The organism is uncultured Idiomarina sp., assembly GCF_964010655.1.
In the GTDB taxonomy this organism is placed as follows: Bacteria; Pseudomonadota; Gammaproteobacteria; order Enterobacterales; family Alteromonadaceae; genus Idiomarina; species Idiomarina baltica.
Map to the genome: position 1 here is coordinate 57,672 of NZ_CAXGLS010000003.1, position 52,744 is coordinate 110,415.

54 protein-coding genes and 1 tRNA gene (1 of these 55 running past the window's edge) are annotated in these 52,744 nt (G+C 46.3%); 17 read left to right on the plus strand and 38 right to left on the minus strand.

Annotated features, from left to right (window positions below):
• From lepA to rpoE, 5 genes are all read right to left on the minus strand, one after another.
• Positions 1-1,380 carry the 5' portion of a translation elongation factor 4 gene (gene lepA / locus ABNS04_RS01700; protein ID WP_006956076.1) on the minus strand. It extends 432 nt beyond the left edge of the window, so only the first 1,380 of its 1,812 coding nucleotides appear in the window; it begins with the start codon at positions 1,378-1,380; its stop codon lies off the left edge, out of view.
• A 106-nt stretch (positions 1,381-1,486) separates the two neighbouring features.
• Positions 1,487-1,927: a SoxR reducing system RseC family protein gene (locus ABNS04_RS01705; RefSeq protein ID WP_006956077.1), complete on the minus strand. Its 441-nt coding sequence runs from the start codon at positions 1,925-1,927 to the stop codon at positions 1,487-1,489.
• Between the two features lie 3 nt (positions 1,928-1,930).
• Positions 1,931-2,896, minus strand: a complete 966-nt coding sequence (locus ABNS04_RS01710) for a MucB/RseB C-terminal domain-containing protein (RefSeq protein WP_272978073.1) — start codon at positions 2,894-2,896, stop codon at positions 1,931-1,933.
• Positions 2,897-2,909: 13 nt separating this feature from the next.
• Positions 2,910-3,584, minus strand: a complete 675-nt coding sequence (locus ABNS04_RS01715; RefSeq protein WP_272978074.1) for a sigma-E factor negative regulatory protein — start codon at positions 3,582-3,584, stop codon at positions 2,910-2,912.
• 17 nt (positions 3,585-3,601) lie between these two features.
• On the minus strand, positions 3,602-4,180 hold the full coding sequence (gene rpoE, locus ABNS04_RS01720; protein ID WP_006956080.1) for an RNA polymerase sigma factor RpoE: 579 nt from the start codon (positions 4,178-4,180) through the stop codon (positions 3,602-3,604).
• A 139-nt stretch (positions 4,181-4,319) separates the two neighbouring features.
• Between rpoE and nadB the strand changes: the two genes are divergently transcribed.
• Positions 4,320-5,924 (plus strand): L-aspartate oxidase, encoded by a 1,605-nt coding sequence (nadB, locus tag ABNS04_RS01725; protein WP_272978075.1) that lies wholly within the window; start codon positions 4,320-4,322, stop codon positions 5,922-5,924.
• Between the two features lie 248 nt (positions 5,925-6,172).
• On the opposite strand, the gene ABNS04_RS01730 is transcribed toward nadB, so the two are convergent.
• On the minus strand, positions 6,173-6,445 hold the full coding sequence (locus ABNS04_RS01730; RefSeq protein ID WP_006956082.1) for a succinate dehydrogenase assembly factor 2: 273 nt from the start codon (positions 6,443-6,445) through the stop codon (positions 6,173-6,175).
• A 74-nt stretch (positions 6,446-6,519) separates the two neighbouring features.
• On the opposite strand from ABNS04_RS01730, the gene ABNS04_RS01735 reads away from it, so the two are divergent.
• Positions 6,520-7,419 carry a folate-binding protein gene (locus tag ABNS04_RS01735; RefSeq protein ID WP_272978076.1) on the plus strand — a complete coding sequence of 300 codons (900 nt, stop codon included), beginning with the start codon at positions 6,520-6,522 and terminating at the stop codon, positions 7,417-7,419.
• A gap of 5 nt (positions 7,420-7,424) precedes the next feature.
• Entirely contained in the window at positions 7,425-7,907 is a 483-nt protein-coding gene (locus tag ABNS04_RS01740; RefSeq protein ID WP_006956084.1) for a peptidylprolyl isomerase, read from the plus strand.
• A gap of 37 nt (positions 7,908-7,944) precedes the next feature.
• On the opposite strand, the gene ABNS04_RS01745 is transcribed toward ABNS04_RS01740, so the two are convergent.
• The 7 genes from ABNS04_RS01745 to ABNS04_RS01775 all read right to left on the minus strand — a co-directional run bounded on the left by ABNS04_RS01745 (position 7,945) and on the right by ABNS04_RS01775 (position 15,118).
• Positions 7,945-8,427: a methylated-DNA--[protein]-cysteine S-methyltransferase gene (locus tag ABNS04_RS01745; RefSeq protein WP_272978077.1), complete on the minus strand. Its 483-nt coding sequence runs from the start codon at positions 8,425-8,427 to the stop codon at positions 7,945-7,947.
• Between the two features lie 132 nt (positions 8,428-8,559).
• Positions 8,560-10,071, minus strand: coding sequence for a lysine--tRNA ligase (gene lysS, locus ABNS04_RS01750; protein ID WP_006956086.1), 1,512 nt, complete (start codon positions 10,069-10,071; stop codon positions 8,560-8,562).
• A gap of 46 nt (positions 10,072-10,117) precedes the next feature.
• Positions 10,118-11,216, minus strand: a protein-coding gene (gene prfB, locus ABNS04_RS01755) for a peptide chain release factor 2 (RefSeq protein WP_116287553.1) whose coding sequence is annotated in 2 segments (ribosomal slippage) — positions 10,118-11,140 and positions 11,142-11,216 — 1,098 coding nt in all. Because the reading frame shifts where the segments join, the coding sequence is not laid out codon by codon here.
• A gap of 40 nt (positions 11,217-11,256) precedes the next feature.
• A complete protein-coding gene (gene recJ, locus ABNS04_RS01760) occupies positions 11,257-12,969 on the minus strand; it encodes a single-stranded-DNA-specific exonuclease RecJ (RefSeq protein ID WP_348671170.1) in 1,713 nt (570 codons plus the stop codon).
• Entirely contained in the window at positions 12,966-13,688 is a 723-nt protein-coding gene (locus ABNS04_RS01765; RefSeq protein ID WP_272977445.1) for a thioredoxin fold domain-containing protein, read from the minus strand. The genes recJ and ABNS04_RS01765 overlap by 4 nt, the downstream gene beginning before the upstream one ends.
• A gap of 11 nt (positions 13,689-13,699) precedes the next feature.
• Positions 13,700-14,599 (minus strand): site-specific tyrosine recombinase XerD, encoded by a 900-nt coding sequence (gene xerD / locus ABNS04_RS01770; protein WP_348671171.1) that lies wholly within the window; start codon positions 14,597-14,599, stop codon positions 13,700-13,702.
• A gap of 36 nt (positions 14,600-14,635) precedes the next feature.
• Positions 14,636-15,118, minus strand: a complete 483-nt coding sequence (locus ABNS04_RS01775; protein ID WP_006956091.1) for a VC2046/SO_2500 family protein — start codon at positions 15,116-15,118, stop codon at positions 14,636-14,638.
• 116 nt (positions 15,119-15,234) lie between these two features.
• Between ABNS04_RS01775 and ABNS04_RS01780 the strand changes: the two genes are divergently transcribed.
• A tRNA-Tyr gene (locus ABNS04_RS01780) sits at positions 15,235-15,319 on the plus strand.
• A gap of 10 nt (positions 15,320-15,329) precedes the next feature.
• Here ABNS04_RS01780 and ABNS04_RS01785 read toward each other — a convergent pair.
• The gene (locus ABNS04_RS01785) at positions 15,330-16,292 is read right to left on the minus strand and encodes an NAD(P)H-quinone oxidoreductase (RefSeq protein ID WP_272977448.1); all 963 of its coding nucleotides are present in this window, start codon (positions 16,290-16,292) and stop codon (positions 15,330-15,332) included.
• 105 nt (positions 16,293-16,397) lie between these two features.
• On the opposite strand from ABNS04_RS01785, the gene ABNS04_RS01790 reads away from it, so the two are divergent.
• Positions 16,398-18,044, plus strand: coding sequence for a response regulator (locus tag ABNS04_RS01790; protein ID WP_006956093.1), 1,647 nt, complete (start codon positions 16,398-16,400; stop codon positions 18,042-18,044).
• Here the strand turns inward: ABNS04_RS01790 and ABNS04_RS01795 are convergent.
• The 16 genes from ABNS04_RS01795 to rpsB all read right to left on the minus strand — a co-directional run bounded on the left by ABNS04_RS01795 (position 18,041) and on the right by rpsB (position 33,707).
• A complete protein-coding gene (locus ABNS04_RS01795) occupies positions 18,041-18,868 on the minus strand; it encodes a pirin family protein (protein WP_006956094.1) in 828 nt (275 codons plus the stop codon). The two genes, ABNS04_RS01790 and ABNS04_RS01795, sit on opposite strands and share 4 nt — an antisense overlap.
• Before the next feature lie 10 nt (positions 18,869-18,878).
• Positions 18,879-19,799, minus strand: a complete 921-nt coding sequence (locus tag ABNS04_RS01800) for a glutathione S-transferase family protein (protein ID WP_272977449.1) — start codon at positions 19,797-19,799, stop codon at positions 18,879-18,881.
• Positions 19,800-19,874: 75 nt separating this feature from the next.
• A complete protein-coding gene (gene lpxB / locus ABNS04_RS01805; RefSeq protein ID WP_272977450.1) occupies positions 19,875-21,029 on the minus strand; it encodes a lipid-A-disaccharide synthase in 1,155 nt (384 codons plus the stop codon).
• Complete coding sequence (gene lpxA / locus ABNS04_RS01810) at positions 21,029-21,796, minus strand: acyl-ACP--UDP-N-acetylglucosamine O-acyltransferase (protein WP_006956097.1); 768 nt, start codon at positions 21,794-21,796, stop codon at positions 21,029-21,031. The genes lpxB and lpxA overlap by 1 nt, the downstream gene beginning before the upstream one ends.
• On the minus strand, positions 21,796-22,254 hold the full coding sequence (fabZ, locus tag ABNS04_RS01815) for a 3-hydroxyacyl-ACP dehydratase FabZ (protein WP_006956098.1): 459 nt from the start codon (positions 22,252-22,254) through the stop codon (positions 21,796-21,798). The genes lpxA and fabZ overlap by 1 nt, the downstream gene beginning before the upstream one ends.
• A gap of 9 nt (positions 22,255-22,263) precedes the next feature.
• Positions 22,264-23,292, minus strand: coding sequence for a UDP-3-O-(3-hydroxymyristoyl)glucosamine N-acyltransferase (lpxD, locus tag ABNS04_RS01820; protein ID WP_272977451.1), 1,029 nt, complete (start codon positions 23,290-23,292; stop codon positions 22,264-22,266).
• Between the two features lie 3 nt (positions 23,293-23,295).
• Positions 23,296-23,817 (minus strand): OmpH family outer membrane protein, encoded by a 522-nt coding sequence (locus tag ABNS04_RS01825; protein ID WP_272977452.1) that lies wholly within the window; start codon positions 23,815-23,817, stop codon positions 23,296-23,298.
• A 74-nt stretch (positions 23,818-23,891) separates the two neighbouring features.
• Positions 23,892-26,378 carry an outer membrane protein assembly factor BamA gene (bamA, locus tag ABNS04_RS01830; protein ID WP_348671172.1) on the minus strand — a complete coding sequence of 829 codons (2,487 nt, stop codon included), beginning with the start codon at positions 26,376-26,378 and terminating at the stop codon, positions 23,892-23,894.
• Positions 26,379-26,408: 30 nt separating this feature from the next.
• Positions 26,409-27,764 carry a sigma E protease regulator RseP gene (gene rseP, locus ABNS04_RS01835; protein WP_006955313.1) on the minus strand — a complete coding sequence of 452 codons (1,356 nt, stop codon included), beginning with the start codon at positions 27,762-27,764 and terminating at the stop codon, positions 26,409-26,411.
• Positions 27,757-28,956: a 1-deoxy-D-xylulose-5-phosphate reductoisomerase gene (gene ispC / locus ABNS04_RS01840; protein ID WP_272977912.1), complete on the minus strand. Its 1,200-nt coding sequence runs from the start codon at positions 28,954-28,956 to the stop codon at positions 27,757-27,759. Before ispC ends, rseP begins: the two co-directional genes overlap by 8 nt.
• A 2-nt stretch (positions 28,957-28,958) precedes the next feature.
• The gene (locus ABNS04_RS01845) at positions 28,959-29,822 is read right to left on the minus strand and encodes a phosphatidate cytidylyltransferase (protein WP_006955311.1); all 864 of its coding nucleotides are present in this window, start codon (positions 29,820-29,822) and stop codon (positions 28,959-28,961) included.
• 4 nt (positions 29,823-29,826) lie between these two features.
• Positions 29,827-30,600: a polyprenyl diphosphate synthase gene (gene uppS / locus ABNS04_RS01850; protein WP_006955310.1), complete on the minus strand. Its 774-nt coding sequence runs from the start codon at positions 30,598-30,600 to the stop codon at positions 29,827-29,829.
• Positions 30,601-30,666: 66 nt separating this feature from the next.
• Positions 30,667-31,224 carry a ribosome recycling factor gene (gene frr, locus ABNS04_RS01855; RefSeq protein WP_006955309.1) on the minus strand — a complete coding sequence of 186 codons (558 nt, stop codon included), beginning with the start codon at positions 31,222-31,224 and terminating at the stop codon, positions 30,667-30,669.
• Positions 31,225-31,247: 23 nt separating this feature from the next.
• Complete coding sequence (gene pyrH / locus ABNS04_RS01860) at positions 31,248-31,982, minus strand: UMP kinase (RefSeq protein ID WP_006955308.1); 735 nt, start codon at positions 31,980-31,982, stop codon at positions 31,248-31,250.
• Positions 31,983-32,085: 103 nt separating this feature from the next.
• Positions 32,086-32,964, minus strand: a complete 879-nt coding sequence (gene tsf, locus ABNS04_RS01865) for a translation elongation factor Ts (protein ID WP_006955307.1) — start codon at positions 32,962-32,964, stop codon at positions 32,086-32,088.
• Positions 32,965-32,978: 14 nt separating this feature from the next.
• Entirely contained in the window at positions 32,979-33,707 is a 729-nt protein-coding gene (gene rpsB, locus ABNS04_RS01870) for a 30S ribosomal protein S2 (protein WP_006955306.1), read from the minus strand.
• 278 nt (positions 33,708-33,985) lie between these two features.
• Here rpsB and map point away from each other — a divergent pair, with 278 nt between their 5' ends.
• Genes map through dapD form a run of 3 tightly spaced genes read left to right on the plus strand, consistent with a single transcriptional unit; the run spans position 33,986 to position 38,244 of the window.
• A complete protein-coding gene (gene map, locus ABNS04_RS01875) occupies positions 33,986-34,777 on the plus strand; it encodes a type I methionyl aminopeptidase (RefSeq protein ID WP_006955305.1) in 792 nt (263 codons plus the stop codon).
• Between the two features lie 4 nt (positions 34,778-34,781).
• Positions 34,782-37,403 (plus strand): [protein-PII] uridylyltransferase, encoded by a 2,622-nt coding sequence (gene glnD / locus ABNS04_RS01880; protein ID WP_006955304.1) that lies wholly within the window; start codon positions 34,782-34,784, stop codon positions 37,401-37,403.
• Positions 37,404-37,413: 10 nt separating this feature from the next.
• Positions 37,414-38,244: a 2,3,4,5-tetrahydropyridine-2,6-dicarboxylate N-succinyltransferase gene (gene dapD / locus ABNS04_RS01885; protein WP_040487836.1), complete on the plus strand. Its 831-nt coding sequence runs from the start codon at positions 37,414-37,416 to the stop codon at positions 38,242-38,244.
• 28 nt (positions 38,245-38,272) lie between these two features.
• Here the strand turns inward: dapD and truC are convergent, their stop codons facing one another.
• Together truC and ABNS04_RS01895 are read right to left on the minus strand one after the other, a co-directional pair.
• The gene (gene truC, locus ABNS04_RS01890; RefSeq protein ID WP_272977913.1) at positions 38,273-38,992 is read right to left on the minus strand and encodes a tRNA pseudouridine(65) synthase TruC; all 720 of its coding nucleotides are present in this window, start codon (positions 38,990-38,992) and stop codon (positions 38,273-38,275) included.
• A complete protein-coding gene (locus tag ABNS04_RS01895; RefSeq protein WP_006955300.1) occupies positions 38,985-39,329 on the minus strand; it encodes a YqcC family protein in 345 nt (114 codons plus the stop codon). The genes truC and ABNS04_RS01895 overlap by 8 nt, the downstream gene beginning before the upstream one ends.
• 93 nt (positions 39,330-39,422) lie before the next feature.
• Between ABNS04_RS01895 and ABNS04_RS01900 the strand changes: the two genes are divergently transcribed.
• Both ABNS04_RS01900 and ABNS04_RS01905 read left to right on the plus strand, forming a co-directional pair.
• Positions 39,423-40,445, plus strand: a complete 1,023-nt coding sequence (locus ABNS04_RS01900) for a DUF3549 family protein (RefSeq protein ID WP_006955299.1) — start codon at positions 39,423-39,425, stop codon at positions 40,443-40,445.
• Positions 40,442-40,753, plus strand: a complete 312-nt coding sequence (locus ABNS04_RS01905) for a DUF3301 domain-containing protein (protein ID WP_006955298.1) — start codon at positions 40,442-40,444, stop codon at positions 40,751-40,753. The genes ABNS04_RS01900 and ABNS04_RS01905 overlap by 4 nt, the downstream gene beginning before the upstream one ends.
• On the opposite strand, the gene ABNS04_RS01910 is transcribed toward ABNS04_RS01905, so the two are convergent.
• From ABNS04_RS01910 to ABNS04_RS01920, 3 genes are all read right to left on the minus strand, one after another.
• Positions 40,750-41,385, minus strand: coding sequence for a GNAT family N-acetyltransferase (locus ABNS04_RS01910; RefSeq protein WP_006955297.1), 636 nt, complete (start codon positions 41,383-41,385; stop codon positions 40,750-40,752). The two genes, ABNS04_RS01905 and ABNS04_RS01910, sit on opposite strands and share 4 nt — an antisense overlap.
• A gap of 45 nt (positions 41,386-41,430) precedes the next feature.
• The gene (locus ABNS04_RS01915) at positions 41,431-41,808 is read right to left on the minus strand and encodes a DUF3192 domain-containing protein (protein WP_006955296.1); all 378 of its coding nucleotides are present in this window, start codon (positions 41,806-41,808) and stop codon (positions 41,431-41,433) included.
• Between the two features lie 143 nt (positions 41,809-41,951).
• Entirely contained in the window at positions 41,952-42,521 is a 570-nt protein-coding gene (locus ABNS04_RS01920) for a SecY-interacting protein Syd (RefSeq protein WP_006955295.1), read from the minus strand.
• Positions 42,522-42,587: 66 nt separating this feature from the next.
• On the opposite strand from ABNS04_RS01920, the gene queF reads away from it, so the two are divergent.
• A complete protein-coding gene (queF, locus tag ABNS04_RS01925; protein ID WP_006955294.1) occupies positions 42,588-43,418 on the plus strand; it encodes an NADPH-dependent 7-cyano-7-deazaguanine reductase QueF in 831 nt (276 codons plus the stop codon).
• Between the two features lie 2 nt (positions 43,419-43,420).
• Here queF and ABNS04_RS01930 read toward each other — a convergent pair whose 3' ends face one another.
• Positions 43,421-45,214, minus strand: coding sequence for a PDZ domain-containing protein (locus ABNS04_RS01930; protein ID WP_272977914.1), 1,794 nt, complete (start codon positions 45,212-45,214; stop codon positions 43,421-43,423).
• Between the two features lie 225 nt (positions 45,215-45,439).
• On the opposite strand from ABNS04_RS01930, the gene ABNS04_RS01935 reads away from it, so the two are divergent.
• The 6 genes from ABNS04_RS01935 to ABNS04_RS01960 all read left to right on the plus strand — a co-directional run bounded on the left by ABNS04_RS01935 (position 45,440) and on the right by ABNS04_RS01960 (position 51,558).
• Positions 45,440-46,996 (plus strand): GGDEF domain-containing protein, encoded by a 1,557-nt coding sequence (locus ABNS04_RS01935; RefSeq protein WP_272977915.1) that lies wholly within the window; start codon positions 45,440-45,442, stop codon positions 46,994-46,996.
• Positions 46,997-47,026: 30 nt separating this feature from the next.
• On the plus strand, positions 47,027-48,382 hold the full coding sequence (gene ppnN / locus ABNS04_RS01940) for a nucleotide 5'-monophosphate nucleosidase PpnN (RefSeq protein ID WP_006955291.1): 1,356 nt from the start codon (positions 47,027-47,029) through the stop codon (positions 48,380-48,382).
• Between the two features lie 4 nt (positions 48,383-48,386).
• Positions 48,387-48,761 carry a DUF3192 domain-containing protein gene (locus ABNS04_RS01945; RefSeq protein WP_272977916.1) on the plus strand — a complete coding sequence of 125 codons (375 nt, stop codon included), beginning with the start codon at positions 48,387-48,389 and terminating at the stop codon, positions 48,759-48,761.
• On the plus strand, positions 48,758-50,146 hold the full coding sequence (locus ABNS04_RS01950) for a hypothetical protein (RefSeq protein ID WP_006955289.1): 1,389 nt from the start codon (positions 48,758-48,760) through the stop codon (positions 50,144-50,146). Before ABNS04_RS01945 ends, ABNS04_RS01950 begins: the two co-directional genes overlap by 4 nt.
• Before the next feature lie 92 nt (positions 50,147-50,238).
• Complete coding sequence (locus ABNS04_RS01955; protein WP_006955288.1) at positions 50,239-51,243, plus strand: isocitrate dehydrogenase; 1,005 nt, start codon at positions 50,239-50,241, stop codon at positions 51,241-51,243.
• 165 nt (positions 51,244-51,408) lie between these two features.
• Complete coding sequence (locus ABNS04_RS01960; protein WP_165477447.1) at positions 51,409-51,558, plus strand: hypothetical protein; 150 nt, start codon at positions 51,409-51,411, stop codon at positions 51,556-51,558.
• 105 nt (positions 51,559-51,663) lie between these two features.
• Here the strand turns inward: ABNS04_RS01960 and ABNS04_RS01965 are convergent, their stop codons facing one another.
• Positions 51,664-52,143 (minus strand): hypothetical protein, encoded by a 480-nt coding sequence (locus tag ABNS04_RS01965; RefSeq protein ID WP_272977917.1) that lies wholly within the window; start codon positions 52,141-52,143, stop codon positions 51,664-51,666.
• A 26-nt stretch (positions 52,144-52,169) separates the two neighbouring features.
• A complete protein-coding gene (locus ABNS04_RS01970) occupies positions 52,170-52,694 on the minus strand; it encodes a hypothetical protein (RefSeq protein ID WP_272977918.1) in 525 nt (174 codons plus the stop codon).
• Positions 52,695-52,744 lie beyond the last annotated feature (50 nt).

Consider the following 52,744-nt stretch of genomic DNA (forward strand, 5'->3'; position numbering starts at 1 on the left):
GTCCATCACCACTTCTGCCATCGGCATTTCGTAGGTCACGGCGACCTGCTTGCCATGATAATTCATCGCCGTTTGCAAACCACGCTTTTCAACGCATAAAGTAATGACGTTACCGACAAACTCCTGCGGCACTAAAATATTGGCTTCAACAATCGGCTCAAAAATCGTCTCGATATCATTAACGGGCGGTAAGTTGACCGGGTTGTCGACTTTTACAATATCACCCGACTTGGTTTCTACTTCGTAAACAACGGTCGGTGCGGTAGTAATCAAATCGATATCGTATTCACGTTCGAGTCGTTCTTGGATAATTTCCATATGCAACATACCCAAGAAACCACAGCGAAAGCCAAATCCTAACGCAGCGGAGTTCTCTGGCTCGTAGAATAACGACGCGTCATTTAACGATAACTTACCCAGTGCATCACGGAAGGCTTCATAATCATCGGAGCTGATTGGGAACATTCCCGCATAAACCTGCGGTTTCACTTTTTTAAAGCCCGGAACCGGCGATTTTGCTGGGTTACGCGTGGTGGTCAAGGTATCACCGACAGGAGCACCCAAGATATCTTTAATACCGGCAATTACGAACCCAACTTCACCCGTGTGAAGCACACCCGTTTCATGAGGTTTGGGATTGAAAAAGCCGACTTTATCAATTTGATGAGACTGCCCTGTCGACATGACGGTCATTTTATCGCCAGCACGTAATGTACCGTTTTTAACACGCACTAAAGACACAACGCCTTGATAGTTATCAAACCACGAGTCGATAATCAGCGCTTGTAACGCGTCATCTTCATTGCCTTGGGGAGGAGGAATTTGTTTAACAATGCGCTCTAGCACTTCTTCAATGCCAATACCGGTTTTTGCCGAACATTGCACCGCATCAACGGCTTCGATGCCCACGATATCCTCAATCTCTTGAGCTACGCCCATTGCATCGGCCTGTGGCAAGTCGATTTTGTTGAGTACAGGAACCACTTCGAGGTCCATATCAATAGCGGTATAGCAGTTCGCCAATGTTTGCGCCTCTACACCCTGTGCCGCGTCAACCACCAACAATGCACCCTCACACCCGGCCAGCGAACGTGACACTTCATAAGAAAAGTCGACGTGTCCTGGCGTATCAATGAAGTTTAACTGATAGGTCTCACCATCTTTTGCCGTGTAATGCAAAGTAACACTTTGCGCTTTAATCGTAATACCACGCTCACGTTCCAAGTCCATCGAATCAAGTACTTGTTCCGCCATTTCGCGATCAGTTAGACCACCACAGTGTTGTATGAGTCGATCGGATAATGTCGACTTACCATGGTCAATATGCGCAATAATAGAAAAGTTTCTGATATTACTTTGCTTAAACGCCTTGTCCGGCATTGATACACCTCTACAAAAATCAGCGAGCTACTGTGGCTCGAAGCGAATTCAAAACTCGCCTGATCATACCGATGTTAGCGGCAAGACTAAAGATATTTATCGGTTTTCACAGGCTAGGCTGCGCGGGTGTGCTCACGACGAGCAACTGATTTACGCGCACATCACGAAGGCGGAACCACAAACGTAAAGCTAAAAAGCTCAAAGCAAAACCTGCAAATGAGAGCAGAATCGTGTAGCCCTCAGAGATCGAGGTGAAGGATGTTAACACGCTGGCAAGCAACAATAAGGTGAGAACGGGCAATCCGTAAAGTAACAACGCGAAACGAGTCACTTGTTGTTCAGGAATCGACAACTCGACGTATTCACCTACCGTCACTGGAGACTGAGTTTTTACAACAAATGTTGAGTGTCGATCGGAGAACACTTTACTCAAAATACCTGCACCACACGTTGTATTCTGTTCGCACCCCGAACACGCACTCTTTAGCTGCGTCGAGACTGTTACTTTTTCACCATCAACCGCAACCACCTGCGCCAGTTCTTTCATTACTTATTGCACCTCTGCAACAATGCGTTTTGCTGTTTGAATGGGTATTTGCCCCACGACCGTAATTATCACATCATTGCGTGGCTCAGTATAGAGGTTTTGGCTTCCGACAACGCTCATAGCACCAGTTTGCTCGGCATCGCGAGGCGCAATATAAACCGAATACTCTGTCAGCCCATCGGTGTACAGATAATGATCGACAGGCGTATTATCAACAGCGAGTTGATGATGTTTCTGCTCGACGAGCTTAAATCCCTCTGGGTGCCATAATGGTCGAAGACTGCGCTGCATTTGTTGACTATTTGTCGTTACTTGAATCAAAGGAGGCATCGACAACCGCTTCAACTCCTCAAGCAGAGGGCTAGGATCCTGTCGTAAAGCTAAGCTTGTCATCTGTACCTGTTCGACGGGAATACCGTCTTCGTTGATCATCATCACTTTAAGCGGCATGCCTGAGTCGCGATCCACCCAGACCGAGAAACCAAAGCGATTATCATGTTTGCTGATCAGTCGAATGTGTTGCGCTTTTCTGTCGAGTACACGTGCGCCGCCCACAGCAACTACGCGATAATAACTCTGAATTTTTTCAAACTTTTCGCTAAAGGCAGGTGGGATCAGGTGATTAATTGAATTAGCGCGTAATGAGTAATCTCTCGCTGCTGGATGAAAATGAGAAACCTTATCGCCAATACGCAGCGCCCTAAAGCCAGGACCGTTCATTTGTACGATCAGCTCCAACTGTTCACCATTCGGCTCAACGGCGTGTAGCCAATGATAAGGTTCGATACGCTCGCCTAGCACGTAAACCAAAGAGGCTTCAAAGTTTTGTTCATTAAGCGCTGTCGACATAAAGTCGTACCAACGCTCGCCATCGCTTTGTGCGACTTGTTCTGCCTCTTGTTGTGCAAACGCTGGCGAAGCTGAAAGCAACACCAGCGTCAACGATACAAGCCAAACACCCGGTTTCATATCCATTCCTCAATTACTGCGGAGATTGCGGGTCCTGTTGATTGTTTGTCTCAGTAGTCTCTTCATTGTTAGCCGCTTCACTACTCAACATCATCAACTGTTGTTGATGATCAATCATATAAGATTGCGCTTGCCGACGCATGGACTGTTCGATCGCCTTTTGCGCTGAAGCAGACGGTGCAGCATTTGGACTGAAGCTGACCGGCTCTCGTGCTCCCATCGGATTAGTCAGAATCGATGGTTGTTCAACACCCGACGCATCCATCGGCGTTTGATACGTTTGTACCGTTACTAGCGCGACCGCTGCCACACCCGCGGCTACCGCAACTTTCGCTAACGGGTTAAACCAGCGCAATGCAGCTTTGCGGGCTGCCGCCGAACGCGACGAAGTGTGCGCTTGCACCACGTTATCGGAGTCTACCGCATTATTAGCAGATGGCATTGCATCGACTTCTGCTGCTACGGCAGCACTGATATCCAACGGACCGTTGTGATTAAGCTCGCCTTTCATGGCGCTCCTAATTACACCGTACCGATACCATCTATCGCTTTGCTCTGCATCTTCCAACTGCGCATCAAAGTCAGCTTGATAAAGCACATCAAGCTCGCTATCAAACAATGACGACCATGACTCATGGCGGTCCATTGCTGACTCCGAATTGTCGTTGGACAAATGGGCTTTAGACATAAAGATTCCTCTATCAATTACCGTTCTAGCAACGGTCTTAATTGGCTGTCAATGGCCTCTCGCGCCCTGAAGATACGCGAGCGTACGGTACCTATCGGGCAGTCCATTTCGACAGCGATTTCCTCGTACCCTAAGCCTTCAATCTCTCGTAAAGTGATAGCCCGCTTAAGGTCTTCTGGTAATTCATCTATGGCACGCAACACAACGGTTTGAATTTCATCCGTTAATAACTGATGCTCAGGACTCCCGGCATCCTTTAGTGCTCCGCTTCCTTCATAATACTCAGCATCTTCTGCATCAACATCCGATGCAGGCGGCTTGCGCCCTTGTGAAACCAAATGATTTTTCGCCGTGTTCACCGCGATTCTATAAAGCCAAGTGTAAAATGCGCTCTCACCTCTAAATTTAGGTAGGGCACGATAGGCCTTTATAAACGCTTCTTGCGCCACATCAGCTACATCGCCTTGTTGTTTCACATAACGAGAGATCAAGCTCATGACTTTATGTTGGTATTTTTTTACCAACAAGTCGAATGCGCGGTTATCACCTTTTTGTACACGTTCGACCAGCTGTTGGTCCGTCATTTGTTCGCTCATCCGAGCCTTGTCTCCCTTGCTAATCACTACATAGCACTGGCGGCTCATGTATTCGTTAGGTCTGACCGCCGTGCTCGTAAAAAGTTCGCAAAAATTTTCAGTTTGCGTAAAATCGAGCAAAATCCTTAATGAGTACTTTATGGAACCTGCAGCAAATTATCAATCAGATGTTCTTGTCATTGGTTCAGGCGCCGCCGGTTTAACCACCGCTTTGCAGTTAGCAGACCACCATTCAGTGATTATTGTTAGTAAAGGACCACTGACCGAGGGCTCTACTTACTACGCTCAAGGAGGAATCGCGGCAGTGTTCGATGAATCCGATAGCATCGAAAGCCATGTCGAAGATACCCTCATTGCCGGCGCTGGTTTATGTGAGCGCGAAACCGTTGAGTTTACCACACGTCATGCGCGAGAAGCCTTACAATGGCTGATCGATGAGGGCGTGGGGTTTGATCAGGTCGAATCTAAAGCAGATGCGCCGACCTATCATCTTAACCAAGAGGGTGGTCATAGCCATCGACGTATACTGCATGCCGCCGATGCCACCGGCAAAGCCGTTCAGACAACGTTGCAAGGCAAGGTATTGGCACATCCCAACATTAAGGTATTAGAACGATTTAACGCCGTCGATTTGATAACGGGTCGACGCTTACAGCGTGAGCTGGGTTGTTATGGGGCTTACTTATGGAATCGTAAGCTTGAGCGTGTTGAGACCGCCGCCGCGCGGTTTGTAGTGCTTGCTACAGGCGGTTCAAGCAAGGTGTATCAATACACCAGTAACCCTGATATCGCCAGTGGTGATGGTATCGCCATGGCATGGCGTGCAGGGTGCAGTGTAACTAACATGGAGTTCAATCAATTCCATCCGACCTGTCTTTATCATCCGAACGCGCAAAGCTTTTTATTAACCGAAGCGTTACGTGGCGAAGGCGCCGTGTTGCGACGCCCCGACGGCAGTCGATTTATGGATAGCTTTCACGAAAGTGCCGAATTAGCACCGCGTGATGTGGTTGCTCGAGCTATCGATTATGAGATGAAACGTTTAGGTGCTGACTGCATGTACCTGGATATCTCGCACAAAAGCGAAGCGTTTTTGCGTCAACATTTTCCAACGATCTTCGACAAGTGTCTTTCTCTTGGCATCGATATGAGTAAGCAACCCATCCCGGTCGTGCCGGCTGCTCATTACACCTGTGGTGGTATTACGACTAACCTCAATGCGCAAACCGACCTCCCTCGACTGTACGCAGTAGGTGAAGTCGCCTACACAGGACTACATGGCGCAAATCGAATGGCGAGCAACTCACTATTAGAGTGTTTAGTTTTTGCCCGTGCTGCTGCGCGACATATTCTCGAACAAAGTCACGAAGAACCTATCATTGATCGGCTGCCGGCTTGGGACGAGAGTCAAGTCAGTGACTCCGATGAGGAGGTGGTGATACAACACAATTGGCACGAATTACGTTTGTTTATGTGGGACTATGTCGGCATCGTCAGGACCACTAAGCGACTAGAACGCGCCCTGCATCGGATACAGCTGCTACAGCAAGAAATACACGATTATTACAGTAACTTTAAGGTCAGTAATAATCTGTTAGAGTTGCGAAACTTAGTTCAAGTAGCCGAACTCATCGTGCACAGCGCACTTCAACGTAAAGAGAGTCGTGGGCTTCACTATACCTTAGACTACCCCGATCTTGATCCTAACGCTAAGCCAACTCGCCTATTACCGCAACACCTATAGCTGGCAATGCAAACAACGTCGGAGCTGACACCACAGCGCCGGCGTTATTCGGCGACGATGGATACAAAAATAAAGACGTCGCCTTTTGCCAACGTTCGTATGAGGACGTAACTGAATAAGTAGCCAGCGATTTAAAACAAACCGCCATCTACATTTGCCCGCCCACAACTGACCATCGACCCACCATTGTAAGCTATCTTCGCTGACCGAAAGCAGCCTGTTTTCAGACTGCAGATGAAGCATAACCGTTAAACTTTTACGCGCGCCAACATCAGGTCAACCATGTGCTGAAGTTCAGCATCAGGACATTTTTTATGACCCATAAACCAAGCGAACAAGTCTGGGTCGTCACACGTTACAAGGCGGCGGAAAATCGCTTTGTCTTCCTCGCTTAAGTGGTCATACGCTTCATCGACAAAGGGTTCAAACAACACATCCAACTCGAGCATTCCGCGACGACAAGCCCATTTAAGCCGTCGTTTGTCTTTTAATGCTTCCTCAGATTGTTTTAGTGTGAACATTTTTACTCCCAACCTTGAATTCAATTTCAATAGCCTCATATTAGCATGACATGGCAATGAAAGGAGCCTTTTAAATGAGCAAAGTCATGTCAGAACTCACTTCTACTGACCAAACGTTACTGTGTCCGTTAGCGAGCTATGGACTCCTTTCGGTAACTGGAGACGATGCGCGCAGCTTTTTGCAGGGACAACTGACGGCTAACGTTAATGCACTCAAACCGGGTGATCTGTGTTATTCGGCCCACTGTGAACCGACCGGCAAAACGTTGAGCGTATTCTGGCTCTACTGCCACAGCGATAATGAGTTTTGGCTGATATTAAAACATTCAGCTATCGCACCCTCATTGGCACAGTTTGAAAAGTATGGCGTGTTTAATAAAGTCACTTTTGAAGATAAATCGTCAGACCTCAATTTGATCGGTTTAGTGGGTTCAAGCGAGACATTTGAACTTCCTAATGAGGCCGATCTTATTGCAAAACTTAAGGTTGGAAGCGAGCCAAATCAGTTCGTGCTAGTATATAAATCAGAAATCGAATCAAATTCTGACGAAAAGTTATGGGATGCCCTTGAAATAGAGCGAGTGCGTCCTCAACTTATAAGTGAACTTACGCAACAATTCGTACCCCAGATGTTGAATGTACAAGCGTGGGACGGAATTGATTTTAAGAAAGGTTGTTATATCGGCCAAGAGACTGTTGCCCGAATGCGTTACTTGGGTAAACAAAAACGCGCACTATTTCGTGTAAGTGGTACTGCACACGCCCCCTTTGAGGTGGGCGCGCAGGTTGAGCGGAAAGTGGGCGAAAATTGGCGTCGAGGAGGTACGATAATTATGGCAGTGAATCGTACCGACACCCAAGTAGATGGTTTAGTGGTATTACCGATCGATATTGAGATCGATACCCCACTCCGTTTGCAAGGTGACGACGATGGTCTCTTGGAAATACACACACTGCCGTATCAATTAGGTTAACTATTATGAGCGAAGCAATTGCCCCGAATAAAGTGGTCGCCATCCATTACACTGTTAAGACAGCTGAAGGTCAAACATTGGATCAGTCTAAGGAAGGCAATCCACTGAGCTTTATCCATGGCCGAGGCATGCTGATCCCTGGTTTAGAAAATGCATTGGAAGGTAAAGAAGTCGGCGAGAAATTTACCGCCGAAATCGGTCCTGAAGAAGCATACGGCGAACGTCACGAAGGTTTGATCCAAACAGTTCCACGTAACTTGTTTGGCGAAAACGATGTTCAACCCGGTATGCAGTTCCGTGCAAGCACCGACCAAGGCGACCAATCAGTCATCATCGTCGAAGTTAATGACGACGAAGTGACTGTCGATGGTAACCACCCATTAGCAGGTGTAAACTTAAACTTTGACGTTGAAGTTGTCGAAGTACGTGACGCAACTGAGCAAGAACTTGAACACGGTCACGTTCACGCAGATGGTGAAGACCACTAATCACTCAGTGATTAACGGTTAATGAATTAGGGGGCGATTATTCGCCCCTTAATTTTTGCTCTCGATTAATGAGTGCTCGCTTTCGATGCACCCCCGCCGAAAAACCTTTTAGTTCACCTTTTATGCCTATCACACGGTGACAGGGAATGACGATAATAAATGGATTTCTCGCAACCGCATTAGCAACAGCGCGTACGCTTTTGGGTCGTCCAATACGCTGAGCAATACACTGATACGATAATGTGTCGCCTGGTTTTATTTGTGTAAGTGTCGAAAGCACTTGCTGTTGAAATTCTGTCGTTTTTACTCTTAAAGGCAGGCTAAATTTCTGACGCGCGCCAGCAAAGTACTCTTCAAGTTGCGTTTGTGTTTGCACCAACACAGGATGCTTATGGTTGACAACCGAATGGCTTAAGTCTGGCACATTTTTTTGATCTTTATAATAAAGACCCGTCAGATGTGCCTCATTCGCCATAGCCACCATGTGCCCAAGCGGTGTGTCAAACTCTAAGTGGTACATTCAATCTCCAAAGCATAACGTTTAATAAAATTGAATAGTAAAGAACGTTTCCTTGTCTCTTTTTTCTAATTTATTAAATGGTAGACCAAAAAAAAGCCACCCGGCAAGGGTGGCTGTTAGATTATTTTGGACTTAATCTGCTTTAGGACGCATATGAGGGAATAAGAGTACGTCTCGGATGGTCGATGAATCTGTCAACAACATCACTAAACGGTCAATACCGATACCCTCACCCGCGGTTGGCGGCATGCCGTGTTCAAGCGCTGTGACATAGTCTTCATCATAGAACATCGCTTCATCATCGCCCGCCTCTTTAGCTTCCACTTGATCGCGGAAGCGTTGCGCTTGGTCTTCTGCATCATTCAGCTCCGAGAAGCCATTGGCCAACTCGCGTCCACCCGCAAAAAACTCAAAGCGATCGGTCACAAATGGATTCTCGTCATTACGACGTGCCAAAGGTGACACCTCTGCTGGATACGCCGTGATGAATGTAGGCTGAATCAAACGATGTTCAGCAACGGTTTCGAAAATCTCAATCTGGATCTTTCCTAGACCCCAAGCCGAATTGACATCCACACCGACTTGCTCTGCGATAGCGGTCGCCTGTTCGCGGTCGTTGAGCTGCTCCTCGGTAACTTCAGGCATATATTTAATAATCGCCTCTAACACCGTCATGCGCTCGAAGCGCTGGCCGAAGTCATAAGTCACGCCACCACTTTCAAATGTGGTTGAACCCAATACATCTTGAGCGATACCCCGTAGCATATCTTCCGTCATATCCATCAAATCGAAATAATCTGCGTAGCCCCAGTAAAACTCCAACATGGTGAACTCAGGGTTGTGACGAGTCGATAATCCCTCATTACGGAAGTTGCGGTTTATTTCAAATACTTTTTCGAAACCACCGACGACGAGACGTTTGAGGTAAAGCTCTGGAGCGATTCTTAGGAATAGCTCCATATCTAACGCGTTATGATGAGTTGAAAATGGACGCGCAGCAGCTCCGCCTGGAATGGTTTGCATCATTGGCGTCTCAACTTCCAGGAATTGATGTTCGTTAAGGTAGCGACGAATGTAATCAATAACGCGCGAACGCACTAAAAACGTGTTACGAGACTCCTCATTGGTAATCAAGTCAAGGTAACGTTGACGATAACGTGTTTCTTGATCCGCCAAACCGTGAAACTTATCTGGCAGAGGACGCAGCGCCTTGGTCAATAAACGCACGTCGTCGACTAACACACTCAGTTCGCCTGTCCCGGTTTTGAACAATACGCCACTGGCGCCAATGATGTCGCCTAAGTCCCACTTTTTGAATTCGCTGTTATAAAAACCCTCTGGCAAGTTATCACGGGCTACGTATAGCTGAATTTTTCCCGACATATCTTGAATCGTCGCAAAACTCGCTTTACCCATGATACGACGGGTCATCATTCGACCCGCGACTTTAACGCGAACGCCCTGTTGCTCAAGCGACTCTTTGTCCGCCTCGTCATACTCAGCGTGAAGATCCTTTGCCAGTGAATCACGGCGAAAGTCATTTGGAAAGGCAACGCCCTTCTCGCGTAACGCCGCTAACTTCGCTTTTCGTTGCGCGATTTGTTCGTTTACATCAACTTCTGGCGTTTGCGACTTATCTGTCATAATCTTGCTTCCTCTTCGAATACGTTTCTATCGCGACTTAACTTGGCTACAGACCGCTTTTTAAGCTGGCCTCGATAAATGGATCGAGCGCACCATCTAACACCGCCTGTGTGTTTCTGTTCTCGATGCCGGTACGCAAATCTTTGATGCGCGCATCATCGAGCACATACGAACGAATTTGACTGCCCCAGCCGATATCCGCTTTTGAATCTTCCAGCGCCTGCTTATCTTCGTTCTGCTTTTGAATCTCTAACTCATACAATTTCGCTTTTAATTGCTTCATCGCAGAGTCTTTATTTTTATGTTGCGAGCGATCGCTTTGACATTGCACCACAATCCCTGTGGGTTCATGGGTTATTCGCACCGCGGAATCCGTCCGGTTAACGTGCTGTCCACCCGCACCAGAAGCGCGGTAGGTATCAATGCGTAAATCTGACGGATTAATTTCTATTTCAATATCATCGTCGACTTCAGGATAAATGAATACCGATGCAAATGATGTGTGGCGTCGGTTGCCGGAATCAAAGGGCGATTTACGCACTAAGCGGTGTACGCCTGTTTCGGTACGCAACCAACCGTAAGCATATTCGCCTGCAATACGCACTGTCGCCGATTTAATACCCGCAACCTCACCTTCAGAAAGCTCGGTAATTTCTGTTTTGAATTCATGCGCTTCAGCCCAGCGCAAATACATGCGTAATAGCATGTTTGCCCAGTCTTGGGCTTCCGTCCCCCCAGAGCCTGACTGAATATCCACGTAGCAATCTGATGAGTCATTGTCGCGTGAAAACATGCGACGAAATTCGAGCGCCTCTAGCTGAGTCAATAACTCTTTTAACTCTTGTTCAGCCTCATCAAAGGTGGTTTCATCCTCTGCTTCCACAGCTAAGTCGACTAAACCCTCGATATCCTCTAACCCTTGTTCTAAGTTATCGAGTGTTTCAATCACTTGCTCAAGTGCAGCGCGCTCTTTACCCAAACTTTGGGCTTTGGGCGGATCATCCCACACTTCAGGTTGTTCAAGTTCTCGGGTAACTTCTTCTAAACGCTCCTTTTTATGAGCGTAGTCAAAGATACCCCCTAAGTGCCTCACTACGTGAGCGCATCTCTTTAATGGCGTTGTAAGTGGCGTTTGTCTCAAACATCACATGACCCTTAGTTGTTTAATTGGCATAAACGGGTATTTTACCGCAAAGCGCGCAGTTGCTCCACCAACAACTGCACTGAAGTACGTCCGCGAAAATGATTCAGTTGTGGTTTATAGACAAGTTCGACCCACTGACACTGATGATTGGGCCACTGCTCAATATCGCAATAAAACGATATGGCATCGAAAATACCGCCTTCGGGGCTTTGAACGACGAGCTTGAGATGCTTTTCCCCCACAATACGCTGCTGCAGTATCCGAAACTCGCCATCAAAAATAGGTTCTGGAAACTTTTGTCCCCAAGGTCCAAAACGTTCGAGTTGCTGAATAAATTCAACCGTTAATTGCTCATCGGATAACTGACCATCGGACCAGATAACGGGTTGTACAACCTCATCAGTCAGCCAATCAGCTGCCGCTTGCGACACTGCGCTTTGAAAGGTGTTTAGTTGTGCTTCGGCTAAAGACAGTCCAGCGGCCATCGCATGACCGCCAAAACGTTCAATTACATCGGGATATTGAGTGTCCACACGCTCAAGCAGGTCGCGAATATGTACACCATCAATTGAGCGCGCGGAGCCTTTTAAATGAGTATCACTTTCTTTAGCAAACACGATTACCGGACGATGGGTTCGCTCCTTTACACGCCCTGCGACGATACCAATTACCCCGCTATGCCATTGTTCGTTATAGAGCACAATGACATTCGGCAGCTGACCTTGATTATCGAGCTGAAGCTGACTCACAATGGACTCAGCCTCAGCTTTCATGTCCGCCTCAATTTCCCGTCGCTGTTTATTCAAGTCACATAATGTTTGAGCAAGCTGTTGCGCGCGCTCAGACGACGCCAGCAAACATTCGATACCCAGGCTGATATCATCAAGGCGCCCCGCGGCATTTATACGAGGCCCTATGGCAAATCCCAAGTCACTCGCTTGTAACTTTGCAATATCGCGACCACTTTGCTCAATTAATGCGCGTATGCCGGCGCGACACTGACCTGCTTTAATACGATTGAGGCCTTGCTGAACCAAAATGCGGTTGTTTTTATCGAGCGGCACCACGTCGGCAACGGTACCTAAGGCCACCAAGTCAAGAAAGTCTGCTAAATTGGGTGTCTGCTCACCCGTTTCGCGCAATCGTGCGCGTAATGCCGCCAATAGATAAAATGCAACGCCGACACCGGCTAACGCTTTGCTCGGAAACTCACAGCCGGGTTGATTAGGATTGACTATCGCAGCCGCTGGCGGTAATGACGCAGGGGCTAAATGATGATCGGTAATGACTAACTTGATTCCTAATTCGGCGGCGCGTATTGCCGCATCATGTGCGGCAATACCATTATCGACCGTGAGTATCAGCCCCACCTGTTGCTCCGCTAGCTGCTCAACAATCGCTGCTGAAAGGCCATACCCCTCAGTCATTCGGTTCGGCACGCGATAAGTGACTTTGGTGAAACCTAACTGCGGTAGAGCGGACATCAATAATGCGGTACTGGTTGCACCATCCGCGTCAAAGTCACCACAGATGACAATCGCTTCATTGTGTTCACGTGCCTCGAGCATCGCTTCACATGCCGCATCAATACCTCGCAACTGAGAAAAATGCGCCATACCCTGCAAACGAAGATCGAGTTGTTCGGGTCGAGTAACCCCTCGATGCGCTAAAATTTGTCGAATGATCGCAGGCCAGTCCGCTGGTAGCTGTTCGGCGAAGTGCTCCGGATAACGCTTAACTACTTTGAACGTCATAACTCGTTATCAGCTTTAATTTCATCAATGATTGCATCTGCTGTTCGCATTCCGGGCAACATACGACCGCTCGGTAAAACTACGGCGGGCGTTCCTGTTACACCCAGCATTTGTCCTAGCTGGTAGTGTTCAGCGACGGGATTATCGCATAAGGTAGTGGCGCGGATCGCTTGATCATTGAATAGTGATGACAACGCTTTGGCGCTATCTTTTGCACACCAAGCTTGCTGTAATTCCCGTCCGCCCTTCGAAGCTAGGCCACCCCGCGGAAATGCCAAATACTGAATAGTAATGCCTTTATCAAGATAACTTCCCAAGTTGTGATGCAATTTCCGACAATAGCCACAGGTTGTATCGGTAAAAATAGTAATGGCATACTGTTGCTTAGATGATGGATAAACAATCATTTCATCTTGGTGTTCAGCCACTTTTTCTTTTCGCAATGCCTTTAATGCCTGCTCAGTTTCATTCAACGGTGCGCCCTCACCCAACTGATACAGGTTACCGACTAGCAAGTGTTCACCATCAGCGGTCATGTAAACGATTCCCTGATTAGTGGACAGCTCATACAGGCCATCAATGCCCGCTGGCTTTATAGTTGAGATCTCGACACCCAAACGTTCCAATTTACTCACGTCTGGCTGTTGCTCAGCCAGCGCATTGACCGACAAAAACAAGAACGACACCGCAACGGCGCTAAGACTAGGAAACAACTTCATATTGACCTCGATTATCCTCGTGGATGGAACGTTGCATGCATTTGCTGCAAGCGCTCTTTTGCTACTTGTGTATAAATTTGTGTTGTTGACAGATCGCTATGCCCTAGCAACATTTGCAGTACCCTCAAGTCAGCGCCATGATTAAGCAAGTGAGTAGCAAACGCATGACGCAGTGTATGAGGCGACAAATGGCTATTGATCTGGGCCTGTTCGGCATAGGTTCGGATCCGATACCAAAAAGCTTGCCGCGTTAACAACGTCCCTCGCTGAGTAATAAACACCCACCCCGACTGACGCTCGCTGAGGACTGGACGACCCGACTTCATATACCGCGATAGCCATTCGATAGCTTCCTCACCCAACGGCACTAACCGTTCTTTATCACCTTTACCGACAACGCGCACCAAGCCTTGTGCCAATGAGACTTGGTCATATTGTAACCGGACCAGTTCCGTTACTCGCAAACCGGTTGCGTACAATACTTCGAGCATCGCTCTATCGCGCAAACCAATGGGCGTATCGACATCAGGTGCATCTAATAGGGACAACACATCGGATTCAGTCAGTGAGTGAGGTACTGCGGGGCTCATTTTAGGACGTTTAAGCTTAGCGATCGGATCGGTGACAAACCAGCCTGACTTTATGGCGTATGGCGTCAGCTTTTTCATAGCACTCAAAAACCGTGATGTACTCCGCGGTGACAGACCCTGAGAGCGACGCCAAAGCAGATAATCTTGCACGACCGTAGATGTTACCTGATGAAGACCCAACCTGTGTTGTGCCAAAAACTCGCAAAACTTCTTTAAGTCACTGCGGTAAGCTGCTTGCGTATTCTCACTCACACCGTGAGCAAGCCATAAATGCTCAACAAATTGCTCAATACGCTCTGCATCTTGTGGATGAATTTTCATGCCCATTCTTGTACTGACAACTGGAAAGATGTCAGCTTACATGAGAGGTTGCTGATCTTCTATACCCATTGACTGCAAAACATCGTACAAACGAGATGGGTTGGAGCGTCGCTGCGGCTGTTGCTTGACGAGCTTGCTACGTTGACGACGCTGTCTCGTTTGCCAATCCAAGTTTGCAATGAGTTCCAATGGCAGACGATTGGGCGACGCGTCTAAGACAAGAGGTTGCGGATTCAAGGCATCAACAAGGCGCTGCTGGGTCAGCTCAGAAGCATCGTTATAAACGCCAGCCGGCAATTTATAATGACCGCCAGCATCCAGTGGGCGTGGTCGTGCAGCACCAATCCTTCGTTGCCAGTTCGGCTCGGGTGGTGTCATCCCTTCAACGGCAGGCCTATCACTCAGCGCCGATACCCAGTAAGCAAAAGTCGCGGCAAAACCGTCATTGATTGCTTCGTTGGCAAACGACTCTGCTGTTTTAACAAAGGAATCCAATTGTGGTTCTCGTACCACTTGCATTGCTAACTCCGCTGACTGACATATCAGTCATATCGGCAAAGTACGAGAAACAATGAGTTTTTTTAGTTTACCCTTTACAACAGAGTTCAGGTTGCTATCATACGCGCTCTTCTGATGGAGGGGTTCCCGAGCGGTCAAAGGGATCAGACTGTAAATCTGACGGCTCAGCCTTCGCAGGTTCGAATCCTGCCCCCTCCACCAATTCTTCTTATTAAGCGTTCATATCCAATACTATTTTTCCAAACGTTCGATTTTCGCGCATGTAGTCCATCGCTTCATTCACATCCGTTGCTGGCACCACTTGATCAATCATTGGCATAACGCGACGCGCATTGAATGCGTCTCCAAATTCCGCCCACAATTCACTCAAAATGGCTCCCTTGCGTTCAGCGGAGAGTGCTCGGAGCGTTGAGCCGATGATACGTTGTCGCTTGATTAGCATTCGTCCAAAGTCGACCTGGCCCTCACGTCCCCCCATTAAACCGATTAGCACGATGCGACCTTCGGTATTTAAAAAGCGTTGGTCTCGGGCAATAGAGTCACCGCCGATGGGATTCAATATCACGTCAACACCTTCTTTCTCTATAGCGTTCCAGTCTCGCTCATGATGTCGATTTATCGACAAACTCGCGCCCAGCTTTTGACAAAAAGTTTGCTTTTCGTCAGTTCCTACCACCGCGACCGTACTAATTCCTTTCTCTTTGCATAATTGAAGCAGGGATGTGCCAACTCCTCCCGCTGCCGCATGCACCAGCACTCGCTCTGACGGTTTAACACGCGCCAATTGAAAAACATTGAGATATGCGGTCGCGAAAGTTTCCAACCAACCTGCTCCTTGCGCTTTCGACCACCCTTGAGGTAGCGGGAGTACTTGTTGTTGATCAACAATGACGTGCTGAGCATAGCCCCCAGCGGCAAGCAAAGCGCAGACATCGTCCCCCACTGCAAAAGTATCCACTTGATCGCCAACAGCGACAATCTGACCACAACACTCGAGCCCGGGAATGTCTGACGCTCCCGGCGGAGGTGGATAGGCTCCTGCGACCTGCATTAGATCAGCGCGATTGATACCCGCATGGCTAATTTCAATTTTTACTTGGTGAGCACTGAGTTCCTTTGATAGCTCCGCTTCATTCCACTCAATTTGCCCTTCTTTAATGGATGCTACTCTCATAATTTACTTATTTCCCTTTAAATTGCGCGTTAAACCGAGTAGAGACTTAACATAATTTATGTTTGACAGTATGCTTTCATTAATTCTTCTATTAGTGTCTACGGTATGAGCGAAGTACTGGATTTATCGGAAAAACGTGTCCTAATCATTGAGGATCAAAAAGCCTTTCAAGTCATGTTGAAGGGGCTTTTGATTAATCTCGGTGCAAAAGAAGTCGACGCTAAACGAACCGGTGAAGCGGGCATTGCAGCCTATGCACGCCGACCCTACGACATTATGTTGGTCGACTACAATTTAGGCCGAGGAAAAAACGGTCGCCAAGTGCTCGAGGAGTTACGGCAGCGCGGTATGCTTAAGCCTGAAACGCTATTTTTTATCATCACTGGCGACAACACGCGACCAATGGTACTCAGTGCACTTGAGCTTCAGCCCGACGACTATCTGACAAAACCGTTTTCACACCGCGTTCTACATGCGCGTTTATTAAGAGCTTATAAACGCAGAATGTGGCTAAGAGATGTATTCAAAACGTTGTTTAATAAAGACTATCAGCAGTGTATTACCGCTTGTCAAAAACATATCGACGCTCAAAGTCGCTATGCCAACTACTGTCAAAAATTACAAATTGAACTGTTTAATAAAACAGGTCAACTTGAGGCCGCTGATGCCGCGATTGCCCGTTTATTGGAAGAAGGTGGTCAGAGTTGGGCGAGTTTAAAGCTGGCTGAAACGCGTTTACTTCAGCAACGCCCTGATGATGCTCTCGAACTGTTAAATATTGTTATAAAAAAAATGCCGAATGCGATTGAAGCGCACGATCTGAGAACGCGCTGTCACCTCAGCAAGGCGGCACTCGATGATGCCCTCGATAGTGCCCGCATGGCCATTTCTATGGCGCCGTTCTCGATCGAGCGGCAGACCCTACTAGCACGCATCGCACGTGATTCAGAGAATTACGAAATAGCCAAGCAAGCGATGAACAATGTGCTACAAATCGCCCGTACTTCGGTTCATCGTAACGTGCAACATCTGTGCAATTACCTACGTTCCATCTTAGATGCCGCCGAGCATGCGGAAACGCGCCAGCAAGTAGCGAAATATCAAACTGAAGCGACCATGGAATTGCAGCGTGCGCGCTACGATGAAAACCTCGTTTATTCAGATATCGCTTTTGAAACGATCGAGTCCGTATTACTGTCACGCATCGACGCTTTCAACGGACGCTTACGCGAAGCTCAAGACAGACTTAACCAAATTTTTGGTGTTGATTTAGCAGCAGGCCACTCGTTGCCTGAGGAAGTAAGCTTCGATATCGTCGCTATTTTGATGGATTTAGGTGAATTTGAAAAAGCGGATGACATTATGAAGCAGTATCAACAGCTGTTCTCCGTTGATGAATACACTGACCGTCTGTTAAAAGATCGAGTAAAACGATCTGAACAACGTCGCAGTCAATTCCGACAGCTACATGAACGCGGCATCAAAGAATATGAAGAGCGCTTTTATAAGGAAGCACTCAACAGTTTCCGAGAAGCACTAAAAGTAGCTCCTCTCAACAGCGGCGCCGCTCTTAACTTTATACAGGCTGCTGTTCGATATTGTGCCGAAGCAAACTCGAATAAAGAAATTGGCTTCTTGAAAAAAGAATGCCTCTCATGTTTACGTACGCTACAAGGTTTAACGTTAACGGATTCACATGCCGCTCGTTACGAGCAGCTGATTAAACAAACTGCTCGTTTTAACCTTAGCTAAGCCTCAGTCAGCCTTCCCTGTTGGTAATCACGAATAGCTTGCTCTATCTCCTGTGTCGTATTCATGACAAAGGGACCATATTGGCTGATAGGTTCACCTATTGCATCTCCCAACAACAACATAACGCCGGAGCCTTGCTCCCCATGAATAATACTGGTGTTCAATGGGCCGTCGAAGACCACAAGCTCGCCTCGTTCAACTTGCTCACCGTCAAGCGTAATCGAGCCTTGATACACATATAGCAATTGCGTTGTGTAGGCCATGATATCCAGTTTTTCGCTGCTGGCTTCAGAAAAACGTAAGTCAGCAACTAAAAAACGCTGTTCAGGTAAATTTACCGGTCCTTCTTGCTCGCCATAACGACCCGCGATCAATCGCAACATACTTTGCTGAAGATGAACTTCTGGAATGACATCTGCTTTGTAGTCGAACCATTCGGGCGCATCCATCTTAAATTTGGCAGGTAGGTTTATCCATAATTGAAACCCCCACATAAGACCTTCTGTTTGCTTGGGCATTTCAGCATGGATAATTCCTCGAGCCGCTTTCATCCACTGCACACCTCCCGCTCCAACAAGCCCTTTGTTGCCGACCGAGTCTTCATGAGCCATTTCACCCGCCAGCATATAAGTTAACGTACAAAAACCACGGTGAGGGTGTGGTGGAAAACCAGCAATATAATCATCGGGATCGTCTGAGCGAAATTCGTCCAGCATTAAAAACGGGTCCTGATGTTTAAAGCCAGGCTGATTGATAATGCGAGATAGCTTAACACCCGCTCCGTCTTGCGCCGCTATCCCCTTAACGCGTTTTAATACACCCATGACCCACTCCTTAGAATGATAACTCAGGACCCACTGGTATAATCTGAGTGGGATTAATCGTTTTATGGCTGCCATAATAATGGCGCTTAATATGATCCATTACCACCGTTTCTGAAACGCCCGGGTAGTGAAACAAACGGCTCAAATAGTCACGCATCCGTGGATAATCACTGATGCGGTATTTATTAGCTTTGAAGTGGCCAAAATAGACGGCATCAAAACGTACTAGCGTGGTAAACAATCGCCAATCTGCTTCGGTGAGTTGGTCGCCGACTAAGTAATCACGTCCGTCTAGGCGCTCTTCAACCCATTCTAAGGCGTCAAATAACGCTTTGAATGCCTCTTCATACGCACGCTGTTCGGTCGCAAAGCCACATTTATAAACACCGTTATTTATACCGTGATAAACGCGTTCATTGACTTCATCAATTTCCTGTTGCAGATGGTCGGGATAAAAATCGAGCTCATTTCCGGTTAAATCATTAAACGCGGAGTTAAAGATACGTATGATCTCTGCCGACTCATTATTTACGATAGTTTCCTGTTGCTTATCCCATAACACAGGCACAGTGACACGGCCGGAGTAGTTCGGATCAGCTTTCAGATATAATTGGTACAGAAAGTCCGACTGATAGAGCGGATCGTTAAGCGGAGCAGCTGAAAACTCCCACCCATTTTCTAGCATCAAAGGATGAACAACTGAGACATCAATATGTTGCTCAAGTCCTTTAAGTTTTCTAAAAATTAGAGCTCTATGAGCCCAAGGGCATGCGTAGGATACAAACAGATGATAGCGACCCGACTCTGGCAAGAAAGGGCCCCCCTGCTCGATACTGTTACGAAACTGTGACTCACTTCTAACGAAACGTCCGCCATGCTTTTTGGTGTCGTACCACTTATCATGCCACTCGCCATCAACTAACAAACCCATTATTGATCTCCTATTTATCAACTACAGTGATAATAGAACATATTTTTTAGGATTATTAGCGCAGATTTTCCGTGATTACATTCGATTTTCTAGAAGATCTGAAATCACATTCGCCGCCACATCGCTCGCTGACTGATCGAGTTGTTGATGGATACGGTCAAACTCGGCGACTAGCGCTTGGTTGTTTTCATCGATTAACTGTTCCATGTGTGCGACGATCCGTTCAACCGTTGCATCACTTTGCGCCAACTCTGGAACGATAGCCCGATTCGCAAGTAGGTTGGGTAAAGAGAAGAAAGGCGCATGAAAAAGCCGTTTAATAATTTGATAAGAAAGCCAAGCAAAACGATAAGCAACGACCATCGGACGCTTGATTAATAACGCCTCTAGCGCCACCGTTCCTGATGTGAGCAGTAGGTAATCGCACGCCCCCATTACTTCTCTACTATGTCCGAGACACACTTCGACATCGGTCTGCATGTCATTATCTTCTAGCAGAGCAGTAAACTCATCCGCACGCGCCTGATTGACCATTGGAGCAATAAACTTTAACTCGGGATGGGTCTTTTTTAGTGCCTTACAGACCTGTAAAAATGTCGGCGCCATACGCGCTAACTCGCCTTTGCGACTCCCCGGTAGTAAGCCCACATATTGACCTAACTCGGGGTACCCCAGTTGTCGTCTTGCGGCGGCTTTATTCGTTTCTCGGGGAATAGCATCAGCCAACGGATGTCCAACAAAGGTCGCGGACAATCCATGCTCATCATAGAACTGCTTTTCAAACGGAAGCAGGCACAACACGTGATCAACAGCCTTTTTAATCCCTTTAATCCGACCTTCTCGCCACGCCCAAACCGATGGACTGACATAATGAACGGTTTTAATACCTACGTCTTTGAGTCTTTTTTCAATCGTAAGGTTAAAATCTGGGGAATCAATTCCAATAAAAATATCTGGCTGTTGCTGACGTAAAAACGTGACGAGTTGCTTACGATGCTTTAATAACTTAGGTAAGTGCCGAAGGACTTCAGCCACGCCCATGATAGATAGGTCCTCCATGGGAAAAAAAGAGCGAAGCCCCTCACTTTCCATAAGAGGCCCCCCAACACCCACGAATTCAATATTTGCATAGCGTGATTTTAACGCCGCCATGAGGCCCGCACCCAAAATATCTCCTGAGTGCTCACCTGCGACCAAAGCAACTTTCACGGACATCACTGGTTTATCCATTAGGGGCGAATAATGCCTCTTTGAGAGCGCTTAACGAATTCAATAAACTCGTCGAGTTTCGGCTCTTCAAGTGCACTAATTTGCTCTAACGCCTCGTCTACCGTTAAACTCGAGCGATATAACAATTTATAAGCGCGACGAATATTACGGATTTCATGCTCACTAAATTGCCGGCGCTTTAATCCCTCTGAATTAATTGTACGAGGACGCGCATTATGTCCTTGTGCCATAATAAAGGGTGGAATATCTTGTACAACGATTGAGTTAACGGCTGCAAACGCGTGCGAGCCAATATGGCAAAACTGGTGTACCCCTGTTAAGCCACCCAGAATGACTTGATCGCCAACGTGAACGTGACCTGCTAACGTCACTAAATTGGCAAAAATGTTGTCATTACCAATGATGCAGTCGTGCGCCACATGGACATACGCCATAAACAGGTTTCGATCACCAATACGGGTGATACCCTCATCTTGAACTGTGCCACGATGAATTGTCACTGATTCTCGGATAACGTTATCGTCGCCAATCACTAGTTGTGTCGGCTCGCCAGCGTATTTTTTATCTTGGCAGTCCTCACCCACGCTGGCAAACTGATAAATCGTATTTCGTGCACCAATTTTCGTAGGGCCTTTAATCACCACATGCGATCGAATGTCGCAATCATCACCTATTTCTACGTCAGGACCAATGAATGTCCACGGCCCGACAGAGACATTAGCGCCGAGTTTAGCAGACGAATCTATAATTGCCGTTTCGTGGATCACTAGACTTCCCTTCTCGCGCAAATGATGTCTGCACACGCGGCCAATTCACCTTCAACTTCAGCGCGGCCTGAAAACTTCCAAATACCACGACGCTCTTTTTCAAACGTTACGTGAAAGTGAATCGTATCGCCGGGAATAACTTGCCGTTTAAAACGCGCATTATCGATACCAGCAAACAAGTATAAATCGTTTGCAGTCGATTTTTGCTCAGTGATGCGGAATCCTAGCAGTCCCGCTGCTTGCGCTAAGCCTTCAAGTAATAAGACCCCTGGAAAAATTGGATTACCCGGAAAATGGCCGTTAAACATCGGCTCATTGAAACTCACATTTTTAATTGCATGAATCTCTTTCTCGCAATCACAAGAAATTACACGATCAATCAATAAAAATGGATAGCGGTGTGGCAGTAAGTCGAGTACACCTTGAATATCAAATCCAGAGTCAGTGGCTTTCAACATCCTCTCCCTTTACTTAATTTTTTGCAGTTCTTGCTCGATACCTTTTACACGTTTGAAAAGGTCATCTAACTGACGATAACGCGCCCCGTTTCTGCGCCACTCGCGATGACTGGCTGCGGGGATACCCGAAGCATAAACGCCAGGTTCATTGATTTCTTTAATGACCATGGCAAAACCCATAATTTGCACATCATCACAAATACTGATGTGACCATTAATGGCTGATGCACCGCCGATCATACAACGTTTACCAATACGACAGCTTCCCGCCAATACGGTACAACCCGCGATGGCCGTATTTTCATCAATAAATACGTTGTGTGCAATTTGGCACTGGTTGTCAATAATACAGCCGTTACTTATCACTGTATCGTCTAACGCGCCTCTATCGACTGTGGTACTTGCCCCAATTTCTACATCGTTGCCGATGATCACACGGCCAATTTGAGGTATTTTTAGCCATTGACCATTTTCAGGTGCCCAACCAAATCCGTCTGCGCCAATCACTGCCCCCGAATGGACATTACATTGAGCGCCGATAACACAACGGTGGTAAATGTGCACACCTGACCAAATTCGAGTATTTTCCCCGATACTCACTTCAGGTCCGATGTGAGCATGCGACCCTATCGCCACATTATCACCAATCACTGCGCCCGCCTCAATCACAACGTACTCGCCTAAAGCAACATTGCTACCAAGCTTAGCTGTGGGATGTACGCGCGCAGTCTCGGCGACGCCCTCGGCTGGTGCCGGGGTAGTATCGAGGCGTTGAGCAATTTTGGCAAAAGCGGCATAGGGATTGTTGACTACGATGGCATTTATCGCAGGCGTGTCTTCTACATCTTTCGGTGAGAGTATAACTGCGCCCGCATGACTTGATTCAAGCTGGCTTTTGTAGCGACTGTTGGCCAAAAAAGCTATTTGCGTCGCAGACGCAGACTGCAACGTTCCTATGCCAGTAACAACAAGGTTCGCGTCGCCGCGAACCTCACCATCAACATACTCTGCTAACTGCTTTAAAGAGTATTCTGTCATTGATTAGTTACCTGAATTGCCGCTCATACGCTCAACAACTTTTGAAGACAAATCATTATCAGACTTCATGAACGCAACTGCGTTACTTTGCAATACCAAATCATAATCACCGGCTTCAGCAACGGCATTAATGGCATTCTGTACCTTGCCTAATAACTCATCCCGCTCTTCCGCTTGACGACGACGCGTATCTTCTTGTAACGCCTTGCTTTTTAACTGTGCCTCAGCAACGAGTTGCTCGAGTTCACGATTCAATTGCGTCTTTTCTTCCGCAGACATGACAGATGCGTCACGTTCTTGCTTCTGACGAAGCTCTTGGATTTTTTGCTCTAACTGACGCATTTCTTCAAAACGGTCCTGAAACTCAGTTTGCAATTGCTGTGAGATTTGCTCACGTTGTGGCAATTGTTGAAACACTTGCATCATGTCAACAACGCCAATTTTCTGTTGTGCGCTCGCCGCACCCGCAAACATTGCACTAGAAACAGCCAGCGCTGCAACGGTTGTTTTCACTAACTTTTTCAAAATTAACTCCTCAAAAAATTTGTTGTTCTTTTATTGCGAACCTATCGCCTTGAACGGTCTACATCGATACTTTATCAGAATGTCGTACCGATGTTGAACGAGAATATCTGAGTTTCGTCGCCTTCCACTTCTTTAAGCGCTCTACCTAGAGAGAAAGTGAGCGGTCCCATCGGCGAAATCCATTGCACAGATACACCGGCTGAAACACGGAAGTCACCTGGATCGCTGTAGTCGCTGAGTGGCTGACTCTGACCTATTAAATCTAAGCCTTTATACTTCTCATAGTCAAACTCAGTATCCCAAACGGTACCGACATCAACGAAAATACTTGTACGCACAGTGTTACGCATACTTTCATCAATAAACGGCGTTGGCACAATAAGTTCAACCCCTCCCACAACTTTGGCATTACCACCAACGGCATAACGACTCACGGTGATGGATTCAGCATCTGAACCTGCCGGATAACCGCCCGGCAAACCTGTCCAGTCTGGCGGCGTTGCGACTTGATCCGCATAACTATAAATAGCACGAGGACCTACCGTATTCGGCTCAAAGCCTCGCAAGTCGCCCTGTCCACCAACGCGGAAAGATTCCCAGAACGGCAGTAAGTAATCGTTGCCGGCGTCATCGGCACCATAACCATTACCATAACCGAGATTAAAACGTGTCAATAATGTCCATTGTTGATCATCAGATAATGGCCAATAATATTTAAAGTCATAGCCCACCTGGAAATATTGAATATCACTAAAGGGCGCAGACACTTCAAAAGATGCACGTTGAGATGAACCTGATGTAGGGAATGTACCGCGGTTAAGGGTGACTCGAGACCAGCCAACATTGAAGTCGTAGATATCAAAGCCAACGCCTGAATCAGGGCTCTCAGGGTTTAAAAACGCTTGATAAAACTTACGTATTTGCTCGTAACCATCGACGTTCGTCACCTCTTGGCGCTTGTAGCCAACACCAAAACTAAAGCTGTTGATTTCGTCAACCGGGAAACCAATCGTACTACCGACACCATAGGTGCGCTGATTGTACCGAATTAAGTTTTCTGCTCGTCCCGCATCGAATTCACTTAAAAACACCTGGCCCGACAAAGACACACCGTTGGTAGTAAAGTAAGGGTCGGTATACGAAACGCTGAAGTTCTTCTGGAAACGACTGGTCGATACATTGATACCTGCGCGATTACCCGTACCCAAAAAGTTACTTTGCTGAATACCGGCGTTGAGTTGCAGGCCTGAATAGTCACCGTAACCAATACCCGCCGTAAATGAACCTGAAGGTTGCTCTTTTACCTTATACGTGACATCCACTTGATCAGGTTGTCCTTCCACTTTTTCCGTCGAAGTCTCAACCGTTTCGAAAAAGCCGAGTCGCTCTAGGCGCACTTTACCTTGCTCGACCTTGTTATCTGATAGCCATGCACCTTCAAGCTGACGCATTTCACGACGCAAGACTTGGTCTTCGGTCGTTGAATTACCCTCAAACGCAATGCGACGAACGTAAACGCGATTACCTGGATTGACTGAGAACGTCAGTTTAACGGTTTTGTCTTCGTCATTACGCTCAGGAATCGCCTTTACTTCTGGGTAGGCATACCCATAGCCACCGAAGAAACGACCAACGAGGTCTTCAATATAAGTGACTTGAGCCGCATTATATAGCGTCCCCTCTTTAATCGTAGTTAAGCGATTAACGATGTCCTCATGACCTTTCAAATCACCAATTACATCAGTTTCGCTTACGTAATATTTCTCGCCCTCATTCACATTGACCGTGATGTAGACACCCGACTTATCAGGCGTGACAGAAACCTGTACCGATTCAACTTGGAACTGAAGATAGCCGCGATCGCGATAATAAGATTCGAGTGTTTCTAAGTCGCCACTTAATTGCTCTTTCTGGTAGCGTTTTTCGCCGATGATATTCCACCACGGTAATTTATCGCGCAACTCAAAAGTATCTAAAAGCAGTTCGTCTGGAAATGCCTTGTTACCGACAATGTTGATTTGTGCAATTTCAGCGGCATCGCCTTCTTCAAAGTTCATGCGAAGCTCGACACGATTACGCGGTAATTCAACCACCTCAAGGTCAACCTGAGCGTTATACTTACCGACACTTTGATAAAAGTCTTCTAACCCTTTCTCGATACCTGAGATCGTCGTTCGATCAAGCGGCTCTCCTTGAATAATGTTGTTATCTTGGAGGCTCTGCTCTAACTGCTCGTCCTTAATATCATTATTACCCTCGAAGGTAATTTCAGCAATTGTTGGACGCTCACTGACACGGAAAATCAACGTGTCATTGTCACGTACTGCTTCGATGTAATCGAAGTGAGTAGACGAATAGAGTGATTTGATCGCACTGCGAATTTGCAGCTCTGACACTTCATCACCCACTCGAACAGGAATATATGTCAACGCAGCACCGAGTGCCACACGTTGTAAACCTTTAACTTCGATATCTTGGACAACAAATTCATCTTGTGCTTGCGCTGCGGGCGAAACAGCCGCCGCAACCATGGCACTCACTAACAGCTTTTTAAACGTCATTATAACTAGCTACTTATTGTTGACTTTGAATTAGAATGCGAAGCGCATGATGTCATTACTTATGGCGATTATCATCAATGCAAAGACTAACGCACCACCAATCCGGTAACAGATGTCTTGAACTTTTTCTGACACCGGCTTCCCTCTCACCCATTCAGCAACGAAAAATGCTAAATGTCCCCCGTCAAGCATGGGTAAAGGCACCAGATTGATTATCCCTAAATTTACACTTAATAGCGCGAGAAAGCTGAGAAAATAAACAAATCCACTACTCGCGCTAACGCCAGCGCCTTCAGCAATACTCAAAGGGCCAGCGAGATTTTTTACGGACACATCGCCCGTGATTAGCTTTCCAATCATTTTGACGCTTACAACCATGAGTTCCCATGTCTGCTCAGCGCCTTTCATTAAACCACCGACAATACCATATTGATGGTTGAACACATAGCCCTCGGGCAACTCTCCTACCTCAGGGGCGATGCCTAGGTAACCTATGACATCAGAACCTCGTTCGCGTTCACCAGGAATAACAGTTATTTTTTGTTCGGCTCCTTGGCGCTCGATAGTCAAGGTCAAGGCAACTCCTGCGGACTCGGCGATAGTTCCAGTCAATTGTTGCCAGCTTTCTAGCGGCTGACCATTGAGCTCGGTCACTTTATCGCCCGCTTCTAGACCCGCTTGTTGCGCCGGAGAGTCATCAACAACCTGCGCTAATGTAGTGGAAACATTAGGTCGGTAAACTTGAATCCCCAAGCTACCAAAGGTTGTTTCCGTTTCAGGATCAAACTGCCACTGCGAAATATTTAAGGTTTTTTTCTGTATCGTGCCGTCGGGGCTACTTACGGTAATTGAGAGTTCATCGTTACCAATGGCACTCATCAAACCGAGTTGTACCTGCTGCCAATCGTATGCTTCTACGTTGTCGACTTTTACAATCTCACTGCCCTCTACAAAGTCTGCTTGTGCTGCAATAGACCCGGGCGCAACATCGCCTATAATGGGCTTAACCGTAGGGACCCCAATACCAAACATAAGCCATAGTACAGCGACGGCGAGAATGAAATTAGCAATCGGTCCAGCCGCCACAATGGCAAAGCGCTTATACACTGACTGGGCATTAAAGGATACATGTTTGTCTTGCTCACTGACCTCATCAACACGTTCATCGAGCATACGAACATAGCCACCTAGCGGAATAATACCGACTTGATAGCGCGTACCATCGCGTGCCACCCGTGACCATATCGCTTTACCGAACCCCACCGAATAGGTCAGTACCTTGACGCCACAGCGTCGAGCCACCCAAAAATGTCCGAACTCATGAAAAGCGACCAAAATACCTAAGGTCACTACAAACGAACCGGCGTACCATAACCAATCAAGCATAAACAACTTGCTCCACACGTCGTGATGCTGCACGTCGCGCTTGTGCATCAATAGCCATAAGTGCGTCTACCGAATCCACGTGCGCTGACACCAAGTTTTGCAATGCTGAGTCACACACTTCAGCAATATCAGTGAAGCGAATTTGTCCTTTCAAAAACGCTGCAACCGCCACCTCATTGGCAGCGTTTAAAGTGGTCGTTGCCGACTGTCCATGCCAACAACTATCTATCGCCAGTTTCAGACAAGGATAACGTGCAAAATCCACGGGCATAAAACTGAGTTCACCAAGCGTCATGAAATCGAGTCCCTTCACACCACTGCAAATTCGCTCAGGGAAACCTAATACATGAGCAATAGGCGTGCGCATGTCAGGCTCTCCCATCTCCGCCATCACTGAACCATCAACATATTGTACCATTGAGTGAATAACGCTCTGCGGATGTATTACAATATCAAGCTGTTCCCGACGACAATTGAATAGCCACCGTGCCTCAATGTATTCCAGACCCTTATTGAGCATGGTTGCAGAATCGACAGAAATTTTCTGTCCCATTGACCAATTGGGGTGATTGCAGGCCTGTTGAGGTGTTTGGTTAACAAGCTCATCGATAGGAGTATGACGAAAGGGCCCGCCCGACCCCGTTAGCAGCAGTTTATCAATGCCATGATTATTCAGTTGCATGTAGCCGACTTGCTGTTGTGCGCTATCCGGTAAACATTGAAATATTGCATTATGCTCTGAATCAACAGGAAGAATTTGAGCGCCACTTTCACGCGCGGCATTAATAAATAACTCACCGCTCACCACTAACGCTTCTTTATTAGCGAGCAAAACACGTTTACCGCAATTGATAGCCGCTAGTGTCGGTGCCAGGCCAGCAGCACCTACTATCGCGGCCATAATGACATCGACTTCTGCACACGCACTCACGTCGGATAATGCACTCGCACCACCCAATACTTCGGTCCGCGTATCCATCGGCAATTGTGCACGCAGTTGTGATGCTGCGTGTTCGTCCACCATCACGGCATACTGAGGTTGATAACGGCACACGATATCGAGCATGGCACTCACGTTACCATGAGCTGTGACGGCAAATAGTGAATAAGTATCAGGGTGACGAGCAACGACATCTAACGTATTCTGACCAATAGAACCCGTCGCGCCTAAGATGGTAATCGATTGACTCATACTTAACGTAAAAACTCCAAGTAAGCCAATGTAAACACAGGCACTGCCGCGGTTAGACTATCTATGCGATCTAATATGCCGCCATGTCCTGGCAGAATTGAGCCGCTATCTTTTACGCCGGCACTGCGTTTAAACATACTCTCATTCAAGTCACCAAACACAGACGCCACGACAGTAAATAATCCTGTCAAATAGTAGCCGGTAAATTGGTCAGCCGGTATTTGAGTCCAGTGTGAAACCACCATCATGACGATAAATGCCAGCGTTAATCCACCGCAGAGACCTTCCATTGTCTTACCCGGGCTTACCGCAGGCATCATTTTATTACGTCCGTAACGGACACCGGCAAAGTAGGCGCCAACATCCGCGGCCCATACTAACAATAGAATAAACAATACCACCCATCCGCCAAAATAGGGTTGTATATCAATATTGATTGAACGCACGGTGACCAAGGCTGCCCAAGTTGGAACAAAAATCAACATGCCAAAAATACCAACGATCGAACGTGTCCGGGACCACATACGTCGACTCGACGGATAGTTGACCACCAACGCTAATGCACAGACCCACCAAATACCGCCGGCAGCGATCGTGGCATAAATAATTTGATTAAGCGTGCCTGCTTTCCACAAGTGTTCAAATGGCACAGCAAGGCTTAATGCGCCAATTATTATTCCAATGCCGAGTGTATACGCAATACGTGAACGGACTTTGGTGAGCCCCATGAGCGGTGCCCATTCCCACGCGCCTAACATCAATACAGCTTGGATAAATAAGGAAAAGCCCCACAGCGGCAGTAAAAAGACCGCATAGAGGGCGACGGGTATCAAAATGACAGCTGTCAAAATTCGTTGTTTAAGCAAAAATTCAGTCCTCTACACGCGCATTCATTGTTTCAAAGAGCTCAGTGATTTGCTCACTGGTAAGCCCATAACGGCGTTCCCGTTGCGCGAATTCTGCAACAGCACTTGCGAATGCTTGATCGTCAAAGTCAGGCCATAGTATCGGGCTGAAGTAAAATTCTGCATACGCTATTTGCCATAGCAAGAAATTACTCACCCTCTGTTCGCCACCCGTACGAATGAGCAAGTCAGGTTTTGCCTGATCAGCTAAACATAAATAGCGCTCGAAAGTACGTTCAGTAATGTCTGATGCCGCTAATTCATTATTGGCCACCGCCGTTGCCACTTTACGCGTCGCCTGGGTAATATCCCACTGACCACCGTAATTTGCGGCGATATTAAGTGTCATACCGCGACACTCGGCAGTCATCTCTTCAGTCTGTTCAATATGCTTTCGTAAGCGACTTGAAAACTGTGTCTTATCACCAATAACTTGAAGCTTGATATCATTTTGTTTGAGTTTATCCGCTTCCTTTTTAAGTACATTGATGAATAACTCCATCAGTAGCGATACTTCCGCGGCCGGTCTATTCCAATTTTCACTACTAAAGGCAAATAGCGTAAGCGACTGGATCCCGTTTCGACGTGCAAAGCTAACCGCTCTCCTAACCGCCTCGGCTCCCTTTTTGTGACCAAACGTTCTTCGTTTGCCTTGTTGCTTAGCCCAACGCCCATTCCCATCCATGATAATAGCGACATGCTTGGGCATCACTTGTTGTATTGTTGGAGATTGCTTCATGCTGTCCGCCAATAATTAAAACGCCGCATAGAGACTACACGGCGCCGTCTAGAGCACGGAATGGAATTAAACTTCCATTAAATCCTGTTCTTTAGCTTTGAGTGACTCGTCGATTTTTTTCACGTACGTGTCGGTTAGCTTTTGGACATCGTCCTCTGCCGAGTGTTCCTCATCCTCAGTGATTTCCTTTTCCTTTAACAACTCTTTTAGATCGTTATTCGCATCACGACGAATGTTACGCACCGCTACACGCGCTTGTTCGGCTTCTGCACGAACAATTTTTACCAAGTCACGGCGGCGTTCTTCGGTCAACGGTGGTAGAGGAATACGAATGACTGCACCTGCAGATGCTGGGTTTAAACCCAAGTCAGAGGTTAAAATAGCCTTCTCGACAGCTTGAGCGGACGATTTGTCAAATACGGTCAATGCCAATGTACGAGAATCTTCTGTAGTAATGTTAGCGAGCTGCTTAAGTGGTGTATCAACCCCATAGTAGTTCACCATCACACTATCAAGAATACTCGGATGCGCGCGTCCTGTACGCACTTTTGACATTTGACTACGGAGCGACTCTACGCTCTTTTCCATGCGCTCTTTTGCGTCTTTAATAATATCGTTAATCACTGTTTTTACCTTCTCGATTTCGTTTATTCAGCGTCTTTACTGATTAGTGTACCTTCTTCTTCGCCCAGAATCACGGATCGTAACGCACCTGGCTTATTCATATTGAATACACGAATCGGTAATTCATGATCGCGAGCCAGCGTAAAGGCGGCTAAATCCATCACTTTCAGCTGTTGTTGAAGTACATCTTGATAATTGATATGGCGATATAGTGTGGCGTCTGGATTACTAACAGGATCGTCTGAATACACGCCATCGACTTTGGTGCCTTTTAGCACTATGTCTGCTTCGATTTCGATGCCACGCAAACACGCAGCTGAGTCTGTCGTAAAAAATGGGTTGCCGGTTCCGGCTGAGAAAATAACGACACGCCCAGACTTGAGTAGGCTGATTGCCTCTGCCCAGTTATAACTGTCACAGACACCTGTCAACTCGATAGCAGACATTAAGCGGGCATTCACGAATGCGCGATGCAACGCATCTCGCATTGCTAATCCATTCATAACCGTTGCAAGCATCCCCATGTGGTCACCGACTACACGATTCATTCCGGCTTTTGCCAGGCCTTCGCCACGGAATAAATTACCACCACCGATGACAAGTCCAACCTGGACCCCGAGCTCAACCAGCTCTTTGATCTCTTGAGCCATGCGATCCAGCACTTTTGCGTCGATGCCAAAAGGCTCATCGCCCATTAATGCTTCACCGCTAAGTTTTAAAAGAATACGTCGATATGTTGGTTTTGGGTGGGTACTCATGCTTGCCTCTCAATATCCATTTTTCTAAAAAAAACCGCGTCCTGAACGCTCAAGACGCGGTTTCTATTACTCACATTGGGGTTGTGGACCCTGGCACAAAGAATTAACCTTTGCTTGCCGCCGCCACTTGAGCTTGTACTTCAGAAGCAAAGTCTTCTTCTTTACGCTCAATACCTTCGCCCACTTCAAAGCGTACGAATGTAACTACGTCTGCACCCGCTTGCTTAAGCAATTCGCCAACAGTCATAGAAGGGTCTTTTACGAACGGCTGACCAGTTAAGCTGATCTCGCCAGTAAATTTACGCATACGACCTTCGACCATTTTCTCAGCGATTTCTTTTGGTTTACCGCTTTGCATTGCGATATCAACCTGAATAGCACGTTCTTTTTCAACGACTTCAGCGTCAACATCTTCGGGCTTAACAAACTGAGGACTGCTCGCAGCAACATGCATACACAAGTCGCGCGCTAAGTCTTCATCACCACCATTTAATGCAACAGCTACACCAATCCGTGCACCGTGAGTGTATGTAGCAACAGTGTTGCCTTCTTCAATCGTCTTAACACGACGTACGTTCATGTTTTCGCCGATTTTAGCAACAAGGTCTTCACGGGTTTTTTCAACAGTTTCGCCGCCGATATCAGTTGCTTTCAATTGTTCAACATCGTTTTCTTTGCTAGCGAACGCTGCGTTGATAACTTTCTCGCCAAATGCCAAGAAGCTATCATCGCGTGCAACGAAGTCAGTTTCGCAGTTAAGCTCAACGAGTGTCGCTTGGTTGCCTTCAGACTTAACCAAGATAACGCCTTCAGCCGCAACACGACCGGCTTTCTTAGCCGCTTTTGCTTGACCGCTTTTACGCATTAGCTCGATTGCAGCTTCCATGTCGCCGTCAACTTCTTGCAATGCTTTCTTGCAGTCCATCATACCAGCGCCTGTGCGCTCGCGAAGTTCTTTTACCTGAGCAGCAGTAATTGCCATGGTTAGATCCTCAATTATTCGGTAGCTTCAACAAAATCGTCAGCGTCTTTTGCTTCTACTGGCGCTGATTTAGCTTCTTTGATCGCGTCTGCTGCAGCATTCAAATACAATTGTACTGCGCGGATTGCGTCGTCGTTACCTGGGATAACGTAGTCAACGCCATCTGGATCTGAGTTGGTATCAACAACAGAAACAACTGGAATACCTAAGTTGTTGGCTTCTTTAATCGCAATGTGCTCGTGATCAGCGTCGATTACGAACAATACGTCAGGCAAGCCGCCCATGTTTTTGATACCGCCAAGGCCTTTTTCAAGCTTTTCCATTTCGCGGGTGTTAACCAACGCTTCTTTCTTGGTCAGCTTGTCGAAAGTACCGTCTTGGCTCATGGTTTCAAGATCTTTCAAACGCTTGATTGATTGACGAACGGTTTTCCAGTTAGTCAACATACCACCTAACCAGCGGTGGTTTACGTAGTACTGACCACAGTTCAACGCTGCTTCCTTGACAGGCTCAGCGGCTGCGCGCTTAGTACCTACGAACAAGATTTTACCTTTATTTGAAGCAACGTGCTGCATGTAGCTCAACGCGTCGTTGAACATAGGCACAGTTTTTTCAAGGTTAATGATGTGGATCTTGTTGCGAGCGCCAAAAATGAACGGCTTCATTTTTGGGTTCCAGAAGCGGGTTTGGTGACCGAAGTGGACACCTGCTTTCAGCATGTCACGCATTGACACGTTTGCCATAATACTTTTCCTTTTGTAGGGGTTAAGCCTCCATATACCCCATAGCACGACCCGATTGGGCACCCCGTGGTATGTGTCGATATATGTGTGGTTTAAATTTAAAGTGAATTTTCGCTTTTAAAAAGCGCGCATTTTATACCATATCCACTGTTGTCCTGCAATCATAAAGCGACAAAAATGCCGCCGTCGATCCTCATCCGAGCATGGCTAAGCGGGGTTTAAATTGGTAGACTGCATGTACAAGCAAAAAAGTAGCCCAATTTAAGAGACCGTATTTAATGAGTATATCGATCAAAACGCCTGAAGAAATCGAAAAAATGCGCGCTGCGGGTCGCTTAGCGGCCAGTGTTTTAGAGATGATTGGTGAGCACGTCAAACCTGGTGTGACCACCGAAGAGTTAGACAAAATCTGTCACGATTATATCGTTGATCACGGCGCATACCCTGCTCCGCTCAATTACCATGGTTTTCCAAAATCGATTTGTACATCGGTAAATCACTGCGTATGTCACGGCATTCCTGGACCTAAAAAGTTGAAAGAGGGTGATATCATGAACATTGATGTCACCGTCAAGTTAGACGGCTATCATGGCGACACTTCAAAAATGTTCGTCGTCGGTAAACCTTCTATCCTCGCCGAGCGCTTAATAAGAACCACGCAAGAATCGCTCTACAAAGCGATAAAAATGGTGAAGCCAGGTATTCGCTTAGGTGATTTCGCAGAGGTCATCCAAAAATTTGCTGAACAACATAATTATTCGATTGTTCGCGAATACTGCGGTCACGGAATTGGTGCGGTATTCCATGAGGAACCACAAGTGCTCCACTATGGTAAGGCCGGTACGGGTGAAGTGTTAGAGCCGGGTATGTGCTTCACGATTGAGCCGATGCTCAATGCAGGTAAACGCCACACTAAGTTGATGAAAGACGGTTGGACCGTACTTACAAAAGACCGCAGCCTGAGCGCACAGTGGGAGCACACCTTATTGGTCACCGACAACGGTGTTGAGGTACTCACACTGCGAGAGGAAGAAACTGACCTGCCCCGTGTCATTCAGCATAGCGAATAACACGATGGATACCGAGCAAGCAGATTTTTATGCACATTGGCCCGCCTCAAACCTTGCGCTTGAGGCCGGAGCCTACCGCGAACTCATTGCTCATTATCATCGTTGGTCAGAAGGCCACTTTGTCACTGCCGATATTGACGAGCTCATTCACCATAGGGCTCAATTTTTCGATCAATTGTTAACAGAACTCTGGCATCGCTTTGACTTTTCCAATGAATCTATGGCGTTGATTGCGGTAGGCGGCTATGGTCGTCATACCTTACATCCCGGATCCGATATAGATCTACTCATTTTAGTTGATTGCGAGGATACATTATCACGTTGTGCAGTGTCAGAATTTGTCACTTTTCTATGGGACTTGCACCTCGATGTAGGTCACTCGGTACGCACAGTTTCCCAGTGCTTAAGTGCCGCTTCTGAAGATATCACCACGGCAACCAACCTAATTGAGAGCCGACCCGTAGTGGGTGATGAAACGCTCATTCGCGACTATGAGCAGCGATTATTATCCGACTTCCCCTGGTCAAGCCGAGACTTCTATCAAGCGAAGCTTGACGAACAAAGGCAACGACATCAGCAATATCACGGTACATCGTATAACCTTGAACCTAATATTAAATCCAGCCCTGGCGGACTTCGCGATATTCAAACCATTGGTTGGATTGCCAAACGTCATTTCCAAACCCACTCGGACGAAAGCCTAGTCGAGTTCGGTTACATGACGGCCGATGAATTTGTTGAACTACGTGAATGTATGAACTGGCTCTGGCGTATTCGTTTCGCACTTCACCTTGAAGTAGGCAAACGCGAGGATAGATTACTATTTGATTTTCAACCCGGCGTTGCAGTGCGTCTTGGTTACGGGAATGAAGGCAAGCAATCAGTAGAACTGATGATGAAAGACTACTTTAAGGTCGTACTTCGTGTCAGTGAGCTGAATCAGATGCTACTGCAGTTTTTTCAGCAAGCTATCCTTAACCCGCAAGACCTGCATCATACCATTGATATCGATGAACACTTTGCGATCAATCAACACCTGCTCAGTGCACGCCACGATGAAGTATTCGAAGACCATAGCCAGCTGATTCGAGCATTTGTAATTATTGCTGAACACCCAGAAATTGAAGGCATCCATTCACACACGATTCGTCAATTACGTAACGCGCGTGCTCAGCTCAACGAACCATTAAGCTATGATCCCGACTGTCGTTTCTGGTTTAAGCGACTTATCGAACATCCATCAGGCTGTGGTCGTGCTTTTGCCTTAATGCATCATCATGGCGTCATAGCAAGCTACTTGCCCCAATGGCAGCAGATTGTAGGTCAAATGCAGTTTGACCTCTTCCACGCCTACACGGTCGATGAACACACCTTTCGTTTAGTACGCAACCTTTATCGTTTTTCAGATCCAGAGTATGTCGGGCAATTTCCTTTATGCGAAGAACGCGTAGCTCAAATGACGCGTCGACATTGCCTCTACTTGGCGGGCATTTTCCACGATATCGCCAAAGGTCGTGGAGGAGACCACTCTGAACTCGGTGCGATGGATGCCAGTAATTTTTGTTTGCAACATCGCTACAGTCAAGCAGACAGCGATTTAATTAGTTGGCTGGTAGAACACCATTTAACCATGTCGGTGACTGCACAAAAACGCGATATTCATGACCCTGACGTGATTCAAGAGTTCGCCAATATTGTGGATACGGTTGAACGACTCGACTTTCTTTATTGTCTCACCGTAGCGGATATTCGCGCGACTAACCATTCGCTTTGGAATAACTGGAAAGCAACCTTACTCGAAGAATTGTATAACGCGACTCGTTATTTATTAGAACAAAACAGTAGTAAACCAACGCTCGACGTGCGTGATAAAATCCAGCAAAATAAAGCCAATGCAATGGCTTTGTTACTGAGTGGCGGTTATGAAAAAGAGGCCATTCTTGCGCTTTGGGGGCGCTTTACAGCGGACTACTTTTTTCGTCACACGGCGGAGCAGATTAGTTGGCACTCCCAGCATATATTGCAACTAAAAGATGACGAACTGCCATTGATTCTAATTGGTGACGAAAACAACTATGGTACTACTGAGTTGTTTGTTTATCACCATGATGAGGGACACCTTTTTGCTGCCGTCGCAGGTGTGTTAGATAGCCAGCAGTTGACTATCTTAGACGCTCAAATATTGGCAACTCGTGACGGCTTCGTGATGGATACTTTTGTTTTACTGCAGCGGAACGGAAAACCACTTACTGAAACGCGTCGCATTGAGGAAGTGAAGCAGCACCTGCTTGATGTCTTACATAGGCGCCGAAAAGTACCTAAGAATAACCGGCCACTCTCGCGTCGATTAAAGAACTTTAGTGTTAAAACGCAAGTGAATTTTTTACCAGTAAAACATCGCGGACGTACGACGTTCGAGCTCGTAGCACTTGATAGGCCGGGACTTGTCGCACGTATAGCAGCCATTTTGCAACGTCTTGATGTCAGTCTTTTAGCCGCAAAAATAACCACTATAGGAGAGCAAGCTGAGGATCTATTCATTGTATCTTCACACCGTGGTGAAGCGCTCTCAGATGAACAAAAGCTGGCACTTAAACAGCAAATTACCAGTGATTTAGATGGATAATGAGGCAAACATGTCGTTTGAAAAGTATAAAAAGTTAATCAATGAAGCTTTTGAGCAGCGTGATCAAATTTCTCCCCGTACCGATGATGATGAGCTACGTGAAGTCGTCCGCTATATCATTGATGAAATCGATCGTGGTGAATTACGTGTCGCAGAAAAAGTATCTGGGGAGTGGATCGTTCATCAATGGCTGAAGAAGGCGGTACTATTATCTTTCAGACTGAACGATAACGACCTCATCGAAGGCGGCGAAACGCGTTTTTGGGATAAAGTCCCCGCTAAATTTGCCGACTATGACAGTGCTCGTTTTCGTGCGGAGGGCATGCGTGTCGTTCCGCCTGCGATGGTTCGCAAAGGCGCCTTCATTGGTCGTAATGTAGTGGTCATGCCGAGCTATGTAAACATCGGCGCATACGTTGGCGATGGAAGTATGGTGGATACCTGGGCGACCGTCGGTTCGTGTGCACAAATTGGTAAAAATGTTCACCTGTCTGGTGGCGTGGGTATTGGCGGAGTTCTCGAACCACTACAAGCCAATCCAACGATTATTGAAGATAACTGCTTTATTGGCGCACGTTCTGAAATCGTCGAGGGAGTGATCGTTGAAGAAGGCGCAGTCATTTCAATGGGCGTCTATATAGGCCAAAGCACACGCATTTACGATCGTGAAAACGACAAAATCATCTACGGTCGTGTTCCTGCAGGAGCCGTCGTTGTGCCTGGCGCACTCCCCTCTGCCGATGGTACGCACAGCCTTTATGCCGCAATTATTGTTAAACGTGTTGATGCTAAAACGCGTGCAAAAGTCGGTATTAATGCGTTACTACGCAGCGCAGAATAAATCAGTACTTATGATATTATCACGCCCGTTACCTGACGAACGGGCGTGATAATATTTCTGGAACTTCAATCTCAACGCTCAACAGTTTGCCTGTCTTGGGGTGTTGAAATTCGATCGCGGTAGATGCTAGTAGCAAGCGATGACAATCAAAATGCTCACGAAAAAAACGATTGTGCCGCCCTTCCCCGTGCCGAGTATCGCCAATAATTGGGTGTCTTATGTGCGACATATGCCGACGTAACTGATGCTTACGCCCTGTTAGAGGCATTAACTTGACCAACGAGTAGCGGCTCGTATCATGTTTCTTACTGACCTTAAATGGCAACTCGACGCGAGCAACACATTGATATTCCGTAACGGCTTCCTGAGCCGGTTTATCCGCCTGCGCCTGCTTATCAGCTATCTTGTCGTGCTCTTCTTTTAGCGCATAATCGATAATGCCAGCATCATCCACATAGCCTCGTACAACGGCATGATAGACTTTCTTGATATCTCGTTCGGCAAACTGTTCATTGAGCGCACGTGCAATCTCGGACGAAAGTGCAAAAATCAGTAGACCCGATGTAGGTCTATCAAGCCGATGAACAGGGTAAACCCGTTGACCGAGCTGGTCTCGGAGCATTTGCATTGCAAATCGCTTAGCATCCGAAGCGAGCCAACTACGGTGAACCAATAAGCCGCTAGGCTTATCTATCACCACGAGATACTCGTCTTTATAGACGACCTGTAATAAGTCGGATTCAGACATCGTCTTGCAACGGATCAGAGCCACTTAATAAGACATCAAATTCACGGATTAACTCAATCAGTTGTTCGTGTTGCTCAATCGCATTTCGATAGGAATGCGCTGCCATCGGACTGACGGCGATTGAATCGGGAAGAGGCTGTTTCGCATCGATCAATGACCACATTCGCGGTATCATTATGAATTGTAGCCATTGATGAAACTCGAGGGTATCCATAGCGAATGGCTGTTGGCTATCCAACGCTTCAACAGGCGGTTGATGAGATTGCCAGAGGCCCAAGCTATTTAACTCTCGTTCGATACGATCGAGTAGCCGGGCCGCTTTTTGATACTGCTCCATCGGAGACTCCATTACCACTTTAGGTTTGATAACCGATATAATGGCGACAATACTGATTGAAAACCGAATTAAATTCAAGCTTGGAGACGTTGAGTGACTGATAAGATAGCAACCATTGGCGAGTTTTTGGCAGCAGGCAACACTGAATTTCAGGTATTTGATTTGGGTCGGCGACTCAGTCAAATTTCAGTAGAGACCTTTGCCGCTATTGAACACCAACAGCAACCTCATCCGTTTCCGCTTGCTCATCACGCGCACCTGGCCATTCTATTTCGCCACAAGAGTAGTCCGCAACAGGACTATCTGTGGTTCTTAAAATTTCCTCTGGACGAACGGGGACTTCTGAATGTTGCTGCGCGTGACCAATATCTTGAGTATGTTGTATCCGCATTAGGCCAGCAACTCACTGATGCCCTGACTAAAGAACAAGAAGAGCAGCTCAAGCATAATCCGTATTTATTTACTCCGAGCCAAACCCAGCGTGCCGCACTACATGCACATATTTCAACTCAGCGTCAAGCTGCACCGAGCCAGTACTTTGATACTACGTTTGACTACTTGATGGGCAAACACGACGATTGGCAACATATCGGCGTACAGGGCTTACATGATTGTGCTGCTCGTTTAATGAATCTGCCCGAATTGGCAACCGCGATTACTGAGCATTACACAAACTATGCGCCCACGGTACAACGTTATTTAGCGGAGGCGCTAGAACAACACTCAATACCCGCAAAGTTGCGCGACTTCTATCTGAACGAGTTGACCGAAGCGAATGAGACACGTGCGTTATACGCTCTGCGGGCGTTAGCGAGCATGAGCAACGATAAACGTGTGCAAAAAGCAGTAATGACCCTATTAAAGCAGCCAATCGACGCCAATATATTAACGGTCGTGGGCGCTCGTTTATGGCCCACACTACAAAATGAAGAGCTACTCCGATTGTACCTTGAGCGCATTGCTGAGCTTCAACAGACATGGTTTCAGGCGTTATTCGAGGACGCTGTTTCACTGCCAGAATTGCGCCCTTTGGTACTGCGTAAAATAGCCCAAAATGATATTTCTATCGAGGTCAAGCAGCAGCTCCTAAAACTTAAGACGCAACAAGCCTCATGATCACTCTATTTGATGTACTATTATTCTTACTATTGTTGTGTGTGATTTGGTTGTTCTGGCAACACCGACGTCAAACGGAGCATGCCTACCAACACGCGCTTTGGTATTGCAAGCAACAGAGACTGCAAATGCTAGATTTAGAGAAAGTCAGCACGCGTTGGTCTTTTAAAGGTCGTCATCCGGGCTGGCGAAGCCGCTTTGTGATGGGCTTTAGTAGTGACGGCACTTCACGTTATGAAGGCACGTTAACCTTGCATAATAGTCAGTTAATTGCCGTCGATCTCCCGCCTTTTCGTGAACCCAACTAATCGACGTTCAGGGTGAGCAGTGCGCCGGGTACGTCATGAACGTCAACAGCGTGCTGCTGCGTAAAGCCACAACGGTTGAAAAACGTTTGTTGTTGCTGATCAGAAGTAAATACCGCCAACTGTTTAACGCCACCGCGTTCAACACTCTCCTGTAACGCCGCTTGGCACAGTAACTGCCCAATACCTTGGTGTTGATACTGCTCGGCGACACCAATGAAAGAAATCAGATAGCAGGGTTGATCTTTGAGTAATGACTTTATTTGGCGCTCTTTATCAAGTACGTAACGCGTACTTACCCAACCTGCTGTCAATAACATCGAAATGTACCAGTTCCATCGGCTGGTAGGTCCGAATTGATGTTCAACCTTTGATAGACATACGACACCTAACAGCGCTTCATCATGCATCGCCGCGATAATGGGTTGCCCATTGTCCCACTGAGCAATCAATTCCTCGCGTATCGCTGCGCGTAAACGCTTTTCATAGTCCGCTTTGTCGGCTTGAAAGATACGCTGCATCAGCGCATCATTTTGGTAGGTTTGAAACAATAAGGACGCTACGCTATTGAGCTGACATACGTCCAGCTCTACAAGCTCAACGTCCTGTGTTGATACGGCAACTTCGGTTGGCATAGCAACTCTCCTATTACATAGTACGCTATCACCAACCTACTCTGATTACATCACCTTGTCGAGAGCCAATTGACCTGTCCCAATCAGTGACCCATTCTTAAATACAATCGGGGTACACTCATCTTTAGTGGTCATACCGTCTGCGTGAACACGTTGCGTCCGGTAAAAAAGCACTTGATACTGGTCGCCATCCTCGGTCCATCGTTCAGTAAAATCAGGTGTACCGAGCTTATTACGGACAGACTCAAAATCAGCATTTAAATTTAATTGAGCAATTGTCTGACGATTGCCCCGCTCGTCGTGAATTTGATCATACTGTGGATCGTCTTTATCCCAGCTAGGCTCACTCACAACAATACATCCCGACAGTGAGAGCGTCATCATTCCCGCAAGTCCAGTCAATGCAAGCTTTCTGAATTCCATCTTCAATCTCCGATTTTTAGTTATTTTAAGAATTGTGCTCATTCGCGCACTCACGACAAATTAAGCAAAAATCGCACCAAAATAATAACCCATTGTTTTTAATGCATTTAATGATGTCTCACTTTACTTTAAGCTCGCATTGCTTAGTCATTTTCACCACTATGTGGCTGACATTGCAATAAAAATGTAGCGAGATCGACCGCTAAGGTTTGGTGCTGTAGCTTCCCTAACCACTCAAGTGCGACCTCTCCTGTGGAGTTATCTATCGAGACCAAGCAATCATCATGTTCATGTAAAATACCGATAAAAATCGTGACAGGCTGCTTCAACTTGCGCTTCATCAAAATGTGCCCCGTCAGATTTTGCAGCAGCCGTTCAGCATCCTCTTGGCATTGCGGCATCAACAATTCAAAGCCCATTGACGGGGTTGTCTCACCAGTTGCAAAAGCGAGACTGAGATCACCGCTGAACCAATCGCCAAATAATCGTTTTACACTGTCATGAAATCGCATGTCTAATGCTGACTCTAACTTACTAAAGTCTTGCACTTCATCACGCTTTACAGGCCGCCAAATAACCTGCTCTTCACCTATTCGTTGCTGATATATCTTAGCATCCCACTCTTCAACCCATTCGGTTTTGGGTTCAGGGATCACTTCGAGGTAGCGCTCTAACAAAACGCTAACGGCGTGTTCAGTTGATACGGGGTTCATCTGGTGCATTTCCTTTTAACAGCGTAAAATAGATTTAACTAATTTAGTTTACCATGGAGCGCATCAATGCAAAAAAACGACCCACTCGCTCACCTAAACTTGGGTAAAGCCACTGATTACCCAACCACATACGACCCGAGCCAGTTGCATGCTGTAGCTCGCGAACTTAATCGCACACCCATTGGGATAACTCAAAAACTACCGTTTGATGGTCAAGACGACTGGACGGGATATGAAGTCTCATGGCTGAATAATAGAGGCTTACCGCAAGTGGCTATTGCTGAATTTTCTGTGCCCTGTGATAGCCCTCATTTAATTGAATCAAAGTCATTTAAACTCTATTTAAATAGCTTTAACGAGAGTCGGTTCGAAGACTGGCAAACCGTTGCGGATATCATGCAGCACGATTTGTCGACCTGCGCCGGTGCTAATGTCTTAGTCAGCTTAAGTTCTTTAGATGAATTAAGTGGCACGCCGATAAGTGGCTTACCAGGAGCGTGTATTGACGAACAAGATATTGAAGTAAGCACCTACGATTACCAACCGGACCTATTAACAGTCGATACCTCGATCATTGAATCAATTTCAGTGCATAGCCACTTACTTAAATCAAACTGCCTAATTACTAATCAACCTGATTGGGGATCAGTTTACATACATGGCGTTGGACCACGTCTCGATCGCGCAAGCTTACTACGCTATCTGATTAGTTTTCGACGACACAACGAATTTCACGAACAGTGTGTGGAACGTATTTTTATCGACCTGCAGCGCTTGGGCTTCACGCAACTGACTGTCTACGCCCGTTACACGCGTCGAGGTGGATTAGATATCAATCCGTTTCGTTCAAACTTTGAAAAGGCGCCACCGAGTGGGCAGCGCCTTGCACGGCAGTAGGATTAACTCGCATTCGGGTGAGGAATTTGTAACCATTGTAAGAAGCGTGCCTTCTGTTTAGCAGAAGGTGCTTCTATCGGCTCAATTTTCGCACCTGTATGTTGCTCTTCGCCCAGTACTAGTTCAGCAGTATGAAGTTGGTCACGACGGAAGAATGTGACTTCAACCGTATCACCGACTTCACGCTCTTGCAGAGCTTCTTCGAAACGTCCATCGGCCGCACGCTGCCCATCATAAGCAACAATCACGTCGCCTGGAGTAAAACCGGCGTCCCAAGCAGGTGAGCCTCGCTCTACCTGAACCAATTCAACACCCTCAGCGGCTGCTTTACCACGCCAACCGGCCCAAGGTTTTTGCTCATCAGCTGAAGCAAATGTCAGCTTCATACCAACGGTATTCAGCAACTCATCAAAATTGATCTCAGCGACGGGCGCATTGACATGCTCATCCCACCACTGCTGCCACGACTGACCTGTCAGCTCATCTAAGATAGCGACAACATCATCACTATTAAAGCCTTCCTCATCGGCATCAAAACGCTGATAAAGTGCATTATGAACATCGCGATAAGTCACCTCGCCATCAGTGCGCTCAATTAACGCTAGATCTAACAACCATGAAACCATCGCACCTTCTGAGTAGATATTAACTGAGAAGTTGTGAGCGCGATCGCCATACTGGTCACTCCAAACTTCAAACGATGCTTCTGACACAGACATGATTTCACGCCCCGGTTTGCCGTAAAAACGCTCGATCCCAGAAGCAACGCGTTCGAAATACTCATCAGTCGTCATGATATCTGCTTGCATCAGCAAATGATTTTGGAAATAACTTGTTGAGCCCTCAGCTAACCAGAATAGGTCAGTGTAATTTTCCTTCTGATAATCGTATGGCACTAAGGCTTCCGGACGATAGGCTTTTACGTTCCAAGTATGAATCAGTTCGTGAGAAGCTGTTGATAAGAAGCTTAGATAGTCGTCTCTGCTTACGTAGCTATAGCGTGGACGCTGAATGATCGTCGAGTTGCGATGTTCGGTTGCGCCACCTGCTCCCGAAGTCGCATGGATCATAAATACATAACGTTCATAGGGATGACCTTGCCAAATATTCTGCGACTGCTGAACAAGCTTTTCTAAGTCCTTAACGGTTTGTTCTGCATCGTAATTGCCTTCACCCCAAAAAACCACTTCGTAGTCACGATCGTCAACACTGAATTTATACAGTTCGTTGATACCTGTCTCAATGGGTGAGTCAACTAAGATATCCCAATTATCCGCCACAAACGTATGCTCTGCCTCTTTCTCCATGCCTGATACGCTGCGCCAACCGTCTTGCACATCAAGGCTGACCGTCACTGGCTCTGAGCGGTACTCGTCGGCATACATAAACACTGCTGACGCGTCTAAATAGGCGTGAGAGTCATCAATGTGGCGACTACGTCGTCCGAGTTGATTCGCATAAATTTGATAGTTGACCTTAACGTCATCACCTTGCGCCGACTTCGGTAAGTGAATGCGCCATGTGCTTTTATCAATTTTTTCCCAAGTCAGTGACTCACCATCTTCTGACGTTGCTTTAAATTCACGTACGCCATTGGCAAGATTTAAAATACGATAATAACCGGTTCGCCACGCTGGCATTTTGACGTCTATATAATCGTTTTCAACGTCAGGGAACACAATATCAACTTGGCCAGTGTGATGGGTCGGCTTCGTTAAATTAAGGTGGTAATCAACATCGGCCCAAGCGGGCGTTGATGCAGCGACTGCAAGTGCTAATAAAGATTTCTTAAACACGTTAACTCCTTGTGATGAGCTCGCTGGTTTTAATTTTTATAAGTAAGTATGCCGACGTAGAGTAGCATGATGAAACAAAGAGCGGGAGTCTGTGCGATTAGACGCATATTTTTACCGTCTAATGAGCGGGTTTCAGGCAAATTTTTACGTGCTTTCATCGAACATTTATAATTGAATGGTATACACTATGAGCATGAACATAAGAAAACGCTGTGAGACTGAGTTTTGAATCAATCGAATTCGACCGAAGAAAAACTAGCTATATTAGAAAAGCGACTCAACCAAACGATTCAGTCGCGAAAACAGCTCGAGGACGAATACCAACACGACTGGACTCATTTTTCCAACATGCTAACGCAGCTTTCATATGCTTGCGGAGGCTTAGACCAAAACCTTGATAACGCGTTAACCAAGCTGCGCGGTTTATTACAAAGAAACAGTGGAATGGAACTTTTGAAACCTGTTATGACAGAGTCAGAAGCTCATATCCAATCTGTTGCCAACCAAGTTCAGCGCAACCTAAAAGATGCTCACGAAGTCACCTTTGCAACACTCAACTGGTTACTCAAGCAACCCAACCTATCAAAGAGCGCGCGTTCGGAGTTACAACGCATCATTGAATTGAGTCAATCACAACACGTCTCAATCATGCATTATATGCCGTTGATGATTACACTGCTCAACTATTGTCAGCGGCTTGGCAGTGACATCGTAAGTGCACCAGAACAGCAAAGCCAAGCGCATCAAAAAATAGTGCTTAAGCTTATCACGCAATTGGAGTTTAATGGCTCGACAGAGCAACAGCTCAACTTAATCGCGAGAAAACTTAAAGGGAAACTCGACAACACCGAATTACTCTCAGTGTTAGTCAATTTACTAGAAACCATCATTGATGGCGTCAGTCTCGAGCGCCAATCGGCGCAGAATTTTCTGTTAGAAATTTCGCAAACCCTAGGTGTTGTTCAAGGCACACTCAATCAAAGTGTAAATGAGCGAGGTCATTATGAGAGTGAAAATTCAAGCCTCAATGAACAACTCCAATCTAACGTTGATCGATTAAATGCATCGGTGCAGAGCGCACAACATTTAGAGACACTTAAGCAAGAAGTAGCAAGCCACCTGTGTCAGTTAAATGAAACATTGAAAGAAAAATTGGCACTAGAAGAGCATGAGCGACAGCACTTCGAGCGCACCACGGCAAAACTGAACAGCAAACTGACACATTTTGAACAACAGGTGCATCATTACAAACAAAAGTTGGCTGAGCAAAAATTTAAAAGCTTACAAGACAGTCTAACGAAGCTACCTAACCGTGCCGCACTCGAAGAACGTATGCGGGTCGAAGAACAACGCTTCAAACGAACGAAAGAACCTGTCAGCATCGCCGTCTTAGATATCGACTTTTTTAAGCGTATCAACGACAATTTCGGTCACAGCGCGGGCGATAAAACGTTACAAGTCATTGCAAGTATGTTAAGAAAGGCAGTTAATGAATCAGATTTTGTCTGTCGATATGGTGGAGAGGAGTTTGTCGTACTGTTCCCCAACACACCGATCGCAGATGCTCAAGCACGCTTAGAAAAGGCGTGTGAACGTATCCGTAATATCCCATTCAAATTTAGATCAGAAGATATTAGGATTACCGTATCGGTTGGTATTGCTGAGTTACAGCAGGTCAACCAATCGTTAACCTCACTATTCGAAACAGCTGATAACGCACTGTACGAAGCCAAGAAGACAGGCAGAAATAAAATTGTATTAGCAAGCGCTGTATCGAATTGAGGAACACTGTTTAGGAGTAAGAAATAAGTAATGAAAGCAAGTATTTCACCTCAGGGAAGCATGTCCCTGCTATCACAATTAGAAATCGAACGATTAAAAGCATCATCAAATAGTCAACTTTATAAGCTCTTTCGTAACTGCTGCTTAGCAGTTCTTAACGCAGGTAGCCACACCGATAGCTCAGCGGATATCTACGACAGTTATAAAGACTTTGAAGTCAATATCATTCGCCGTGAGCGCGGGATCAAACTCGAGCTTATCGAACCACCAGAAGAAGCCTTCGTAGATGGTGAGGTTATTGTCGGCATCCGAGAGCTACTTGAATCAGTCTTGCGTGACATCTTGTTTACGGGTGAGCGTTATTCAGAAACTGACTTAGAGCACGCTGACAGCGCGACCTTGACTCACGTTGTTTTTGATATTTTACGAAATGCACGTACATTACGCCCTCAAGAAGAGCCCAATATGGTGGTTTGTTGGGGTGGACACTCAATTAATGAGATTGAGTATAAATACACGAAAGATGTCGGCTATCATATCGGTTTGCGTGGACTCAATATCTGCACTGGCTGTGGGCCAGGAGCCATGAAAGGTCCGATGAAAGGCGCAACAATTGGTCATGCAAAACAGCGTGTTGAAGGTGGTCGCTATTTGGGCTTAACAGAGCCAGGCATTATTGCTGCTGAGCCACCTAATCCAATTGTCAACGAGTTGGTGATTTTACCTGACATTGAAAAACGTCTTGAGGCGTTTGTGCGGTGCGCACACGGAATTGTCATATTCCCAGGTGGTGCAGGAACTGCTGAGGAGCTACTTTATTTATTGGGAATTTTGATGCACCCTGATAATCAGCGCCAAAGCTTACCTGTCATTTTAACCGGTCCTGCATCATCGCGTGACTATTTTGAAGCTTTAGATGAATTCATTGGTGCGACTATCGGTGATGAAGCCCGCCAGTTATACAAAATAATCATTGATGATCCGGCAGCCGTAGCTCAACACATGCATGCGGGTATGGCAGCGGTGAAACAATATCGACGTGACTCGGGTGATGCTTACTACTTCAACTGGACATTAAAGATTAATGAAGAGTTCCAGCGTCCCTTCAGTCCAACCCATGAAAATGTAGCTGCGCTCAACCTTCATCCAGATCAACCCAAAGAACGTTTAGCCGCGGACTTACGTCGCGCATTCTCAGCAATCGTGGCAGGTAATGTGAAAGATGAAGGTATTCGTCAGATACGCAAAAACGGTGTATTTACGATTCATGGTGAGCAAAGTCTAATGAAGCGACTTGATGAGCTATTACGAGCGTTTGTTGAACAAGGTCGCATGAAGCTGCCGGGTTCAGTATACAACCCGTGCTATAAAGTCATTACGGACTAATCGAATGCGCAAGCTTGGCTTAGTATTGTTTGTAGGTATTGTCGGCTACATCGCCATTCTAGGACTGGTAAAAGTATTTTACCAAGCAGATCCAGCGGATATGAAGTGGCAGGAGCGCGAAACCTACAACGCAATGCAAATCGGTCAGCTCGAACTCGGTATGTCAAAGGATCAGGTGATCCGTATGCTCGGATCGCCTGATATAAATGAAGCAAAGGAAACCTCACGCGGTGATCTCCACGTGCTATTTTATCGCACACATCATGTGACTTCCGACGGTATCACAACCAAGGACGAGTGTACTGCGTTATTATTTGAAAATAACCAACTAACGGCTTGGGGGAGTGGCGCATACGATAGCTATAAAGGCACTCAATGAATCGTTTAGATGAATTTTTAACGTCGTTTCGCTCTGCACTAGTACACTCCACTGCCGTTGAAATATACGCACAAACCAAGAAGCTTGAATACGAGATAAGTGAATATCAGTGGCCTGACTATTTTGCTCACTGGGCACTGGGTCATCGAGCGCAAAACCTGCCACACACGCTTGCGCTTCAAAGCGCAATCAATGTATTCAAGTTGAGTTATGAGCTAGGTTTAGCTACACCTTTCCGAAGACTATTAATGACTGCAGTATTAATTCGTACTTTGCCGACCCACTTAAGCAATACGAATCGTCTAAAATCTGAAGTTTTACATGCATGTCTTCATAAAAAAGAACGCCGTCACCACTATGCGTACTATTTAGTCGATTGGTCGTTGCACTTGGCGCGATACCAACTCGCCTTAGACGGCAAAGGAACCCTAAACCAACTTTTAATCGGCGAACATCACCTAGAGTATTGGCCCTACGCTGAACTAAGTCGACCGTACAGGGTAGAAAAGCTAACCAGCGAACACCTCGAACCGGCTTTACAGCACAAGAGAGCGACGCCAGCGTATCTGAATAACTCAGTCAAACCGCCCAAGACACTGCTTAAAGCAATCAAGCGATTTGCGGATGGAACAGATTCATTAACTCCAATCATCGCAGCAATTGAACAACAGCCGGGTCTTAGAAAGGCGCTCCATCAAGCTGCGCGTGAGCATGCGCAGGTAGCCCCGTTTAAATCAACAAAACACGCGTACCTCTATCTTGGCGCGCAACGGGCGTCTCGTGTGCTGGCGTCCGCCAGTTTGCAGCAACACCTTGACCGCCATCGTATTCCGCTGCATGAGAGCCTGATGCAGCGACTGTCCTTACTTATTGAACTCTGGCGGCGACTTAATCAAACTGCTCAAATTAAATGGCCTGTACGAGAGAAGCTAATCGCGCAGATTATTGCAACTGACCTAATACATCATCCTACGCTTGCCAGTGCCATTCGATGGCCCGCTGTACCCGATGATACATCGCTCAGTATATTCTCTATTATCGGCGCAGTTGTAGAAATTGAAAGGCAAAAATATAGCTCCATTCTAATTCATCGCTGGCGGCTACCTGAACAAGTAAATCACCTAATCAGGGTTCAACATGAAGTGACGAATAAACAACAAACAGTTTTCTTGCTCGGCTGCATCCTTTTACAACAGCTTTATGCAGGAGAAAAACAAACGCCTAAACGCTGGCTCGCGTTACTGCCCAAACTTTGCGAACGCCTCAATTTAGATGCGACGCAGTTATTGCGTATCAAAAACGAGGCCATATCGTTTTGTCATAGTTATACGCCATTAAACACACACATTTGCGCAGTGAATGATTACAATCACCCAAGCGAATAATATCCACGCTAGTCCATCGGCGGTTGTAGTGCTAGACTTTCGGAATCCGCAAACTCCTAATTTAATGTAGTAGCTAGGCATAAGGAACGAATATGAGCAGAAAAATCACAGTGATCCCAGGCGATGGTATTGGTCCCGATATCGTCAAATCGGCCCTCGCTATTCTAGAAAAAGCGGGCTGTGAATTCGACTACGAATTTGTCGACGCAGGTCTCACAGCGCTCGAGAAAACGGGTGAGTTGTTGCCACAAGCTACATTGGACGCCATAGCTAAGAACGGCGTTACCTTAAAAGGCCCATTAACAACTCCGGTTGGAGAAGGCTTTACTTCAATTAACGTCAGTTTGCGTAAGCGCTTTGGTCTGTACGCGAATTTACGCCCAGTGAAGTCATTCAAAGGTACTCAAGCACGTTATGACAATATCGATATTATCACGGTGCGAGAGAATACCGAGGGTATGTACTCAGGTTTGGGTCAGAAAGTCAGTGAAGATGGTTCAGAAGCGGAAGCAATGAGCAAAATCACACGCGCTGGAGCTGAACGTATCGTGCGTTTTGCCTATGACCTTGCTCGCCGCGAAGGCCGTAAGAAAGTGACAGCGGTACACAAGGCAAATATCCTTAAATCAACCTCTGGACTGTTCCTAAAAGTCGCCCGCGAAATCGCTGATGAATACCCCGACATTGAATCAGCCGAGATGATTGTTGATGCAGCATGCATGCGCTTGGTGATGAACCCAGAAGACTTCGACGTATTAGTCACCACCAACTTATTCGGCGATATTCTATCTGACCTTTGTGCAGGCCTGGTTGGCGGTCTTGGTATGGCGCCTGGTGCAAACATAGGCAAAGATTGTGCAATTTTCGAGGCTGTACACGGTTCAGCACCGGATATCGCAGGTAAAAATTTAGCCAACCCAAGCTCGGTCATTTTAGCCGCTGTGCAAATGCTTGAGTATTTAGAAATGCCTGAGCCAGCAGAGAAAATTACTCGTGCTTTAGCTGAGGTTATCGAATCAGGTGATCGTACAACGCGCGATTTAGGTGGTAGTCATGGCACTACTGACTTTACAGACGCCATCATTGAGCGTTTATAAACAGAGCTAATTTTCATTGTCTAACTTAGAATTGAAAAAATAGCATTCCATCTTTATAAGTCGATAGCTGAAAAAGGCTTCGTGTAAATAGCAGAACATTACGCCCAAGCCAAAGCTCAAAAGAGTTTACGAGAATAAGCGAAACATCATAGGGCTTGTGTAGAGATGGACTGGAGTCCGGAGCAGGTATCGGTTATCTACACGCGACTAGATTATCCAATCAGTCACGAGTGGATTTACAGTTACGTTCTCACTAATTTTTACGGTGGCGATGGTGTATTTACTCACCCTCGCCACCAACTATTGATGCCCTGACCCTGCACCGTCTCATCTGAATATTGAACAGCTACTACTTGTCTTGATGTAAGCAAAGAAAAAAGCCCTGCGAGGGCGAGGCTTTGGGTTCAAAGTGTAAAAGTGTTACTCAACTCTATAACAAGCTGACTTTTCTTTTATAAAATATTCAGTATTGGCTCGGTAATTTGTTGGGACTTTCAAATTTATATCCGAAAGCCCTTTACTTTTCAATTTGAGTTTAAATGTATTTTCGTCAAATGGCCCATCAATTTCATCTTTGCCTAAGTTTATAATCCAGTATTCTTTTTTTTCTGAATAATGAGTGATTATGGTTGGAACATTATTGATGTCATAACAATCAATACTGCCAGAAACCATTCGAAGAACAAATAATTCATCACCTTTGATTTCATAATCTACAACTAACTGATCAATGATTATCAAATTTTTCGATTTATCATATACATATAAGTGATCTGTGTCTTCACTCACTGATAAATTAGAATTCATTAATTTATATTGTTCACAAGATACAATTAAAAATGAAATTACTAATATTAATAATTTTTTTAAATACTTAGTCTTTATGTCTATAAATTTCATTTAGCTACCTTAATACCTATATATTTTTAAGGACGGTAGGGAATTACTGTACCAACATTTCCATGATAATGTATTTGAAATGGTGTTCCACTTATTGGCGCTCCAAAAAAAGTACCAAAATTCCGCAACATTTCTCTTGAAATTTCTCGTGGAGACATATTCCAGTGCATTTCAAAGTCATATTTCCCATCGTATATACCATATGTTCCATCTGGTCTATGTCTAATGGTACTTTGACCATGAACAGAATACCCTCCTACTATTATTGCATCAGCCTGAACATGACCATTAGGAGCTAACCGCAAAGGTAATAACACTCGAACTGTAATCAATCCAGCTTGAACTGTAACTTCAAGGTTTCTATCATCAATCAGCTCATACAACCAATCAGCTTCACCTTTATTTTTGAAATCACCTATAGCTTCAACTTCAGAGACAATCCGTTTGACTGCGCCAGCTCTACTCTCTCTACCAGAAGAACCACCTTTTTTAATCACGTTGGTACAATTAGGATCATTGCTGTAAAAACGCCCGATAACCGGATCACCCACTATGTCAGCCTAGTTGTCCAGTTGGCAATTTCGCCATTAGTTAATAAACA

Bases quoted from the DNA above. Each gene is read 5' to 3' on its own strand.
- xerD (WP_348671171.1), bottom strand. From the start codon at position 14,599: ATGAAAATTCATCCACAAGATGCAGAGCGTATTGAGCAATTTGTTGAG.
- ABNS04_RS01955 (WP_006955288.1), top strand. From the start codon at position 50,239: ATGAGCAGAAAAATCACAGTGATCCCAGGCGATGGTATTGGTCCCGAT.
- ispC (WP_272977912.1), bottom strand. From the start codon at position 28,956: ATGAGTCAATCGATTACCATCTTAGGCGCGACGGGTTCTATTGGTCAG.
- pyrH (WP_006955308.1), bottom strand. From the start codon at position 31,982: ATGAGTACCCACCCAAAACCAACATATCGACGTATTCTTTTAAAACTT.
- ABNS04_RS01705 (WP_006956077.1), bottom strand. From the start codon at position 1,927: ATGAAAGAACTGGCGCAGGTGGTTGCGGTTGATGGTGAAAAAGTAACA.
- ABNS04_RS01800 (WP_272977449.1), bottom strand. From the start codon at position 19,799: ATGGGTTTGTTAGTTGATGGCGAGTGGCATGATAAGTGGTACGACACC.
- ABNS04_RS01920 (WP_006955295.1), bottom strand. From the start codon at position 42,521: ATGAACCCCGTATCAACTGAACACGCCGTTAGCGTTTTGTTAGAGCGC.
- ABNS04_RS01790 (WP_006956093.1), top strand. From the start codon at position 16,398: ATGAGCGAAGTACTGGATTTATCGGAAAAACGTGTCCTAATCATTGAG.
- bamA (WP_348671172.1), bottom strand. From the start codon at position 26,378: ATGACGTTTAAAAAGCTGTTAGTGAGTGCCATGGTTGCGGCGGCTGTT.
- ABNS04_RS01710 (WP_272978073.1), bottom strand. From the start codon at position 2,896: ATGAAACCGGGTGTTTGGCTTGTATCGTTGACGCTGGTGTTGCTTTCA.
- lysS (WP_006956086.1), bottom strand. From the start codon at position 10,071: ATGACAGATAAGTCGCAAACGCCAGAAGTTGATGTAAACGAACAAATC.
- ABNS04_RS01910 (WP_006955297.1), bottom strand. From the start codon at position 41,385: ATGCCAACCGAAGTTGCCGTATCAACACAGGACGTTGAGCTTGTAGAG.
- ABNS04_RS01965 (WP_272977917.1), bottom strand. From the start codon at position 52,143: ATGAAATTTATAGACATAAAGACTAAGTATTTAAAAAAATTATTAATA.
- ABNS04_RS01785 (WP_272977448.1), bottom strand. From the start codon at position 16,292: ATGAGAGTAGCATCCATTAAAGAAGGGCAAATTGAGTGGAATGAAGCG.
- ABNS04_RS01915 (WP_006955296.1), bottom strand. From the start codon at position 41,808: ATGGAATTCAGAAAGCTTGCATTGACTGGACTTGCGGGAATGATGACG.
- map (WP_006955305.1), top strand. From the start codon at position 33,986: ATGAGTATATCGATCAAAACGCCTGAAGAAATCGAAAAAATGCGCGCT.
- ABNS04_RS01730 (WP_006956082.1), bottom strand. From the start codon at position 6,445: ATGTTCACACTAAAACAATCTGAGGAAGCATTAAAAGACAAACGACGG.
- lpxD (WP_272977451.1), bottom strand. From the start codon at position 23,292: ATGACAGAATACTCTTTAAAGCAGTTAGCAGAGTATGTTGATGGTGAG.
- ABNS04_RS01775 (WP_006956091.1), bottom strand. From the start codon at position 15,118: ATGCAAGTGGTACGAGAACCACAATTGGATTCCTTTGTTAAAACAGCA.
- queF (WP_006955294.1), top strand. From the start codon at position 42,588: ATGCAAAAAAACGACCCACTCGCTCACCTAAACTTGGGTAAAGCCACT.
- ABNS04_RS01735 (WP_272978076.1), top strand. From the start codon at position 6,520: ATGAGCAAAGTCATGTCAGAACTCACTTCTACTGACCAAACGTTACTG.
- uppS (WP_006955310.1), bottom strand. From the start codon at position 30,600: ATGAAGCAATCTCCAACAATACAACAAGTGATGCCCAAGCATGTCGCT.
- lpxB (WP_272977450.1), bottom strand. From the start codon at position 21,029: ATGGATAAACCAGTGATGTCCGTGAAAGTTGCTTTGGTCGCAGGTGAG.
- ABNS04_RS01740 (WP_006956084.1), top strand. From the start codon at position 7,425: ATGAGCGAAGCAATTGCCCCGAATAAAGTGGTCGCCATCCATTACACT.
- ABNS04_RS01950 (WP_006955289.1), top strand. From the start codon at position 48,758: ATGAATCGTTTAGATGAATTTTTAACGTCGTTTCGCTCTGCACTAGTA.
- ABNS04_RS01960 (WP_165477447.1), top strand. From the start codon at position 51,409: ATGGACTGGAGTCCGGAGCAGGTATCGGTTATCTACACGCGACTAGAT.
- ABNS04_RS01905 (WP_006955298.1), top strand. From the start codon at position 40,442: ATGATCACTCTATTTGATGTACTATTATTCTTACTATTGTTGTGTGTG.
- ABNS04_RS01895 (WP_006955300.1), bottom strand. From the start codon at position 39,329: ATGGAGCAGTATCAAAAAGCGGCCCGGCTACTCGATCGTATCGAACGA.
- truC (WP_272977913.1), bottom strand. From the start codon at position 38,992: ATGTCTGAATCCGACTTATTACAGGTCGTCTATAAAGACGAGTATCTC.
- ABNS04_RS01715 (WP_272978074.1), bottom strand. From the start codon at position 3,584: ATGTCTAAAGCCCATTTGTCCAACGACAATTCGGAGTCAGCAATGGAC.
- rseP (WP_006955313.1), bottom strand. From the start codon at position 27,764: ATGCTTGATTGGTTATGGTACGCCGGTTCGTTTGTAGTGACCTTAGGT.
- ABNS04_RS01795 (WP_006956094.1), bottom strand. From the start codon at position 18,868: ATGGGTGTATTAAAACGCGTTAAGGGGATAGCGGCGCAAGACGGAGCG.
- fabZ (WP_006956098.1), bottom strand. From the start codon at position 22,254: ATGTTGAAAGCCACTGACTCTGGATTTGATATTCAAGGTGTACTCGAC.
- nadB (WP_272978075.1), top strand. From the start codon at position 4,320: ATGGAACCTGCAGCAAATTATCAATCAGATGTTCTTGTCATTGGTTCA.
- tsf (WP_006955307.1), bottom strand. From the start codon at position 32,964: ATGGCAATTACTGCTGCTCAGGTAAAAGAACTTCGCGAGCGCACAGGC.
- glnD (WP_006955304.1), top strand. From the start codon at position 34,782: ATGGATACCGAGCAAGCAGATTTTTATGCACATTGGCCCGCCTCAAAC.
- rpoE (WP_006956080.1), bottom strand. From the start codon at position 4,180: ATGAGCGAACAAATGACGGACCAACAGCTGGTCGAACGTGTACAAAAA.
- ABNS04_RS01745 (WP_272978077.1), bottom strand. From the start codon at position 8,427: ATGTACCACTTAGAGTTTGACACACCGCTTGGGCACATGGTGGCTATG.
- rpsB (WP_006955306.1), bottom strand. From the start codon at position 33,707: ATGGCAAACGTGTCAATGCGTGACATGCTGAAAGCAGGTGTCCACTTC.
- dapD (WP_040487836.1), top strand. From the start codon at position 37,414: ATGTCGTTTGAAAAGTATAAAAAGTTAATCAATGAAGCTTTTGAGCAG.
- ABNS04_RS01945 (WP_272977916.1), top strand. From the start codon at position 48,387: ATGCGCAAGCTTGGCTTAGTATTGTTTGTAGGTATTGTCGGCTACATC.
- recJ (WP_348671170.1), bottom strand. From the start codon at position 12,969: ATGACGTTCAAAGTAGTTAAGCGTTATCCGGAGCACTTCGCCGAACAG.
- ppnN (WP_006955291.1), top strand. From the start codon at position 47,027: ATGAAAGCAAGTATTTCACCTCAGGGAAGCATGTCCCTGCTATCACAA.
- ABNS04_RS01765 (WP_272977445.1), bottom strand. From the start codon at position 13,688: ATGAAGTTGTTTCCTAGTCTTAGCGCCGTTGCGGTGTCGTTCTTGTTT.